The sequence below is a fragment of the Synechococcus sp. N5 genome, assembly GCF_900473925.1.
Lineage (GTDB): Bacteria > Cyanobacteriota > Cyanobacteriia > PCC-6307 > Cyanobiaceae > Parasynechococcus.
In genome coordinates, this window is record NZ_UCNI01000008.1 from 54,723 (window position 1) to 108,896 (window position 54,174).

63 protein-coding genes, 1 tRNA gene and 1 pseudogene (2 of these 65 running past the window's edge) are annotated in these 54,174 nt (G+C 60.1%); 35 read left to right on the forward strand and 30 right to left on the reverse strand.

The genetic code is table 11. From position 1 onward, the window contains the following. Nucleotides 1–219: the 5' end (the start) of a hypothetical protein gene (locus DXY03_RS09430; protein ID WP_244272394.1), read on the reverse strand. The gene continues 294 nt to the left of window position 1, outside the view; only the first 219 of its 513 coding nucleotides appear in the window; its start codon is at nt 217–219; the stop codon falls past the left edge of the window. 52 nt (nt 220–271) lie between these two features. Here DXY03_RS09430 and DXY03_RS09435 point away from each other — a divergent pair. Together DXY03_RS09435 and DXY03_RS09440 are read left to right on the forward strand one after the other, a co-directional pair. Next, a pseudogene (locus DXY03_RS09435) lies at nt 272–987 on the forward strand (putative 2OG-Fe(II) oxygenase). Nucleotides 988–1,029: 42 nt separating this feature from the next. Then, nucleotides 1,030–1,281 carry a hypothetical protein gene (locus DXY03_RS09440; RefSeq protein ID WP_115010187.1) on the forward strand — a complete coding sequence of 84 codons (252 nt, stop codon included), beginning with the start codon at nt 1,030–1,032 and terminating at the stop codon, nt 1,279–1,281. A 2-nt stretch (nt 1,282–1,283) separates the two neighbouring features. Here DXY03_RS09440 and DXY03_RS09445 read toward each other — a convergent pair whose 3' ends face one another. The 3 genes from DXY03_RS09445 to DXY03_RS09455 are packed head-to-tail and all read right to left on the reverse strand — an operon-like array spanning nt 1,284 to nt 2,006. After that, a complete protein-coding gene (locus DXY03_RS09445) occupies nt 1,284–1,529 on the reverse strand; it encodes a metallophosphoesterase (RefSeq protein ID WP_244272396.1) in 246 nt (81 codons plus the stop codon). Continuing rightward, nucleotides 1,507–1,740 (reverse strand): TIGR02450 family Trp-rich protein, encoded by a 234-nt coding sequence (locus tag DXY03_RS09450; RefSeq protein WP_115010188.1) that lies wholly within the window; start codon nt 1,738–1,740, stop codon nt 1,507–1,509. The genes DXY03_RS09445 and DXY03_RS09450 overlap by 23 nt, the downstream gene beginning before the upstream one ends. Then, nucleotides 1,740–2,006, reverse strand: coding sequence for a DUF3764 family protein (locus tag DXY03_RS09455; RefSeq protein ID WP_115010241.1), 267 nt, complete (start codon nt 2,004–2,006; stop codon nt 1,740–1,742). The genes DXY03_RS09450 and DXY03_RS09455 overlap by 1 nt, the downstream gene beginning before the upstream one ends. Before the next feature lie 146 nt (nt 2,007–2,152). On the opposite strand from DXY03_RS09455, the gene DXY03_RS09460 reads away from it, so the two are divergent. After that, complete coding sequence (locus tag DXY03_RS09460) at nt 2,153–2,608, forward strand: Fur family transcriptional regulator (RefSeq protein ID WP_011364730.1); 456 nt, start codon at nt 2,153–2,155, stop codon at nt 2,606–2,608. 15 nt (nt 2,609–2,623) lie between these two features. Here DXY03_RS09460 and DXY03_RS09465 read toward each other — a convergent pair whose 3' ends face one another. The 5 genes from DXY03_RS09465 to stpA all read right to left on the reverse strand — a co-directional run bounded on the left by DXY03_RS09465 (nt 2,624) and on the right by stpA (nt 5,829). Beyond that, nucleotides 2,624–2,824 carry a hypothetical protein gene (locus DXY03_RS09465; protein ID WP_115010189.1) on the reverse strand — a complete coding sequence of 67 codons (201 nt, stop codon included), beginning with the start codon at nt 2,822–2,824 and terminating at the stop codon, nt 2,624–2,626. Nucleotides 2,825–2,928: 104 nt separating this feature from the next. Further along, on the reverse strand, nt 2,929–3,324 hold the full coding sequence (locus tag DXY03_RS09470; RefSeq protein WP_045172888.1) for a GLTT repeat protein: 396 nt from the start codon (nt 3,322–3,324) through the stop codon (nt 2,929–2,931). A gap of 3 nt (nt 3,325–3,327) precedes the next feature. Next, complete coding sequence (locus tag DXY03_RS09475; protein ID WP_115010190.1) at nt 3,328–3,564, reverse strand: DUF3721 domain-containing protein; 237 nt, start codon at nt 3,562–3,564, stop codon at nt 3,328–3,330. 27 nt (nt 3,565–3,591) lie between these two features. Next, nucleotides 3,592–4,545, reverse strand: coding sequence for an arsenosugar biosynthesis radical SAM (seleno)protein ArsS (gene arsS / locus DXY03_RS09480; protein ID WP_115010191.1), 954 nt, complete (start codon nt 4,543–4,545; stop codon nt 3,592–3,594). A gap of 75 nt (nt 4,546–4,620) precedes the next feature. Then, nucleotides 4,621–5,829 carry a glucosylglycerol 3-phosphatase gene (gene stpA, locus DXY03_RS09485; RefSeq protein WP_115010192.1) on the reverse strand — a complete coding sequence of 403 codons (1,209 nt, stop codon included), beginning with the start codon at nt 5,827–5,829 and terminating at the stop codon, nt 4,621–4,623. 180 nt (nt 5,830–6,009) lie between these two features. On the opposite strand from stpA, the gene DXY03_RS09490 reads away from it, so the two are divergent. Continuing rightward, nucleotides 6,010–7,314 (forward strand): Rieske 2Fe-2S domain-containing protein, encoded by a 1,305-nt coding sequence (locus DXY03_RS09490; RefSeq protein WP_115010193.1) that lies wholly within the window; start codon nt 6,010–6,012, stop codon nt 7,312–7,314. Here DXY03_RS09490 and DXY03_RS12645 read toward each other — a convergent pair whose 3' ends face one another. Next, nucleotides 7,315–7,488 carry a hypothetical protein gene (locus DXY03_RS12645; RefSeq protein ID WP_244272397.1) on the reverse strand — a complete coding sequence of 58 codons (174 nt, stop codon included), beginning with the start codon at nt 7,486–7,488 and terminating at the stop codon, nt 7,315–7,317. It abuts the gene before it with no gap. Next, nucleotides 7,485–7,736 carry a hypothetical protein gene (locus tag DXY03_RS12650; RefSeq protein ID WP_244272399.1) on the reverse strand — a complete coding sequence of 84 codons (252 nt, stop codon included), beginning with the start codon at nt 7,734–7,736 and terminating at the stop codon, nt 7,485–7,487. The genes DXY03_RS12645 and DXY03_RS12650 overlap by 4 nt, the downstream gene beginning before the upstream one ends. Nucleotides 7,737–8,021: 285 nt before the next feature. Here DXY03_RS12650 and DXY03_RS09500 point away from each other — a divergent pair, with 285 nt between their 5' ends. The 8 genes from DXY03_RS09500 to DXY03_RS09535 all read left to right on the forward strand — a co-directional run bounded on the left by DXY03_RS09500 (nt 8,022) and on the right by DXY03_RS09535 (nt 16,062). After that, nucleotides 8,022–8,585, forward strand: a complete 564-nt coding sequence (locus DXY03_RS09500) for a glutathione S-transferase family protein (RefSeq protein WP_115010194.1) — start codon at nt 8,022–8,024, stop codon at nt 8,583–8,585. A 145-nt stretch (nt 8,586–8,730) separates the two neighbouring features. Then, nucleotides 8,731–10,245, forward strand: a complete 1,515-nt coding sequence (locus DXY03_RS09505) for a hypothetical protein (RefSeq protein WP_115010195.1) — start codon at nt 8,731–8,733, stop codon at nt 10,243–10,245. A 70-nt stretch (nt 10,246–10,315) separates the two neighbouring features. Continuing rightward, nucleotides 10,316–11,446, forward strand: coding sequence for a phosphotransferase enzyme family protein (locus tag DXY03_RS09510; protein WP_170952035.1), 1,131 nt, complete (start codon nt 10,316–10,318; stop codon nt 11,444–11,446). Nucleotide 11,447: 1 nt separating this feature from the next. Then, a complete protein-coding gene (locus DXY03_RS09515) occupies nt 11,448–12,023 on the forward strand; it encodes a DOMON-like domain-containing protein (RefSeq protein ID WP_115010196.1) in 576 nt (191 codons plus the stop codon). A gap of 39 nt (nt 12,024–12,062) precedes the next feature. Continuing rightward, complete coding sequence (locus DXY03_RS09520; protein WP_115010197.1) at nt 12,063–13,082, forward strand: lytic transglycosylase domain-containing protein; 1,020 nt, start codon at nt 12,063–12,065, stop codon at nt 13,080–13,082. A 43-nt stretch (nt 13,083–13,125) separates the two neighbouring features. Beyond that, on the forward strand, nt 13,126–13,797 hold the full coding sequence (locus DXY03_RS09525; RefSeq protein ID WP_115010198.1) for a hypothetical protein: 672 nt from the start codon (nt 13,126–13,128) through the stop codon (nt 13,795–13,797). A gap of 28 nt (nt 13,798–13,825) precedes the next feature. After that, on the forward strand, nt 13,826–15,151 hold the full coding sequence (locus DXY03_RS09530; protein WP_115010199.1) for an O-acetylhomoserine aminocarboxypropyltransferase/cysteine synthase family protein: 1,326 nt from the start codon (nt 13,826–13,828) through the stop codon (nt 15,149–15,151). 17 nt (nt 15,152–15,168) lie between these two features. Beyond that, nucleotides 15,169–16,062, forward strand: a complete 894-nt coding sequence (locus DXY03_RS09535; RefSeq protein ID WP_115010200.1) for a homoserine O-succinyltransferase — start codon at nt 15,169–15,171, stop codon at nt 16,060–16,062. Nucleotides 16,063–16,088: 26 nt separating this feature from the next. Here DXY03_RS09535 and DXY03_RS09540 read toward each other — a convergent pair whose 3' ends face one another. Then, nucleotides 16,089–16,406 carry a hypothetical protein gene (locus DXY03_RS09540; RefSeq protein ID WP_115010201.1) on the reverse strand — a complete coding sequence of 106 codons (318 nt, stop codon included), beginning with the start codon at nt 16,404–16,406 and terminating at the stop codon, nt 16,089–16,091. A gap of 59 nt (nt 16,407–16,465) precedes the next feature. Here DXY03_RS09540 and DXY03_RS09545 point away from each other — a divergent pair, with 59 nt between their 5' ends. After that, a complete protein-coding gene (locus tag DXY03_RS09545) occupies nt 16,466–17,050 on the forward strand; it encodes an alpha-ketoglutarate-dependent dioxygenase AlkB (protein ID WP_115010202.1) in 585 nt (194 codons plus the stop codon). On the opposite strand, the gene DXY03_RS09550 is transcribed toward DXY03_RS09545, so the two are convergent. Next, nucleotides 17,041–17,955 (reverse strand): AEC family transporter, encoded by a 915-nt coding sequence (locus tag DXY03_RS09550; RefSeq protein WP_115010203.1) that lies wholly within the window; start codon nt 17,953–17,955, stop codon nt 17,041–17,043. The two genes, DXY03_RS09545 and DXY03_RS09550, sit on opposite strands and share 10 nt — an antisense overlap. Before the next feature lie 88 nt (nt 17,956–18,043). Here DXY03_RS09550 and DXY03_RS09555 point away from each other — a divergent pair, with 88 nt between their 5' ends. The 3 genes from DXY03_RS09555 to DXY03_RS09565 all read left to right on the forward strand — a co-directional run bounded on the left by DXY03_RS09555 (nt 18,044) and on the right by DXY03_RS09565 (nt 19,252). Beyond that, the gene (locus DXY03_RS09555) at nt 18,044–18,235 is read left to right on the forward strand and encodes a hypothetical protein (protein ID WP_115010243.1); all 192 of its coding nucleotides are present in this window, start codon (nt 18,044–18,046) and stop codon (nt 18,233–18,235) included. A gap of 191 nt (nt 18,236–18,426) precedes the next feature. Continuing rightward, nucleotides 18,427–18,816: an AbrB family transcriptional regulator gene (locus DXY03_RS09560; protein WP_006849603.1), complete on the forward strand. Its 390-nt coding sequence runs from the start codon at nt 18,427–18,429 to the stop codon at nt 18,814–18,816. Beyond that, nucleotides 18,806–19,252, forward strand: a complete 447-nt coding sequence (locus DXY03_RS09565; protein ID WP_115010204.1) for a hypothetical protein — start codon at nt 18,806–18,808, stop codon at nt 19,250–19,252. Before DXY03_RS09560 ends, DXY03_RS09565 begins: the two co-directional genes overlap by 11 nt. Nucleotides 19,253–19,279: 27 nt before the next feature. Here the strand turns inward: DXY03_RS09565 and DXY03_RS09570 are convergent, their stop codons facing one another. The 4 genes from DXY03_RS09570 to DXY03_RS09585 are packed head-to-tail and all read right to left on the reverse strand — an operon-like array spanning nt 19,280 to nt 22,945. Beyond that, nucleotides 19,280–20,023: an amino acid ABC transporter ATP-binding protein gene (locus DXY03_RS09570; RefSeq protein WP_115010205.1), complete on the reverse strand. Its 744-nt coding sequence runs from the start codon at nt 20,021–20,023 to the stop codon at nt 19,280–19,282. Next, nucleotides 20,020–20,994, reverse strand: a complete 975-nt coding sequence (locus DXY03_RS09575) for an amino acid ABC transporter permease (protein ID WP_115010206.1) — start codon at nt 20,992–20,994, stop codon at nt 20,020–20,022. The genes DXY03_RS09570 and DXY03_RS09575 overlap by 4 nt, the downstream gene beginning before the upstream one ends. Further along, nucleotides 20,994–21,884, reverse strand: a complete 891-nt coding sequence (locus tag DXY03_RS09580) for an ABC transporter permease subunit (protein ID WP_115010207.1) — start codon at nt 21,882–21,884, stop codon at nt 20,994–20,996. Before DXY03_RS09580 ends, DXY03_RS09575 begins: the two co-directional genes overlap by 1 nt. After that, nucleotides 21,884–22,945, reverse strand: a complete 1,062-nt coding sequence (locus tag DXY03_RS09585; protein ID WP_115010244.1) for an amino acid ABC transporter substrate-binding protein — start codon at nt 22,943–22,945, stop codon at nt 21,884–21,886. Before DXY03_RS09585 ends, DXY03_RS09580 begins: the two co-directional genes overlap by 1 nt. Before the next feature lie 69 nt (nt 22,946–23,014). On the opposite strand from DXY03_RS09585, the gene DXY03_RS09590 reads away from it, so the two are divergent. Continuing rightward, complete coding sequence (locus DXY03_RS09590; RefSeq protein WP_244272401.1) at nt 23,015–23,359, forward strand: hypothetical protein; 345 nt, start codon at nt 23,015–23,017, stop codon at nt 23,357–23,359. On the opposite strand, the gene DXY03_RS09595 is transcribed toward DXY03_RS09590, so the two are convergent. Further along, entirely contained in the window at nt 23,338–24,900 is a 1,563-nt protein-coding gene (locus DXY03_RS09595; protein ID WP_115010208.1) for a SulP family inorganic anion transporter, read from the reverse strand. The two genes, DXY03_RS09590 and DXY03_RS09595, sit on opposite strands and share 22 nt — an antisense overlap. Nucleotides 24,901–24,930: 30 nt before the next feature. Next, complete coding sequence (locus DXY03_RS09600; RefSeq protein ID WP_244272403.1) at nt 24,931–26,244, reverse strand: FAD-binding oxidoreductase; 1,314 nt, start codon at nt 26,242–26,244, stop codon at nt 24,931–24,933. Between DXY03_RS09600 and DXY03_RS09605 the strand changes: the two genes are divergently transcribed. From DXY03_RS09605 to DXY03_RS09610, 3 genes are all read left to right on the forward strand, one after another. Next, the gene (locus DXY03_RS09605; protein WP_115010246.1) at nt 26,185–27,300 is read left to right on the forward strand and encodes a sirohydrochlorin chelatase; all 1,116 of its coding nucleotides are present in this window, start codon (nt 26,185–26,187) and stop codon (nt 27,298–27,300) included. The two genes, DXY03_RS09600 and DXY03_RS09605, sit on opposite strands and share 60 nt — an antisense overlap. Nucleotides 27,301–27,341: 41 nt before the next feature. After that, nucleotides 27,342–27,497 (forward strand): hypothetical protein, encoded by a 156-nt coding sequence (locus DXY03_RS12495; RefSeq protein WP_206749731.1) that lies wholly within the window; start codon nt 27,342–27,344, stop codon nt 27,495–27,497. 209 nt (nt 27,498–27,706) lie between these two features. Further along, nucleotides 27,707–27,973, forward strand: a complete 267-nt coding sequence (locus tag DXY03_RS09610) for a DUF2811 domain-containing protein (protein ID WP_115010247.1) — start codon at nt 27,707–27,709, stop codon at nt 27,971–27,973. Here DXY03_RS09610 and DXY03_RS09615 read toward each other — a convergent pair. The 6 genes from DXY03_RS09615 to DXY03_RS09640 all read right to left on the reverse strand — a co-directional run bounded on the left by DXY03_RS09615 (nt 27,954) and on the right by DXY03_RS09640 (nt 32,254). After that, nucleotides 27,954–29,597, reverse strand: coding sequence for a GMC oxidoreductase (locus tag DXY03_RS09615; protein ID WP_115010210.1), 1,644 nt, complete (start codon nt 29,595–29,597; stop codon nt 27,954–27,956). The two genes, DXY03_RS09610 and DXY03_RS09615, sit on opposite strands and share 20 nt — an antisense overlap. 59 nt (nt 29,598–29,656) lie before the next feature. Then, a tRNA-Met gene (locus DXY03_RS09620) sits at nt 29,657–29,733 on the reverse strand. 45 nt (nt 29,734–29,778) lie between these two features. After that, nucleotides 29,779–30,747: an asparaginase gene (locus DXY03_RS09625; RefSeq protein ID WP_115010211.1), complete on the reverse strand. Its 969-nt coding sequence runs from the start codon at nt 30,745–30,747 to the stop codon at nt 29,779–29,781. Nucleotides 30,748–30,763: 16 nt separating this feature from the next. Beyond that, nucleotides 30,764–31,258, reverse strand: coding sequence for a CGLD27 family protein (locus DXY03_RS09630; RefSeq protein ID WP_115010212.1), 495 nt, complete (start codon nt 31,256–31,258; stop codon nt 30,764–30,766). A gap of 11 nt (nt 31,259–31,269) precedes the next feature. Beyond that, a complete protein-coding gene (gene rsfS, locus DXY03_RS09635; RefSeq protein WP_038554011.1) occupies nt 31,270–31,626 on the reverse strand; it encodes a ribosome silencing factor in 357 nt (118 codons plus the stop codon). After that, nucleotides 31,619–32,254 carry a DUF3318 domain-containing protein gene (locus DXY03_RS09640; protein ID WP_011364772.1) on the reverse strand — a complete coding sequence of 212 codons (636 nt, stop codon included), beginning with the start codon at nt 32,252–32,254 and terminating at the stop codon, nt 31,619–31,621. Before DXY03_RS09640 ends, rsfS begins: the two co-directional genes overlap by 8 nt. A gap of 104 nt (nt 32,255–32,358) precedes the next feature. Here DXY03_RS09640 and carB point away from each other — a divergent pair, with 104 nt between their 5' ends. From carB to DXY03_RS09655, 3 genes are read left to right on the forward strand one after another with little or no spacing between them, the layout of a single operon-like run. Then, a complete protein-coding gene (gene carB, locus DXY03_RS09645) occupies nt 32,359–35,682 on the forward strand; it encodes a carbamoyl-phosphate synthase large subunit (RefSeq protein ID WP_115010213.1) in 3,324 nt (1,107 codons plus the stop codon). Between the two features lie 35 nt (nt 35,683–35,717). Next, nucleotides 35,718–36,383: a DUF3386 domain-containing protein gene (locus DXY03_RS09650; RefSeq protein WP_115010214.1), complete on the forward strand. Its 666-nt coding sequence runs from the start codon at nt 35,718–35,720 to the stop codon at nt 36,381–36,383. 56 nt (nt 36,384–36,439) lie between these two features. Continuing rightward, nucleotides 36,440–37,792 carry a sodium:alanine symporter family protein gene (locus DXY03_RS09655; RefSeq protein ID WP_115010248.1) on the forward strand — a complete coding sequence of 451 codons (1,353 nt, stop codon included), beginning with the start codon at nt 36,440–36,442 and terminating at the stop codon, nt 37,790–37,792. 59 nt (nt 37,793–37,851) lie between these two features. On the opposite strand, the gene DXY03_RS09660 is transcribed toward DXY03_RS09655, so the two are convergent. Both DXY03_RS09660 and DXY03_RS09665 read right to left on the reverse strand, forming a co-directional pair. Further along, nucleotides 37,852–38,082 (reverse strand): DUF6447 family protein, encoded by a 231-nt coding sequence (locus DXY03_RS09660; RefSeq protein ID WP_114987892.1) that lies wholly within the window; start codon nt 38,080–38,082, stop codon nt 37,852–37,854. Nucleotides 38,083–38,131: 49 nt separating this feature from the next. After that, nucleotides 38,132–39,877: an ABC transporter ATP-binding protein gene (locus DXY03_RS09665; protein ID WP_115010215.1), complete on the reverse strand. Its 1,746-nt coding sequence runs from the start codon at nt 39,875–39,877 to the stop codon at nt 38,132–38,134. Between the two features lie 39 nt (nt 39,878–39,916). Between DXY03_RS09665 and DXY03_RS09670 the strand changes: the two genes are divergently transcribed. From DXY03_RS09670 to DXY03_RS09685, 4 genes are read left to right on the forward strand one after another with little or no spacing between them, the layout of a single operon-like run. After that, nucleotides 39,917–40,114, forward strand: coding sequence for an RNA-binding S4 domain-containing protein (locus tag DXY03_RS09670; RefSeq protein WP_041435023.1), 198 nt, complete (start codon nt 39,917–39,919; stop codon nt 40,112–40,114). 32 nt (nt 40,115–40,146) lie between these two features. Then, the gene (gene tpiA / locus DXY03_RS09675; RefSeq protein WP_115010249.1) at nt 40,147–40,878 is read left to right on the forward strand and encodes a triose-phosphate isomerase; all 732 of its coding nucleotides are present in this window, start codon (nt 40,147–40,149) and stop codon (nt 40,876–40,878) included. Then, nucleotides 40,856–41,701, forward strand: coding sequence for a dihydropteroate synthase (gene folP / locus DXY03_RS09680; RefSeq protein WP_244272405.1), 846 nt, complete (start codon nt 40,856–40,858; stop codon nt 41,699–41,701). Before tpiA ends, folP begins: the two co-directional genes overlap by 23 nt. Then, the gene (locus tag DXY03_RS09685) at nt 41,698–42,681 is read left to right on the forward strand and encodes a GlcNAc-transferase family protein (protein WP_115010217.1); all 984 of its coding nucleotides are present in this window, start codon (nt 41,698–41,700) and stop codon (nt 42,679–42,681) included. The genes folP and DXY03_RS09685 overlap by 4 nt, the downstream gene beginning before the upstream one ends. Nucleotides 42,682–42,761: 80 nt before the next feature. On the opposite strand, the gene DXY03_RS09690 is transcribed toward DXY03_RS09685, so the two are convergent. Further along, the gene (locus tag DXY03_RS09690; RefSeq protein WP_115010218.1) at nt 42,762–46,772 is read right to left on the reverse strand and encodes a magnesium chelatase subunit H; all 4,011 of its coding nucleotides are present in this window, start codon (nt 46,770–46,772) and stop codon (nt 42,762–42,764) included. Between the two features lie 117 nt (nt 46,773–46,889). Between DXY03_RS09690 and dapB the strand changes: the two genes are divergently transcribed. The 5 genes from dapB to DXY03_RS09715 all read left to right on the forward strand — a co-directional run bounded on the left by dapB (nt 46,890) and on the right by DXY03_RS09715 (nt 50,140). After that, a complete protein-coding gene (gene dapB, locus DXY03_RS09695) occupies nt 46,890–47,723 on the forward strand; it encodes a 4-hydroxy-tetrahydrodipicolinate reductase (protein WP_115010219.1) in 834 nt (277 codons plus the stop codon). Between the two features lie 10 nt (nt 47,724–47,733). Continuing rightward, nucleotides 47,734–48,390 carry a hypothetical protein gene (locus DXY03_RS09700; RefSeq protein WP_115010220.1) on the forward strand — a complete coding sequence of 219 codons (657 nt, stop codon included), beginning with the start codon at nt 47,734–47,736 and terminating at the stop codon, nt 48,388–48,390. A 78-nt stretch (nt 48,391–48,468) separates the two neighbouring features. Continuing rightward, nucleotides 48,469–48,720: a high light inducible protein gene (locus tag DXY03_RS09705; protein WP_114987899.1), complete on the forward strand. Its 252-nt coding sequence runs from the start codon at nt 48,469–48,471 to the stop codon at nt 48,718–48,720. Nucleotides 48,721–48,761: 41 nt separating this feature from the next. After that, entirely contained in the window at nt 48,762–49,907 is a 1,146-nt protein-coding gene (locus DXY03_RS09710) for an FAD-dependent monooxygenase (protein ID WP_115010221.1), read from the forward strand. 20 nt (nt 49,908–49,927) lie between these two features. Beyond that, nucleotides 49,928–50,140, forward strand: coding sequence for a DUF2949 domain-containing protein (locus DXY03_RS09715; protein WP_115010222.1), 213 nt, complete (start codon nt 49,928–49,930; stop codon nt 50,138–50,140). Here DXY03_RS09715 and DXY03_RS09720 read toward each other — a convergent pair. Beyond that, on the reverse strand, nt 50,131–50,685 hold the full coding sequence (locus DXY03_RS09720; protein ID WP_170952040.1) for an adenine phosphoribosyltransferase: 555 nt from the start codon (nt 50,683–50,685) through the stop codon (nt 50,131–50,133). The genes DXY03_RS09715 and DXY03_RS09720 overlap by 10 nt on opposite strands. A 431-nt stretch (nt 50,686–51,116) precedes the next feature. On the opposite strand from DXY03_RS09720, the gene DXY03_RS11920 reads away from it, so the two are divergent. Next, nucleotides 51,117–51,470 (forward strand): hypothetical protein, encoded by a 354-nt coding sequence (locus DXY03_RS11920; RefSeq protein ID WP_136987675.1) that lies wholly within the window; start codon nt 51,117–51,119, stop codon nt 51,468–51,470. Between the two features lie 38 nt (nt 51,471–51,508). Continuing rightward, nucleotides 51,509–52,126, forward strand: a complete 618-nt coding sequence (locus DXY03_RS09725; RefSeq protein WP_115010223.1) for a DUF2939 domain-containing protein — start codon at nt 51,509–51,511, stop codon at nt 52,124–52,126. Nucleotides 52,127–52,551: 425 nt separating this feature from the next. Here DXY03_RS09725 and DXY03_RS09730 read toward each other — a convergent pair whose 3' ends face one another. Further along, entirely contained in the window at nt 52,552–53,247 is a 696-nt protein-coding gene (locus tag DXY03_RS09730; RefSeq protein WP_115010224.1) for a ParA family protein, read from the reverse strand. 703 nt (nt 53,248–53,950) lie between these two features. On the opposite strand from DXY03_RS09730, the gene DXY03_RS09740 reads away from it, so the two are divergent. Further along, a protein-coding gene (locus DXY03_RS09740) for a thermonuclease family protein (RefSeq protein ID WP_115010225.1) crosses the window boundary here: on the forward strand, nt 53,951–54,174 show its 5' portion. Its footprint extends 121 nt past the window's final position; the window shows 224 of its 345 coding nt (coding positions 1–224); the start codon lies at nt 53,951–53,953; its stop codon lies off the right edge, out of view.

Here is a 54,174-nt window from a genome sequence, read left to right on the forward strand (position 1 = left end):
GGCCAGCAGACGCGGGCCGCGATGCAGTTCAACCTTCCAGATGCGGTTGCCGTCCGGGAACAGCTTGGCCGTACGACGGGTGCTGAGCTGCAGTGGGCCGCCCTGCAGCAGCGCTGTTGTAGGCCCCTGTTGCCCAGGGAGATCAGCGGCCGTTGCAGCGACGCAGCTCCCCAGCAACACAGGCACCAGAAGGGCGTGGCGCAGCATCAGGATCGTCATGAACGGTGCAGCCACTTTGGGGCTGCCACGATGACCTGCAGCAGACCAAGCCTTGGTAGACGTTCTCGATCTGTTTCCCCGCTCCATCCTTCGGGGCACCCTTCCGGATCCTCTACTCCAACAGCTAACTGCGCTGAGCGAAAGCGTTCTCGCCCATCCCGAGTCCAGCCCCGATGCATCAGCGAAGCTGGCGGGTCAACTGCGTCAGCAGCGCGAACTGAGACCTGATCAACCCGGCGTGCAGGAGCTCAGCAAAACCACCTGCTGCCGGCCTGTGATCGCTGGATCCGCCATGTGATGGACCGTCAGCCTCCCCAGGGTCGCGGCCCCTGGATTCCCGGTCGCTACCGCCTGCAGATGATTGATCTCTGGCTCAATTGCCAGACCGCCAGTGATTACAACCCCACCCACACCCATGGCGGCAGCTTCTCCGGAGTGATCTTTCTGAAGGTCCCACCGCAGATCAACGCCAACAGTTTTGATGGCCAACTCTGCTTCCACGGCCCGGAATACTGGCACATTCAGTCGTTCCGCACCGGCATGGCGCACTACGTGCTGCCGGTGCCCGGTGAGTTCTATGTGTTCCAGGCCTGGCAACCCCATTCAGTGATGCCCTTCCGCGGGGACGGGGAACGCTGGTCGCTGGCATTCAATGTGGTGGCGGCCCCGGGTGTTCCGCCCACAGCAATGCAGCAGCCCACCCCCCAGCAACAACCCCTGGGGAACGTCTCGCTCTCGAGTCAGCGACCCACGGCCAAAGGATTCTGAGGAGAACTGTCAGAGTCGTCCGATTGCATCTGTTCAGGATTCATGGGTGACTCCGCGCCGCTCCAGCAGGCCAAAGCGATCGCAGTGGCGCTGGAGCAGTTGGCCGACCAGCTGCGCCCTGAGGTGATTCGTGCAGCACGACTGGATGACGATGGGCGCCGCGACCTCGACCGGATCGAATACGCCCTCGGGACCATCGGGAAGGCCTTGATCCTGACGGACTACTCCATCGACGAAGAGAAGGACATTGACAAACTCAAGGCCTTCCGCGAGTCGCAGAAGGGAATGGGCTGAATTCAGATGCTGCTCCAGCGCAGCACCCGGTGCTGAACGGCTCCATCTGGCGTCAGATCGAGCAGCAGCCGGGCATAGCCACCCCAGCTTTCGTCCTGGCAAAGGTCCCCCGTCACCAGCATCAGATCGGGGTTCAAGGCCCCACCAAGGCGGAGAGCTCGCTCGAAGTGAGCCAGGGCAGGCCGGCCGCGCACCAGCCCCTGATCAGCCGCCACCAGGTGTGGATCACTGAGGTGAAGGATCCTCATCGCTCTCCGGAATGGACTGCCAGCCGGTGCTCCAGCGGGTTGGATCCTTGAGCTCACTCCAGAGCACCCGCTCGCGATGCGACGGTGCCAGTACAGCCGCCAACTCAACCCACCGCAGCGGACCACGGCCGCCTTGCGTGATCAGCTCGAAATGGCGGTAACCGGCCACCGGGCGCTGGCTGGTCCAGGCCCGGGCAGGACGCCAGGCCATCAGCTGGCGACGAACACCTGACTCACGGTGCTTTCAATCACGTGCCCCGAAGCCGCGATCATTTCAGTGTTGTCGTCGATGAATTGTTCCATCACCCCGGGAGCGGCTTGCATCACCGCGCAGACCTTGCTGGGGTCGTCCTTGCTGACACCTCGGTAGAGCGAGGTGATGCCAGCGATTTTCTGAAGCGGCAGGGATGCGTCATAGGTGGCGACCCATTCGGCAAATGACTTGGTGATGGTGAAGGTGAGGACGTGGGTTTCCATCGACCAGAACAACAGCGTCGGCGGACGCTATCACCAACGTTCATCGTCCTCATCGGCGACCGTTGGGATCCGACGAGGGGCCTGATCCTGAGGACGAGACAGCACTCTCATTAAGGCCTACTCTTGAGAATGAGCGAGGAGAAGCTGTGACATCGTCATCTGCCCCTGCCGCAACGGACATCACCCTGCAACAGGGGCTGCATCAGGACGGCCGCCGTCTGACCCCGCAGCGCAAACGGGTTCTTGAATTGTTCGAACGCTGTGGGTCCGGCTGCCACCTCAGTGCCGAAGAGGTGCACCAGCAGCTGGCGGCACTCGAGATGAAGGTGTCTTTAGCAACGGTGTATCGCACCCTGCGCCTGCTGGCCGACATGGGTCTGCTCCAGGAACTGGAGCTGAGTGAAGGGGGGCGACGCTTCGAGCTTGCCGTTGACGATCACCGCCAACATCACCATGTGGTGTGCATCCGCTGCGGCCGCACCGAGGAGTTCGAAAGTGAAACCGTGCTGGCAGCAGGAGCTGCTGCCGCCGCCCATGTTGGTTTTCAGTTGATTGAATCGAGCCTGAACGTGCGTGCGATCTGCCCCAAATGTCAGGGATAGATCGCAACCCATGAATCATTGAGCGCGAAATTCCTTGTCGTAGAGATCAGCCACCAGAAGCTCAATCAGCTCGACGGACACAAGTTCCTTTTCGCGTCTCAAGGTGTTCAGCAAAATCTGAACCTGGCGGTGATGCATCAATGACACTTCACCCATCTCCAACCATCGGGCACTGAGCAGGGTTTGAAGACGTTGGCGTGGCGACGATGGTGACATCAGATGCGCCCTGTTGCGCACACTGAAGCCAGCAGCACAGCCTCTGAAAAGGCGTGAGCAACAGAAGTCTTCCGAAGCTTTTGTGAAGCAGACGCGCAGGCTGCTTACTGAGGATGCTCGTTGCAGGGCATCCAGTAGCGATCGCCCATGCGATGCACACCCTCACAACCCAATTGGCGCGCCTGTTCCTCCGCCTCTTCGCGACTGGGATAAGCCAGATAGCGGGGATTGGTGGTGGAGCGGATCTGAATCAAGCCCATGCTCATCGGGCCGGCGGTGATCACCCCCATGGTGTTGACACCAACCGCCACCAATCCCATCCCGACGATGGCGGCATTGATCACGCCCATCGCCACCACACCAATCGAAACCACACCCATCGGCACCACACCGATGCAGATCACCCCCATCGGCACGATGCCGATGGAGATGGTGCCGAGGGGAGCCACGCCGATCGCGATCCGCTTCGGCTTGCTGCCGCAATGCCCGCCTTCAGTCATGAATCAGTGAGCCCCGTGATGACCTGCATCACCGTGCTTGTCGCAGACCATCCACATCTCACCCATTTGGTGAGCACCGGTGCAGCCAAAACCTGGGGCCGCCGCCTCAGCTTCAGCCTGCGTTTTGAACATCGCCTGCTTGGGCTTGCCGTGGGATCCGGCCATGGCCGTTGTTGCCGTGAGCATCAACGCGGCGACAGCAAAACAGATGCGTTGCAACGGAATGGCCTCTTCACACATCCACCCACTATGCCCATAACGCGCCGATCAGCCCTGAAGTGCGCCGCCGCAACTTGAGCCGGCACCAGCGGTGCAGCCAAAACAATGCGGGGCCGTGTGGATGGGCTGATCCAGAGAAACGGCCTCAAGCTGGATCAGATCACGAAGGTGACGCACCTCACCGGGGCAGGGCAGGCCGAGCTGCTGATTGAAATCACAGTCGTAGAGATGGCCCTGCCAATCCACACTGATCAGCTGACGGCACATCACAGCTCCCAGATTGTCCGGGTTGTGCGCATCCTCAAGAAGGGTCTGATAAGGCTGCAAATCTCCACTGCGTTCCAGTTGCTTGGCGAAACGTTGGATGGGCATGTTCGCCAACGTGAGCAGACGATCGAAACGGATTCCCAACCCGCCCAAGACCTTCTTGTAATCCGCCTCCAAGGCTTGCTGGGGAGGAGGCAGCACCGGACCCAGCGGGTTGTAGACGAGATCCAACTGCCGGTTTGGATCACCCGTTCCATAGCCCAGGGCATTGAGCTGGCGCAGTCCGCTGATACTGCGCTCAAACACGCCATCGCCCCTCTGTTGGTCAACGTTCTCGGCGCTGTAACAGGGCAGGGAGGCGGTGATGCAAACGCCCTGCTCCGCCAGGAATTCAGCCAGATCGTCCTGGCCGGGTTCGCTGAGGATCGTGAGATTGCAGCGGTCAACCACGGTGGTGCCGCGTAAACGTGCCTGGCGCACCAACGCGCGAAAACCCGGGTGCAACTCCGGTGCTCCCCCCGTGAGATCGAGGCAGGAAATGGAATGCCGTTCAAGGATCTGCGGAATCAACGCCAGCAGATCCGTACTCATCATCTCGGTGCGGGTGGGCCCTGCATTGACATGGCAGTGGGCACAACTCTGGTTGCAGCGGTAGCCGAGGTTGACCTGCAACGTTGTGAGCTGTCCGCGCTTCAGGGGCGGGAAAACGGTCTCAACAACAGCCACCGGCTCCACGCGGATGAGGCTGATTCTTCCAGACAGAACGTGTCCTGGCGAAAGAAACGGATGCTCCCGCTGCTGCGCAGCTGATCAACCCACCCGGCGACGCTCAGAAAGCTGACGGAACCAGGCGATGTACTGCTCCGGGCCATCGGGAATGAGCGTGTCAATCCGCAGGGGATCCTCCGGATCGGTGATGCCTCGCAAAGTCCCATCGGCATGGCTAGGGCGATCCACCTCTCCATGGCTGCTGTCAACAAGGACAACGCGATTGGATCGACCGCACCAGGCACCGAGGTCCTGCAGCAGGTTGAGGAAACCGCGATCACTCCCACCCCGTAACCAGCCCGTGCCATCAGCCGATGCCGTGGATGTGACCGTGTCTCCAACACCCACCAGCAACGGCATCCGTTCCGCGGGGATGCGCTGCTGCACCAACGCCAAAAGCGCTTCGGGATCGTGGGGAGCCGTTCGCACATTGAACGTCTCACCCAAGGGAGATTCACCCCAACGGAACTGGATGTGCTGATTGAGCAGCACCAGAAGGCCGGCCTCCTTGATGGAGCCGGTGAGCATGAATTGAATGTCCGTAGTTCCCACATCACCTGCAGCAGCGGGCTTGATCCGTTCCTGACCTTGCGCATCACGGCCCAGATTGGGAGCCACATGCAGGAAAAACGATTCCTCCAGGCCCTGGCCTGCAGCCTCAGCAAGCAACTGATGCATCAGCTCCGAGAGCATCGTCTGCAGGGCCTGCTGAGTGCTGACATCAGCGGGGACAAGTTCAAAAATTCCGTTGAGATTGATGGTGGGTGACACCTGGGTGTCCAACACCGCGGCTTTGGCCACCTCGGCCAGATCATCCACACCCAGCTGCGGCAGCAGGCCGGGCAATCGCTCCATCAATAGAGCTTCCATTCGGGTGGGGGCTGCAGCGAGGAACGCCATTTCCGCCGGCGAGACCCCGGGGTGGCTCAAGTCGCCAAAGCGATCCTGCAGCTGCACCCCTCCAGCCGCCAGGCCTGGCAGATAACGGCCCTCATTTCTAGGGAGATCAGAATTTCCCAGGGCCTGCTCCACGAGGCGGTTCACCCCGCGCCGCCCTTCGTGCTCGCCGTTGGTCAACACAGCGAATTGACCATCCAGAGCGGCGACCGCATCCACATAGGACGGGTCCATGCGCCGCGTCAGTGGATCCTTCACAAGTTGCATGCAGACGCCGTCCAGGTCCTGCACGATCAGCAGATCCTCAGCACCAGTGAGTTCCTGCAGCAACTGGTCGGGCGTCAAACGGGGCATGGAGGTTCAGGGGAGGTCGCTGCAGCCGACGGAACAGCGGTGCACTTTTATCGCGCAACTGATTAGTGCCAAACCCGTAAGAAGTCCAGTGGGGGAAGGCAGTCAGAAGCACGGATAACAAGCGAAACACCACAGCCAAGCCATCCGGCCAGCGAACATGACGTCCTTGATGCTCCTGCCATGCACCCCACCTGGACAGAACAGTGGTGGCCGATCAGTTATGTGCAGGACCTCGACCCCAATCAGCCGAGCCGGTTCACACTGCTGGAACGGGATCTGGTGATCTGGTGGGATCGCGCCGCATCGAGCTGGCGGGTCTTCCCGGATGTCTGCCCCCATCGTTTGGTGCCCCTCAGCGAAGGGCGGATCAACGAGGAAGGGCTACTTGAATGCCCTTATCACGGCTGGAGTTTCGACGGCGGCGGCCAGTGCCAGCGCGTGCCGCAGGCTCTCGAGAACACCCAGCCCAACAACCGTCGATCCCGCTGCGCCAGCCTTCCCACAGCCACGGGGCAAGGGCTGCTGTTCGTCTGGATGGGGGCCCCCGATGCCGCAGACCCCAGTCAGCTCCCCCTGGTGCCAGCCCTGGAGGAGAACCCCGACAGCTGGACGGTGCAGGACACCTTCCGGGATCTGCCGATGGATGCAGTAACCCTGCTGGAGAACGTGCTGGATGTGAGCCACGTTCCCTTCACCCACCACAAGACCGTCGGCAAACGGGAGAACGCCGCGCCGGTGGAAGCTTCCATCACGGGGGAAGACGCCAGCGGCTTCACGGCCCACTGGGAGGAGGGGCCGCGTCGGGGCAAACTCGGCGCCCAATCCACCACCTTTCATGCCCCGCAGCTGATGTGGCATGACCTCGCCGCCAAGGGCTTCGGGCGAATTCTCACGGTGGTCTACGCCGTTCCGATTCGCCGCGGCAAGTGCCGCCTCTTCGCCCGCTTCCCCTTCCAGTTCCAATCCGCCGTCCCCCGGCTGCTGATCGGATTAAGGCCCCGCTGGTTGCAACACATCGGCAATCACAAGGTGCTGGAAGACGATCAGGTGTTCCTGCACTGGCAGGAGCGGGTGCTGGAGCGAGCCGGCGGCAGCCCCGCCGTGGAACGCAGTTTTTTCATGCCCACAACGGCAGACGTCTACGTGGCGGCTCTGCATCGCTGGTTGAACGCCAACGGCGGCGAGCCCTTTGCAGGACAACCCCTACCTCCACGGCAAAGCACCACGGCGCTGATGGATCGATACAACAGCCACACCATCCATTGCCGCAGCTGCTCGTCGGCGCTGAAGCGGATTCGTGCGGCACGCCCCTGGGCTTGGGCCCTGCTCTGGGGATCCGCCGTGCTTGCGGGCATCCAGGAGGGCAGCGGCTGGAGCAGCACCGGCTTGGTCACTGCCGCACTGTCGGCCCTGGCACTGCGACAACTCAACCGCTGGGAGCAGGGGCTGACCATTGGCAGCGGCGCAGCCCCCCGCAACCGCTGATCAGAGCCCCGGAACAGGAAGCAAGGTCGGCTTCACCTTGCCCTGGATGTCGACCTTGCCGCCGATGGTGACTTTGTTGTCGACAGACACGTCTGCCCGTACAGCCAATGGATCATCCGCTGTAACGGACACAGCTCCTTCAACCGCCAGAGGGGCATTTCCACTGATGGTCACCGGGCCTTCGATCGCGAGGGGCGCAGCGCCACCAAGGTGACCTGCTCCTGCACCATGACCGGCAAGGGGGTAATGGAGCGGATGGTGACACTGGGCGGAAGCACCAACTTGTCAACCTGCAATCCGCCCTTAATCGCGATGGGGATGGGCCGACTCAACAGCTTGGCGGCCGTGACCGCCAGAACCAGGCTGGACAACACAACCGCTGCAGGCCAGCGATACGCCATCAGCAGATCACAGCTGGTCACAGGCCTCTGGGTAATGGTTTGAGCGCATACAGCGTGTTTGACCCGGTCCTGCCCGTGATGACGACCGCCCAGCCCGATCAGGCCGCTATCGACCAGATGTTTTTGCGTGCACGCCGAAGCAAAAGATTGACATGTCACCTGTCCACCACAACGGGATCCCCATCAATGCATCCAACAAGGCATCCAAATTGCGGGCAACATGACATCAAACCCAACCAGAGCTTGCGCCACGCAACGTCACTGGTTCATTCCAATGGATAGCATGGAGAAAGTTAATAGTCAGCGATGACGCTTTATCTCTACGGCGGCCCGAAGACCCGTGTTTCAATGCCGAAATGGTACTTAGCAGAAAAAGGAATTTCATACGAATACGTCAACATTGACCTGGCAGCTCGTCAAAACCTTGCAGAGTGCTACCTGGAGGTCAATCCTTTCGGCAAACTGCCTGCCCTTAAAGACGACAGCAATGGTTTGATGCTGTTTGAGTCGGGCGCCATTCTTCAGTATTTGTCTGAGAATTACGCCAACGAAGTCCATGACGCCGCAACACGAGCCTCGATCAGCCAGTGGATTCTTTTCGCCAACTCCACACTGGCAATTGCTTTGTTCGTTCCCTCCAATAAGGAGCGGGAGTTCCCCAGGCTGATGGCAACTCTGAATGACATCTACGCCAAGAAACAGTTTCTGGTGGGGGATTGCTGGACCGCAGCAGACTGCGCAGTCAATGCATACCTCGGCTATCTCCCCATTTTCTATCCCAACGAAGACCTCACCGCTTATCCCGAAATCCAGGCTGTCAATGAGCGAACACGATCCAACCCGAATTACAGAACAATCATGGGCCTTTGAATCATTCAATTGCCGTTGAATTTTCACGTCTTTCTTTCATTTGATTTCCCGCCCTGCTCGATGCTTCCAACTCCGCATCACCCAAAGGATTGGCGTCTGTCTGCTGTGAGCAGTCCCATCGGGAACGCTGCTTAGTCTTGCCTGCATGCGCAATTCCTTCTTCGATCAGAGCCTCGACGCCGGCGCAATCCGTCGGCGCGTGCAGGAGCTCTCGACCGGCAAGGTGGGGTTCTACAGCGTCGGGCTTTATCCAGCCTCGCTGGCCTACAACTGCGCCATGCAGAACGCCAAAGGGCGTCTGCTGCTGGCCCCTCGGCCCGGCCGGGACCTCCTGGGAGCCTTCCCCCAGGAGACAATTGCATCGATGGACGATGAGCACGTGGAGACCGTGCTCAACATGGGCGGCCACCGCATCGGAGGTGAACTGGTCGCCAACACCTTGAGCGATCTGATCCAGCGCTGCGAGCTTGTGGTGCTCAGCGCCAACAGCAATCACATCGAAGAAGACCTCCAGGAAGCCTGCCGCCTGCGCAAGGAGCTCCATCGGGAGCAGGTGGTGCTGGCCTGCCTGGCGGGATCCTTCAGCCATGACCCGATCAGCAACAGCGCCTATGTGCTGTGCGAACAACAACCCGAGCTCGCCTTCTTCTCCGGCTTCCACCGCCATGGGGCTCTGCGCAACCCCTTCGACAGCTTCACCGCCAACTTCTGCCATCCCAATGCCCTGACGGCCATGTTGGGGGCCCAACTGATGGATCAACTGTCCCCAAACATCCAGGTCTCCGCCGGTGTTCACAACGTGGAGGGGCAGTTCATCAAGGCCGCCAAAAACATGGCCTCGGTGTTCGCCGGCTTCGGCTACAGCTTCCATCAAGACAACCCCGGGGTGTTGCCAACGCTGCTGACCCTGCTGCTGAACCAGTGCCTGGACCAGGCGGCCACCGTGTCGATGGCACGCCCCGACCGTCAACGGCTGTACCACCGGCAGCCCTTTCCGCTCACGGAACTGGGCTACGCCGTCCCCAGGATCGAATCCACTCTGGTGCGCGATGGCGACTTTGAGCGGGTGCGGGACCACACCTTCAGCCAACTCACGGCAATGGTGGCCGATGTGCGCGGCAGCATGATGCTGCCGGTCTCCGGTAGCCCCACCCGCAACTTCCAGGCCGGGCAAGTGATGGCCGAGGCGATGCGCGATCAAGGCCGCTGCCCCCATTCCATGGAGGAATTGGAGCAGTGGTGTGAAGCCGCAGGCCTGCGCAAAGGTGGGCTTGAGGGGCTCAAATCCCTGCGGTACTGGCCTCAGATCGCCCGCAAGTACGCCATCCCAGCCAACGACGCCTCGATGGTGAATCTGCTGTACATGGCGATTTACGGGCGGGCAGGCGTGAAGGAGACCGCCTACCGGGTGATGACGGAAAGCCGTGAACTCTCGAGTTACTGCCAGGAATCCGTGCGGCCCAGCCACAGCCGTCGCTACGCCGAGGCACTTCAGAACCTCGATGTTCCCAAAGCCCTCGAGCTGGTGGTGAATGCCGTGATTGCCGACAACGCCAATCAGGCAATGGGCAGCAAAATGGCTCTGGACGAGAACGGTGAGACCGGGGCACCGGCCTACCTGGAGCTCATGGATGTGATCGAAAGCCAGCTCGATGCCTGAGTCGGCTGTGGTTCTGCACACCTGAACGCGGCAAGGCACCGGAAGAACGGCAAGGTGCTATGTGAGACCCATGCGACCGTTCATGACCGAGGCCCTGGAAGCCATCGCCGATCGCTTCCATCCTCGCGAGGGGATCAAAGCCATCCGTTCCCTTGGTTCGGGCAACGTCAACGAAACGTTCCTTGTGACCCACGAGGGACAGGACGGCGCCTTCGTCATGCAACGCCTGAACACAAACGTGTTCGATCGGCCTGACCTGGTGATGCAGAACCTGCAGACCCTGGGCGACCACATGGAACGTCGTCTCGCCTCTCCACCCCCACAATTGAAGGGGCGGCGCTGGGAAGTGCCCAGGGTGGTTCCCTGTCGGCGAGAGGCCTCCCCCTGGATCGAACAGAACGGAGAGTTCTGGCGCTCGATCACATACATCGGCGCAGCAAACACCAGCGATGTCATCCGGGACAGTGCCCATGCCCAGGAAGTGGGCTACGGGCTGGGAATGTTCCACCACCTGATTAGCGATTTGCCCATCAATCAACTGGCGGACACCCTCGAAAATTTTCACGTCACGCCGGCCTACCTCCAACACTTCGATGCGGTCGCCAAAGCCACAGACCGCCTTGGGCCTGCCGAACGTGACGCCTGCGCATTCATCGAGGCACGTCGTCAGGGCGTCGATGTGCTGGAAGCAGCGCTCAGCCGCGGTGAACTCCATCACCGCCCCATCCATGGGGACCCCAAGATCAACAACGTGATGATCGATGAGGCCAGCGGCCAGGCGATCGGTCTGATCGATCTGGACACCGTCAAACCGGGGCTTGTTCACTACGACATCGGCGACTGTGTGCGCTCCTGCTGCAATCCAGCCGGAGAGGAAACCCTCTGCCTCGACGATGTGAACTTCGACATGGAGCTCTGTGAGGCGATCCTCACGGGCTATCTCTCCGTTGCTGGTGGGTTCCTGAGTGACTGGGACCTGCACTATCTGCCCCACTGCATCCGCCTGATCCCCCTGGAGCTTGGCCTGCGCTTTCTCACGGATCACTTGGAGGGCGATGTGTATTTCCGCTGCGATCGACCTGGGCACAACCTGCAACGGGCCCTGGTGCAGTTCCAACTCACCGAAGCGGTGGAGCAACAGTTCAACGCCCTGGAGCAACTGGTTGTGCGGCTGAAACAGCAGCCAAGCCCAAGCCTCTGAGATGGCGCGTTCTGCCGTGATGCTGCGTCAGGCCTGCCGCCTGATTCCCTTTGAACGGTCCATTCCAGCGGGGGTCCAGATCAGCGCGGAACTGGTGTGGAGGCGCGAGGGTTGGGTGGAACTCAGCTACGGGGTTCTGGCCCGCGCGGCCAAGGGCATTGGCGTCCTGAAGCTGCCGGAGGAACTAAACGACGGGCCCCAACAGGGGCAGCGGAAAGATGAGCTCTGGACCACCACCTGCTTCGAAGCATTCATCGCTGCCCCCGGAGAGCAGCGTTATTGGGAAGTGAATCTGGCTACCAATGGCGATTGGGCGCTCTATCGCTTCGATGGCTACCGCAGTGGACAAACGCAACAGGAGCTGAGCACACCCCCAACGGTGCGGCTGCAACGCGGGTTGCACCAACTGCGGCTCGATGCCCGTATTGCATTGGAGCCCTGGTGGAGACCAGACGTCTGCCCAGACCTGGCATTGACGGCCGTGATCGACCGTGGACAGGAGGGGCTGAGCCATTGGGCCCTCCGCCACGGCTCCAAGGCCGACTTTCACGACCGCAGCACCTTTCTTGCCGCCTGAACCGCACCGGTAGGGTCGACAAAGCGCCCCTGCCCCACCATGCGCAGCCGCAATGTGCTTGTTGTCTCGGCCATCACGGCAAGCCTGCTGACAGGGCTCTGGCTGAGACCAAAACAGCCGCAGGCCGCAGCCGAAGCCATTGTTTCCAAGCAAGCTGCTTCCAAGCAGGCTGTCAGCAAGCCAGGGGTGACTGAGCCAGGGGTGAAATCACCTGTGCTGCTTCCTGCCCAGGCCAGCCAACCGAAAACTAAGGATGGCCGGCAGTACCCCCTCGTGCCAGCTGAGCCAGCCGAGCTGGCAACACTGCTGGCGGCCGTTGAACAGGCGCTGAGGGATCCCGCCACAGCGGCCGAGGCCCTGCCCAATCTCGGCCACCAACAACAGGTGATCTACCGGGTCTTGTCGACGGACCAACCGAGATCTCAGCAGGTCGTTGACGCGTTACCCCCGCGCTGGCGCAGCGTGGCCGAACGCCACCTGGCAGCACGGCGTGAATTCGTTCGCATGAGCCGCGGCCGTGTACCGACGATGCTCCCCGCCTGGCGGATCATCCAGCCCGAACCAGCGGCAAATCTGCTCAGCTACTACCGCAAGGCCGAGGCAGCGACAGGGATCGAATGGGAGGTTCTGGCGGCCGTGAACCTCGTGGAAACCGGCATGGGACGCATCGATGGCATCTCCGTGGCCAATGCCCAGGGCCCGATGCAGTTCCTGCCCACCACCTGGGCCGAGCCCGGCATTGGCGCCGGGAACATCCGCGACCCCCACGACGCCATCCAGGCAGCAGCGCGTTACCTGGTGAGGCGCGGCGGACTGCAGGACATTCGCCGCGGCCTCTGGGGCTACAACAACAGCGATTACTACGGCCGCGCCGTGCTGCTCTACGCCTCACTGATGAAGGAGGACCCCGCGGCCTACACCGGCCTGTATCACTGGGAGATCCACTTCAATGCAGCGGCCGGTGATCTCTGGCTGCCGGTGGGTTACAACCAACCGCAGCGCATCACGGTTGAGCAGCATCTGCAGGCCAACCCCGCCAGCAGATCACCAAACGGGTGAGCATCGACACCTACGCTGAGACCTGGCGTGATCCAGGAAGCGGGTGTCCAAGGAAACCTCCCATCGCGGTGATGAACTGAAGGGTCTCGGCTGGGCCGAGGCAGATGTGGCTCGCTACGTCGAGCTGTGGGAATACCGGCAGCGCTGGGGGGCGATGAATTTGGAGCGGGAGGATCGCCTGTTCCTGCGCAAAGCCGAAAAAGCTCTGCCGGCGATTGTGACCGGACGGGCCGCCGCCAAGAAATCAATCAAAGACAAGACCTACTACCGCTGGCTGCGCTTCCATCTCGATGCGATGACCGAAGCCGAGGCGGGGATGGGCCTTGGCGACGGTGAACGCGGAGCATGGCCGGTGCTGCTGGAGGCTGAACTCCGTTTGCTCGACCATTACGAGCCCGTGCTCGGCTTGCCCGACACGTTGAAGGCCAAAGCCCTCAGCCCTGTGCGTGAAAAGCTCACGGCCCAAGTGGCTGCTCTCGGCAACACCAAGGCCTACGACTTCCAGGCGCCCCTGATTGCGCTGAAAGCAGAAGACAGCAGCAACCGCTGGAAGCATCTGCGCGAGGTGGATGCGAGTGATCGCACCTATCCCCTGCTCAGCGCCGATGGCGTGGCTGGATTCCGCAGCGAAGCGCACCGCGACATTCAAGAGGTAATCCGCAACACATTCCCTTCTTTGGCGGAAACCGACAAACCCGAGCTCTCTGACGACTAGAACTGGTGCAGTGGCCCCGCCGAAGACCATGTCTCACCGCTTCGAGACCCTGCAGCTGCACGCCGGACAGTCCCCGGATAGTGCAACCAACGCGCGGGCAGTTCCCATCTATCAGACCAGCTCCTACGTATTCAATGACGCCGAACACGGAGCCAACCTCTTCGGTCTGAAGGAGTTCGGGAACATCTACACCCGCCTGATGAATCCCACCACCGACGTGTTTGAAAAACGCGTCGCCGCCCTTGAAGGCGGGGTGGCCGCACTGGCGACAGCCTCAGGCCAGTCGGCTCAGTTCCTGGCGATCACCAATTGCATGCAGGCGGGAGACAACTTTGTTTCAACGTCTTATCTGTACGGCGGCACCTACAACCAGTTCAAGGTGCAGTTCCCTCGCTTGGGAATCGACGTGCGCTTTGCCGAAGGCGACGACGTCGCGAGCTTTGCAGCGCAAATCGACGACAACACCAAGGCGCTCTACGTGGAAGCGATGGGAAATCCCCGCTTCAACATCCCCGACTTTGAGGGTCTTTCAGCGCTTGCCAAAGAGAAAGGCATCCCCTTAATCGTCGACAACACCCTGGGAGCCTGTGGAGCTCTGCTGCGACCAATTGACCACGGCGCTGATGTGGTTGTTGAAAGTGCGACCAAGTGGATCGGGGGCCACGGCACCAGCCTGGGGGGCGTGATCGTGGACGCCGGCACCTTCAACTGGGGCAACGGCAAGTTCCCGTTGATGAGCCAGCCCAGCGCGGCTTATCACGGCTTGGTGCACTGGGATGCCTTTGGCTTCGGCAGTGACGTCTGCAAAATGCTGGGCTTGCCCGATGACCGCAACATCGCCTTCGCCCTGCGGGCCCGGGTGGAGGGCCTGCGGGATTGGGGGCCGGCCGTCAGTCCGTTCAACAGCTTCCTGCTGCTGCAGGGCCTAGAAACCCTGAGCCTGCGCGTTGAGCGCCACACCGAAAACGCCATGGCGCTGGCCACCTGGCTGCGGGACCATCCCGCCATCGCCCATGTGAGCTATCCCGGTCTAGCCAGTGATCCTTACAACGCTGCCGCGCAGAAATACCTGACAGGCCGTGGCATGGGATGCATGCTGATGTTCTCCCTCAAAGGTGGCTACGACGATGCGGTTCGCTTCATCGACAGCCTCAAGCTGGCCAGCCACCTCGCCAACGTGGGCGATGCCAAAACGCTGGTGATTCACCCCGCGTCCACGACACACCAACAACTCAGTGAGGCGGAACAAGCTTCGGCTGGCGTGACCCCCACGATGGTGCGGGTCTCCGTGGGACTCGAGCACATCGACGACATCAAGGCCGACTTCGAACAGGCCCTCGCCGTTCTCAGCTGAATGACGTCCCAGCTTCCATGGCGCTGATCCTTCCTGGCAGTTACCACAAAATCGCGGAGGTTGAACGCAACCGGATTTCCTGGATTGAGCCCGAACAGGCTGAACGCCAGGACATCCGGCCCCTGCGGATCGGCATCTTGAACATCATGCCGCTGGGCAAGCAGTACGAGTTCAACCTGCTGCATCCGCTGGGCCTATCGGTTCTGCAGATCGAACCGATATGGATTCGCCTCAACTCCCACGCCTACAAGAGCTGGGATCAGAACCATCTCGACCACCTCTATGTGAGCTGGGATGAAGCCTTGTCCCAGGGTCCTCTGGATGGCTTGATAATCACCGGTGCCCCCGTGGAACACCTGCCCTTTGAACAGGTCAGTTACTGGAACGAACTGGTCCAGTTGATTGAGGAAGCGCGCAGCACCTGTGCCAGCACCCTCGGACTGTGCTGGGCCGGTTTCGCCCTCGCCTACCTTGCGGGCGTCGACAAGGTGGCCTTCCAGCAGAAGCTTTTCGGGATCTACCCGATGCGCAGCCTTGTCCCGGGGCATCCATTGATGGGAACCCAGGACGACCATTTCGTCTGCCCCCAAAGCCGACATGCCGGGCTGCCGGATGCCGCGATGGAAGCCGCCGAACGGGACGGACGTCTTCGCTTGCTCGCCCATGGCGAACAGGTGGGCTACACCATTTTCGAGACACCGGATCAGCGGCAGCTGATGCACCTCGGCCACCCCGAGTACAACGTGGGGCGGATCCTCGGAGAAATGGAACGCGACCGAGCCCGCGGAGATGTTCCGCCGCCCGAAAATTTCGATGCGGCCCAACCCCAGACCCTCTGGCGCTCCCACCGGAACCTTCTGTTCCAGCAGTGGCTCTGGTTCTGCTATCAGCGGGTCAGCCTCAAAGCCTGATCAGGCTTGGTTCCAGCAACACCCCCTTAGCTGTGTCGTTTCGGAGTGGGTTCCAGATTGGCCGAAAGCTCCTGAGCGACGGCCTCTGGACGCTCAGCGGATTTGCGATTGAGTTCCCGCTCCAGCGAGGCGATGCGTCTCTCGCGAAGGCAATGACGGCATCCACCCAGGGTTTGCAGATGCTTTTCCGGTGTGATCGTGATCGGCTGAACCGGATGTGCGTTGCAACGGATTTGAACAGGACTCTTGTAACTGCGCCAACGGATCAAGCTGTAATCGAATTGATCACCGAAGCGCTGCACGGCGCGCTTGAGAAATTCGTCTTGGGTGATTCGGGCTCCCATGCCACCGAATGTATGGGACAGTCTCGGGATCGAACCGACCTCGTCATCCGACGTCACGAATGACCATCCATCCAGCTGCAGCTGAAACGGACTGGTCCCTGCATGAGGGTTGGCTGAAGCCAGAGCTTGCCAGGCACTGGCAAGCACAGCTTGAACACCAGCTCCAGTGGGAGCAGCCCGTGGTTCAGGTCTATGGGAAGCGCCACCCGGTGCCCCGACTAACGGTGTTTCTTGCCAATGAAGGAATTCACTACCGCTACAGCGGTGCCATTCACACCGGTGATGGCTGGCCTGCATGGTTCAAGCCATTGCTGCACCAGGTGAATGAAGCCTGTGAGACCAACTTCAACGGATGCCTGCTCAATTGGTATCGCCATGGCGATGACCGCATGGGTTGGCACGCCGATGACGAACCGGAAATTGATCAGCGGGCTCCGATTGCCTCCCTTTCACTCGGGGCAACGCGGGATTTTCAGCTCCGCCACCGCACAACTGCTCACCTGAAAATGTCTCTGCCGTTGGCCGATGGTGACCTTCTGGTGATGCACCCGGGCTGTCAGAGCCGATGGATGCACAGTGTTCCTCAGCGGCGCAAAGTGCAGAGCGCCCGGATCAACCTCACCTTTCGCCGTTTTCAGAACTGAGATCGCAACAGCACACCCCATGCAGGCGCTGTGATTAAGGCCAGCAAGGTGCTCCAAAACACCAGCCCTGCGGCCCGCTCCTGATCAGTACCCACTGATTCTGCGATGAGCAAAAGAGAGATTGCCGTCGGCGCGGCTCCTTGGAGAGCAACCGCCTGAACCATCAAAGACTTGAACTGCAGCAGAGACGCCAGAAGCCAAAGCAGCAACGGGTAGAGCAGCAGCTTGGCCACCAGTGGCTTCAGCAGCTGCAGAGGACGTGCCTCCGGCGCAATGCCCTGGCGATGAATGCTGCCCAGGCGCATGCCCACCACCATCAGAGCCAGCACAATCACGCAGCGTGAAGGCCACCACAGCGCATCGGACACCGATGCAGACCATGGGGTCACCTGAACCAGCAAAGCGCCGATGAGCCCGCGGGTTGCCGGACTCCCAGCAACGCTGCTCAGCAACCCTCGCAACCGCTGAGATCCATCGACCTGCCCCCCAATCAGCAGCGGTCCCAGGCTCCAGACCAGCAGAGTCGCCCCGAGGTCGTAGCCAATGCTGATGGGCAGAGCCTCATCGGGAAGGAAAGCCAGGGCGAGAGGAACCCCGAAATAGGCCGTGTTTCCGGTGCAGCTGCCAAGCCGCAGCGTGGGAGACGCCAGCTCAGCCAATCCCGGCAGACGCGCGGCACCCACAAGAACAAGACCCATGGCAAACACCGCAAGGCCTGCGGCCTGCAACATGTCGCCGCTGAGGCCACCCTTCAACAGCAGGCCCATCACACTGATCGGCACACCGAACCTCACCAGCGGTGCGGCCAAGCGAGTGGACAGGGTTTCATGGCGACGACCAGCCCAGAACCCAATCACAAGGGAGGGCACAAGCTCCAGCAAGAACCGAAGAATGGACACCTCCATCAGATCAATCGACCCTAGAAAGCGGTGGTGACTGATGCCTCAGCCCCAGGCTTAATCTGACTTTTGAATGGCCGCGTGGATTCAGCTGATGCAACCAGCTTCACGCCATCGCATCGTGCGCAGTGATCAATCAGAGGATCAGCTGACAAGGCTGCGCTTTGACAGCTACAACGCTGCCTACGATGAACTCGAGCGTTACTACGGGGATTTTTGCTGCTCTGATGATGATCGTGTCGAGTACACGATCGTTTCTGAACCCTCAGACAGTACTGAGGTTTAAACCACTGAGGACGCCTCAACATCAGCCCGCAAGCTTCATCGCAGGAGAGCAGTCTCAAAAGCCAGACCACAGAGACGCATCCCTAGATACCAACCTTTCAAAGCACTGAGCCTTGGCAATATCGGCTCGATTGATTGACATCCAGCCAGCCAACCAGTTATGAACTATGTATCCATTGAGACGCATTTAAAATGCTGACCGGTTCCGAGCTGCTTGCCAAGGTCAAAGAACTTGGAGATGTTTCTAAATCCGATTTGGTGAGAGCTTGCGGATACGTCTCTGACAAGAAAGATGGTGGCGATCGCCTGAATTTCACAGCGTTCTATGAGGCCCTGCTCGAGGCCAAGGGCGTGAATCTGAGCAGCGGTGGTGCTGCGATTGGCAAAGGTGGTCGCAAACTGAGCTACATCGCCAAAGTTCAGGGCAATGGCAATCTGCTGATCGGCAAGGCTTACACCGCCATGTTGAACCTCGAACCCGGCGACGAGTTCGAAATCAAGCTCGGCAAGAAAGCCATTCGTCTGATCCCTACGGGTGCAGCTGCGGAGCACAGCGAAGCTGCCGACCAGGTTGACGAGTGATCAACTGATCCATCACCCCAAGCTGAATTCCTTACAGCCCCTCCCCTACCCGGAGGGGCTTTTTTTTGCGCAACGAAGCAACCGAGGCCCTGAGGCAACCACACTGGGACTGGCATCACAATTGTTGCTCGGTAATGTGAGCCGGATTGGCGCGACAGAGTTGAAATCCTTCAAGGCAACCGTCGCTTCGTTCCTGAGCAATACGTTTCTGTTGGGGGGCTCAGTCGCCCTGTCCATCCATGTCGTGCTGACCTTCTTTCGGATGCACGGACTGGCGCTGACCCTTGCTTTTGTGGCGTTTTGGCTTATCTGCGTGACGGCCTACTTCCGTTGGCAGGGCAAGCAGTCGATGCTTCGGACGGTCAGCAAAAATTCAACGCAGGACAAGCACAGCCGAAAGCCCACTGAGGCTTGGAGAGAACGACAATCGGCCTGAAGCACGTCACACGGTTGGGCAAACCGTTCAGTGCTGCATCTGATTGAGAAACCTGCGGCTGCGTTCCTCCCTGGCATTGCTGAAAAAGGTCTCTGGATCAGAGGTCTCCACCACCTGGCCCCGATCCATGAACATCACCCGATCCGCCACCTCACGGGCAAAGCCCAGTTCGTGGGTGACCACCACCATTGTCATGCCGCCTTTCGCCAGCTGGCGCATCGCATCCAACACCTCCTTCACCCGCTCCGGATCCAAGGCACTGGTGGGCTCATCGAACAGCATCACCTCAGGATCCAGGGCCAGAGCCCGGGCGATCGCCACCCGCTGCTGCTGACCACCGCTGAGCTGCGCCGGGTACTTGTGGGCCTGCTCGCGAATGCCCATCTGGTCAAGGAGATCCATTGCCCGCTGCTCGGCAGCCGCCTTGGCACGCTGTTGCACCTTGATCGGGGCAAGGGTGATGTTGTCGAGGATGGAAAGGTGAGGGAAGAGGTTGAACTGCTGAAACACCATCCCCACGCGCTTGCGGATCTCCCGCACCTGACGTTCTGCATGGGTGGCGTCCAAGCGAACCCCAAGCACATCCAAGGCACCGCCATCCAGCGACTCCAGAGCATTGAACGTACGGATCAGCGTGCTCTTGCCGGAGCCGGAAGGCCCCATCACCACCAGCACTTCGCCGCTGTTCACCTCAAGGGTGACGCCATCGAGAGCTCGAACCCCTTGGGAATAGCTCTTGACCAGATCAGTGGCACGAATGGCGACAGTCATGAAGCGGAGCGGGCAGGGTCAAGCTGAACTTCCAGGTGGCGGGCCAGCAGCGCCATGGCGGTACACGCCAGCCAGTAAACCGCAGCAAGCCAGAGGTAGACCTCCAAATAGCGGCCGATGAAAGCAGGATTCGCCAACAGGCTGCGGCTGATGCCCAGCAATTCCACCAAACCGAGAATGGCCATCAGGCTTGTGTTTTGCAGCAGACCCACCGCCTGGTTGGTAAGCGATGGAAGTGCAACCCGCAGAGCCTGAGGCAGCACCACCAGTTGCAGCACTTGGCGTGGCGACAGCCCCAGCACGGCTGCGGCTTCCCGCTGGGTGGACGGAATCGCCTGCAGACCACCACGCACATCCTCTGCGATGTAGGCCGCTGCAAACAAGGCGAAGGCCACAACCGCCCGCAGAACCCGATTGATCTCAAACCCTGGGGGCAGGAACAACGGGATCAGCAGTTGTCCAAAGAACAGAACCGCAATCAAGGGCACAGCCCGCATTAACTCGATGTAGGCGGCGCTGCTCCAACGCAACACCGGCAGCTCACTGCGCCGGCCGAGGGCCAGGAGGATCCCCAACGGAAGCGCCAAAGCACCACTGCCTCCCGTGAGCAGCAGCGTGAGCGTCAGACCACCCCAACTGCGTGTCCCCACCGGCAGCAGACCCAAACCTCCGGCCAACAGCCAGAGCCCCAGCGGTGCCATCGCGATCCAAACCAACGGCAACCAACGGCGAACCCAGCCACGCCTCGGACCAGTGAGGGTCAGCAGCGTCAGCGTGATCAGTGCTGCCATCCACAGCAACGGACGCCAGCGTTGATCCGCAGGGAAACTGCCCACCGCATACAGCGGGAGATTGGTGGTCACCACAGACCAGTCGGCTGCCACCAGCAGCCAATACAGCATGGACCAGCCAGCCCATCCGAGCAGAGCCAGCAGCAGCAGGGTGATCGCGCGATCCAACCAACGGTTCATCAGCGGCTCCTGTTCAGACGACCCAGCACGGCACGGTTGAAGGCAGCCATGCCGCCGCTGATCAACAGATTCAGTAGCAGAAAGCTGAGCAACAGCAGCAGGAAGCCCTCAATGGCGCGGCCGGTTTGGGTGATGGTGGTGTCACTGACGGCGTAAAGATCGGCGTAGCCCACGGCAATGGCCAGGGTGCTGTTCTTGGCGAGATTGAGGTACTGGCTCGTGAGCGCAGGAAGAATCGCCGGAAGGGCCTGAGGCAACACAATCCGACGCAGCCCAAGCCCTTCTCCAAGCCCAAGGCTGCGGAAGGCCTCCCACTGGCCCCGCGGCACCGCATTGATGCCACCGCGCACGATCTCGGCAATCGATGCACCCGTGAACACCGTGAGCCCCACAAGAACCGCACAAAATTCAACGCTGAGGTTCAGGCCCAACAGCTGAATGCCCTGATTCGAAAGCCGGATCAACCCACCGATCGGCACCGAGGGAAGGCCAAGGAAGGCAACGAAATACCAGAACAGCAACTGCAGTAGCAGAGGAATCTGACGAATCAAGGCCACGTAGCTTCCGGCCAGGCTGCGCAGCAGACGGTTGTTGCTACCGCGGGCTGCACCGGCAGCCACACCCAGGCCGGTGGCCAAGACCAGGCCAGCCGCGATCACCTTGAGGCTGTTCAGCCAACCAATGGTCAGGGCCCAGAGGTAGCTATCAGATGGGGCATAGGGGAGAGCTGTTTCCGCCAGAGCAAAACCAGCGGGTCGGCCAAGCCAGCCAAAACCCAGTCCCAAGCCCGTTCGAATCAGGTTGACCGCCAGATTGTTGACCAGCAGAGCAACAAGGCCCAGCAGTACGGCGGCGACAGCAACCTGAACCAGGAGACGACGCTGCCGCATCAGGTGAACGGTGGGGAAATCATCAAACCACCTTCTCCGGACAGCCGGTTCGCCCCCCGGGGAATCGCCACGGCACTGTCGGGTCCGAGATGGCGGTTGTAGATCTCGCCGTAATTGCCGGTGGCACGGATCACCTGAACGACAAAGTCATCGGCGAGTCCGAGTTTGCGACCCAGACCTGGGTCCACCCCCAGGAAACGCCGCAGAGCGGTCTGGGAGGGGTCAGCTGCGGCTTGCTTCACCACCGCATCAACATTGGCTTGGCTGATACCCCGTTCCTCGGCTTCGATCAGAGCGTTGATCACCCAGGTCATGGCATCACCCATGGGCTGATCCCCACCCACCACAGCTGGAGCCAGAGGCTCCTTGCTGATCCGGTCGTCGAGGATCTGATGCGCCTGGGGATCACTGAACCCTGAGCGTGCCGCCGCCAGTTGCGAGCGATCAGACGTCATGGCTGCGCAGCGCCCCTGGAGGTAGCCACCCACCACTTGATTGAGATCTTGATATTTGATCGGTGTGTAGGGAAGCCCCTCGGAGGCGAAGGCGTCGTTGAGGTTTTGCTCGGTTGTGGTGCCCGATCCCACGCAAATGGACTTGCCGCTCAAGTCAGCCAGCGAACGCACTCCGCTGGCGGCATTCACCATCAAGCCCTGTCCGTCATGGAACACCACAGGTCCAAAGCGCAGCCCATTGCCCCCCACGGCATCGCGGCTGAGGGTGTGGGTGGTGTTGCGAGACAACAGATCGATCTCGCCCGATCGCAAGGCCGTGAACCGCTCGGGCGCGGTTAAAGGCCGGTATTGAACCTTCTCGGCATCACGAACGAAAGCGGCAGCCATGGCACGGCAGATGTCGACATCCAGGCCGGTGTAACGACCATCAGGACTGAGAAAACTGAAGCCTGGAATCTTGCCGCTCACCCCACAAAGCAACTCACCACGCGCTTTGACCAGATCCAGACGCGAGCCAGCTGCACTATCCAGTGACGCGCAGGACGCCAGGAACGAGGACAACCCGGCCAACGCAACGATCAGAACACGTGAACTTGATCGGAACATCAGCGTTGGTACGGATCGGGTGGGATTGTCCCAGATCCCCAGCACATCCCCCACATCCGACCTACGTTCATGGCAATCAGCCTGGCTGCAATAAAGGTCTGGGCCTGCCTTGTGGCCGGACTGATCGCTGGAAGCACGACTCCCTGTGCTGTCGCGGGGGACGAGCACGACCGTGGGACCTACAACAACAAGATGGCGCTGTTGGGCTTCCTTCTAGAGAGTGCTCAGCAACGGGCCGGACGTGATGTTCAAACCCTTTGCCTGTTGATGAGCATCAGCAACGACGTCACCGAGCAGTACGTGGAAACCAACCCTGAGGACGTGCAGATCAAGCAGCGGCTCATGGCGATGCACCAAGACCTCAGGGCATGTCTTGCCAACCAAGCCGATGCTCATGCATGGGCTGATTCCTGACCACCGATCCGCTCGAACAGATCAAGGCTTTCCTCGTTCAGGCCAATCACGCTGACAACAGATCCACCGCTGCGGTATTTGCGGATGACCTGATCCAGAGCAGCCACGCCGCTCTGGTCCCAGATGTGGGCTTGGGAGAGGTCAACCGTGATGCGCTCGGGATGGTCGTGAAGATCAAATCCCTGGAGGAAGTACACCTTGCTCACAAAAAACAGCTGCCCCTGCACCCGGTACAACCGCTCCTGATCGCTGATCTCGACGGCCTCCACCTGAATCACCTTGGCCACCTTGCGGCTGAACAGAATTCCTGCCAACGCCACGCCTGCCAACACGCCAAGGGCGAGGTTGTGCGGGGTGGTGAGCATGGTGACGGCAAAGGTCATCAGCATCACCGAGGTGTCGCTCTTGGGGATGCGACGCAGGTTGCGCAGACCGTTGATGTCAGCAGTGCTGACAGCGATGCTGATCATCACGGCCACAAGAGCCGCCATCGGAATTTGCTTGAGCCAGGGCCCAGCCAGCAGGATCATCGCCAGCAGGCTCACCCCCGAAAACAGGGTGGAAAGTCGCGTGCGGCCGCCGTTGTCCACATTCATCACGGACTGACCCACCAGGGCACAACCGGCCATGCCACCGAACAGGGAGGAAACGATGTTGGCGATGCCCTGGCCCCGGGCCTCAACATTTTTGTTGGTTGTAGTGTCGGTCTTGTCGTCGAGGATGTCCTGGGTCAGGAAGGTTTCCATCAGACCCACCAAAGAGATGGCCAAGGCGGTGGGAAGCACCAAGCCAAGGGTGTCCAGACTGAAGGGAACACCACCTTCACCAAAGGGAAGGCTGAAGGAGGGCAGACCTGCAGGAAGGGTGCCGAGGCTGCTGACCGTGGGGATGTCGAAGCTGAATCCCACGCTGATCGCGGTCAACACGATGATGGCCACCAGCTGTGAAGGCACCACCCGGGTGATCCGGGGAAGGCCATAGATGATCACCAGGCCCAGCAGGACCAAGCCCCAGACAACGGGGATCTGGCCGCCGTGGGGGAGCAACGACGAGGCCCCATGGTCACCATCTCCAGCGTGAAGGTTGAGACCGAGCTGGGGCAGCTGGGCCTGAAAAATCAGCAAAGCCAACGCATTAACGAAGCCGCTCAGCACCCCTTGGGGAACAAAGCGCATCTGATAGGCAAGACGCAGATACCCCCAGAGGATCTGCAGCAGACCCGTCACCAGCCCCGCCACCATCAGGTACTGGACCCCCAGGCCTGGCCCCCGGGCTTCACCGGTGGCCACAAGGCCTGTCATCAACAGGGCGGTGGAGCCCGTGGCTGAGGTGATCATGGCCATGCGACCACCCACGACGGCGATGGTCAGCGACAGGCAGAAGGCTCCGAACAGGCCCACTTTGGGGTCCACCCCAGCGATCCCAGAGAAGGCAATGGCCTCGGGAATCATCGCGAAAGCCACCACCAGACCCGAGAGCAGATCTTTGCTGGGGTTGGCCAACCACTGATTCATCAGGGTTGGGCTGGATCGTTTGGCCATCAAAGGATGCCGATTAGGGGCGACCGTAAATCAGAGCGTCGGCAGGGTGCCTGCTGGATCCAAGCGCTGTTTCAGCTTTCGCAACTCGGGCAACCAGGGGCCGAATGCCGCCTCCAACTCCTTGTGATGGAAGGGCAGATGGTCATGAAACTGCGCCAGATGCACACCAGGGCAGACCGACTGAAGGACCTGCCAGACCTCCTCCAACCAAGCAAGACTGCGTCTCTGGCCCGGGGCATCTCCAGGAGTCCAGGCGGCGGTGATCCAGGGCTTCCACTCGGCAGTGCGATGCACGAACGAGCTGGCCTCCGCGGCAACCTGTTGCGTTGCCGCCCCCAGCTGCTGACAGGCCAGGCTGCAGAAGGGATGAGGACGATGCTGCAGCAAACGGCATAAATCCGGCATCACGACCCTCCAAAGCTCAGCAGCTGCCGGCCCCAGCAAGCCAACCACCTCCGTGTGAGATCGCGAAGGCATCGGAGCCGATCCCCGCAAAGGTGGGAGCTGGTGCAACCCTTCGATCTTCTGCGCACCGGTCCAGGGGGCATCGGCAATCCGGAGCAACTGCACCGCGTCAGCCCTCTCCCAATGCCACTGCAGACTGGTGCTGGCGTTTGACGCTTCGGCCCTGAGCATGAGCTCTGGCAGTTGATCCGGAGACACCACGCATTGCTCCAGCCACAGCGGCAAGAGCGGCTGGGTGGCCATGCGCAGCGCGCTCACCACCCCCAGAAACGGGGCTGCACCGCAGAGGCCTCTCCACTCCAGCGAACCAGCATCGGCAGCCCGAGACAGGGCAAAGGGGCTGCCATCACCCCAGACCCCATGGATCTCGAGCACTTGATCCACAGCAAGCCCCACCTGCCGGCTCAGCGGTCCAATGCCACCCGTGAGCACATAGCCAAGCCCAGGCAGACCCGACAAACCAGCTGCCACGGTTCGGCCATGGGGAAGCAAGGCCTCCAGCACGTCTCCCATGCGGCAGCCCGCGCCAATCCAGACCGACTGATCCGCGGGTTGCCACTCCACACGTTGGAAATGGGTTTGCAGATCCAGGGTCCAGTGGTCGGCCACGGCGGCCCGAGATGTGGTGCCCCCGCCACAGAGACGCAGCGGCCGGGGACCGGACCAGTTCTGAACCAAAGCCGCCAACTCCGCTGGTCGAGGGGAGACCAGACCGGATCGCCTCGCATCAGCCGCCTGCGCATTGAAGAAAACGGGACGGTCTGAATCCATTGCGATGCGACCGATATCGTCAAACCATTGGAACAGCAGAGCGACCTTTTGGCCGAACAGCACGCGGAAACCGGCAACGAGCGTCTTGGCGTTCTGATCTGCGGCCACGGGAGTCGCAACCGACTGGCCGTTGAAGAGTTCGCCCAGATGGTGGACGCCCTGAGGCCTCGGCTGGCCCCGATGCCGGTGGAACACGGCTACCTGGAATTTGCCCGCCCCATCCTTCGGGATGGTCTTGAAGCACTCCGCGAGAAAGGCGTCACCAAGGTGCTGGCCATTCCCGCCATGCTTTTTGCAGCCGGGCATGCCAAGAACGACATCCCCTCCGTTCTGAACACGTACACGGCCGAAACGGGTTTACCGATCGATTACGGCCGGGAGCTGGGGGTTGACCGGTTGATGGTGTCGGCCGCCGGGGCTCGCGTTCAGGAGTGCCTGGATGCAGCTGAGCATGACGTACCCCTGGCCGAAACTCTCTTGGTGGTGGTGGGTCGAGGCTCCTCGGATCCAGACGCCAACTCGAACGTGGCCAAGGTGACGCGGCTGCTGGTGGAGGGATTTGGTTTCGGCTGGGGAGAAACGGTGTATTCCGGCGTGACCTTTCCCCTGGTGGAACCGGGGCTGCGTCACGCCGTGAAGCTGGGCTTCCGCCGGGTGGTGGTGGTGCCCTACTTCCTCTTTTCAGGGGTTCTGGTGAGCCGAATCCGCCAACACACCGAGCTGGTGGCTACTGATCATGCCGAGGTGGAGTTTCTCTCTGCGGGCTATCTGGGCGACCACACCCTGGTGGTGGACACCTTTAAGGAACGGGTCGAGGAGGTGTTGCGGGGGGACACCGCCATGAACTGCTCGCTCTGCAAGTACCGCGCCCAGGTGCTGGGCTTCGAACAGGACGTGGGACGCGCCCAGGAAAGCCACCACCACCATGTGGAAGGCCTTGCGGAAAGCTGCACGCTTTGCGAACTGGAGTGCACGGGTGCCTGCCAACCCGACGGCATCCCGATTGGCCATGACCACAGCCACCCTTTTGACCACAGCCATGGTTCAGATCACAGCCATGGTTCGGACCACAGCCATGACCACCATCACCCCCCTTATCCCCACGCCGACCATCCCCTGGGCCCTACCACGTTGAAGCGCAACAACGGCGCGCCTAAAGATTGATTCCATGGATCCAAAGAGAACCTGCTGATGACTTGTCGCCAATGACACGGTTCTCGAAAGCGACAGCAGCGACGAAGCAAAGATCAGGTTTTCTTATCGAAATTGCTTCACCAGGGTTCACCCCCTTTTTCCACACAAAAAAACGTCGTTTTCCACAGGCTGAAGTTGGCTCGCCGGCTGTGACGGTCAACCTGTGAATTTCCGAGGGAATTGCACCACTGGGTTGACAGACCGTCTATTCGGCCTAGAGCAACCGCGCCTCGTCACCTCCCGTACTCCCAAACCCAGTCACAGACTGCTGTCTCATCTCGTCTCACCCGCAATTCAACAAATGGCGACGGCTTTGACGCAAGCGCCGGTTGTGTGGCTTTCTTGGTGGGGGTTGGACATGGACAAACTGGACGGAATGGATCGAAATCACCTCGAGCGATGCCATGAAATGGGAATTACGGAGCGCGGAACTGCTTCAAAAGCCAGCTACGTGAGCCTTGAGACGGAAATCCCCGAGGTGCTCTATCGAGGCATGAAGGATTTCATCGGAGAGCACCCCAACTGGGACCAATACCGCGTGATGAGTTCTGCTCTTGCCCACTTCCTGTTTCAGAACGGCTGTGACGACCGCGCCGTGACCGAGCGCTATCTCGACGATCTGTTCATCCGCCCCGACCACTGAGGGCCAGCAGGCAGGCCCGACGGCTCAAGGCCATCATCGTCAGCGTTGGGCTCTGCCAGGCCGACGTCGGCCAACAGGCGCCATCCACCACAAGAACGTTGGGAGCACGCCAAAGACGGTTGGAGGAATCAACAACGCTGCTGGTCTCGCTTCTCCCCATCGCAGCCCCTCCCACCTCATGGATGTAGTACCCCGGGGGGGCTGCACCTTCAGACAGCGCAACCGCACCCTCCAGGAAAGGTTCAACCAAGGGGAGGTGAAACAGGTCTTTGATCGATTTGGCTTCGCCTCCGGCGGCAGCGATGCAGGCCTGGATCGAGGTGCGCATGTGCCTCACCATGGCCAGTTCATTGCTGCTCCAACGGCAGGCAATCGAGGGAACACGCACACCCCAGCGATCCGTGCGCTCACTCAGGGTCACCCTGTTGTCAGCCCTGGGAAGAACTTCGCCATGACCAATCAGAAACCCGGTGATGCTTGAAGGGCGACGACGTAACCATCGCGGCGGATCAAATCGTCCAATGCCACCCCAGAGGCCATAGCCGCCCTGAAAATCAGCCGATGGCAGGTGTCGGCCAAACGGAACGAAAAAACTTCCAGCGCCCGTGAGCATGGGCTGTTCCCCCTGAACAGGCTCGGGGAAGGCAAAAAACTGCGATGTGGAGACATGGTCCATCAAGCGTGTGCCCAGTCGTCCTGAAGGGTCGTCCAAACCGTTGCTCTGTTCACCACGACGGGAGCGCAGCAGAATGGAGACGGTCTGAATCGTGGAAGCGGCCAACACCACGAGATCCGCCTTCAACTCCCTGCGGTTGCCATTGGATTGGTCAACGGCAACAACACCAATGGCTTTGTCTCCACCGGCATCCATCAAGAGATGCTCCACCAGATGCGCAGAGAGCAGCTGGGTGCGTCCTGTGGCCATGGCGCGAGGAAGGCTGCTGCCGCGACTGCTGGAGCGGGGCCAGGCGGGATCTTCTCCCTGCGGCGCCGGACCAAACCCCCTCGAGGGGATCACGGGATAGCCCAACCGTTGCCGCACAGCATCAGCAAAACGCTGTTCCGCCGGCGTCGCCGCCAGAGCCGGTTGCGTTTCACCGTCCGGCAGATGCTGCAAACCATCACGCCCACCACGAACGCCCAGCCAGCGCTCCAGTTCGGCGTAGTGCGGTGTCAGCTCACCGCTGCGCAACGGCCAACAGACCTGTTCACCATCCACATCCACACCGGCCAGATCCTCATCCGAGAGACGCAGGGTGATGCCACCCCAGGTGAGGCTGCGGCCGCCAACCTGCAGGCCTCGCGTCCACAGAAACGGCTGATCCGCCGGGTGCTCATAGGGATGCAGACGCTCGTCGGCATACAGACGAGGGTTGGCTTTCCAGTAGCCGGGATGCTGGGACTGCTGGCGATGGCTGCCGCTGGTCAGGCCCACGATCCGACGCAGCAGATTTCCCGGTTCAGCCCCGAAGGCTTGCGTGCTGTTGAGGTCAGGTCCTGCCTCCACCACAAGCACCCGAGCTCCTGCTTCAGCCAGGGTCATGGCCGCCACGCCGCCACTCGCTCCCGAGCCAACAACAATGGCGTCCCAGGGGCCATCGCAGTTCATGGAGCGACTGCTCATGGGGGTACGAAAGACAAAAAAAAATCTCCCGAAAGGGAGATTATTGATTCAATCAGAGTTGGTGGCGGGGGGGAGATTTGAACTCCCGACCTTCGGGTTATGAGCCCGACGAGCTACCAGACTGCTCTACCCCGCGGCGACTCGAAAATCATACATGTCGGTGTCGCAGGTGACAGCAAAGTCACGACTGCAAGGCACCGGACACGCTGAGCTTGACGCTCGGGTTCACGACCAGCACCTGCTCATCGAGCTCGTCTAGCCCCATGGGTGTGAGCCACTCGAGTTGACGCAACAGATGCAGAGCAACCGCTTGCTTGGCACGACGGGAGCCGTCTTCCACCTTGATGGCTACTCCAAGACCTTCACCCACTCGGCTGAGGCATTGAATGCCCTCTGCACCGCCCTTGCTCAGGACCTGACCGTGGCTGCGCCGCATCAGCTCGGTGTCGAAACGACCCTCACCAGCCACAAGGTCGGGGTGACTCAGCATCGCCCGACTGATCTGCTCAAGTTCGGCATGTTGTGAGGCACCGAGGTGGGCATAGAGCAAGGCCATCTGAGCCAACTGGAACACCAGGGTGGGAGCGCCACAGTCATCCCGCTCGGCAACCAATTCCTCAGCAGGCAAGCCGATCAGTTCAGCGACACGACGGTTCACCTCAACCTGCAGCGGATGGTCGTTCTGGAGATAGGTCTCGATCGGCCAGCCCATCTTTCGGCTTGTGGCCAGAAAGGCAGCGTGCTTGCCGGAACAGTTGTGCTGAAGCGGACTGTCAGCCCCATTCGGCACAGGGCATTGAAGTGAAGCGCTGTCCAACTCCGCTTTCCAGAGCAACCGGAAGGCTTCCCGGGCGTGGGCATTGGTGCCCGAATGGGACGCGCAGCTAATGGCGATGCCCCGTTCATCAACATCGAGCTGGTCAGCGGTGCCACTGCTGAGAAACGGCAGGGCCTGAAAGGGCTTCAGAGCCGAACGAATGAAACTTTCCAAGCCGGGGTTTCCTGCCGACATCAACACCCGTCCTCGGCCATCACAAACCACGGCATGAACGCGATGCACCGATTCCGTGATCGATCCGCGACGCAAGCAGACCTCAAGAGGGGCTGACCCGGTCCGGGCTGCAGGGCTGAAGCCCGAGGGCAAAGTCATCGGAACCCCGATTGGTTCAGAGAGCCTGACAGAGACTGGCACCGGCCAGCATCAAACCCGCTGAGGTGGCCATGGCCCGTCCCAGACGACCCAGGATCGGACGAACCTCATGCCGGGCCACCAGCAGGTCGCGTTCCCGCCAAGACAGAGGCTTTTCCCAGGTCTGCCCGTCGTACCAGCCGGATTCCTCGTAGTCGACGGACTCACGCAGAAGCCGCTGCATGACGTAGGTCCAGCCCAGCCATTGCCGCACCAGCAACAGCAGGGGAAGCACAAGAGCGGCCACAGCGGCTGCGGCCAGGAGCCGGGGCGGATCCTGCTTCAGGGTCCAACTCCCACTGGCGATCAGGCTGCACACCGGCAGCATCAGCAGCCAGAAGCCTGCTAGGCGTTGGCTCAGGCGAGGTTCCTGACCCGCTGGCCAGGAGAAGAACCACGACTCGCAGAGCTGTTGAAACTCCTCAAGAGGCCGCTGCTCCGGTGGAACCGGGCAGGACACCGCTTCTGGCATGGATCAAGCGGCTACTTCACCGACGGTAAGAAGGTTCTGCTTTCGCCGTGACTCCAGAACGCCTCAAGGTCGTAGTAGCCGCGCTCATCGGGCATCAGCACGTGAACGATCACATCGCCGTAATCAAGAAGCGCCCAGCGCCCCTCATTCAGCCCTTCCTTGCGCAAGGGGAGCAGGTCTGCCTCAGTTTCCAGGCGGTCTTCAACCGACCGGGCAATGGCACGCACCTGAACGTCGGACTGACCGCCTGCGATCACCATCCAATCCGCCAGGCTGGACACCTCATCCACACGAATCAGACGGATGTCGGTGGCCTTGCGGTCATCGCAGGCATCGGCCACCAGTTCGGCAAGCTTTTCGCTATCCATAAACATTCTCGCTGGTAACGGAGCTGCGTGAGCCCTCCTGTTGGGCCATTTCAGCTCTGGCCTTGCTTGCACTCTTGCGCAGCGCCTCAAGACGGTCTTCGTAGTAGCTGCGGCGGCGCTTCTTACGGGTCTTTTCGACAAGCTCCTTCAACGCGCCCCCAAGACTGCGATAGGCATTCGGCACGCTGTAACCAAATCGGCAGGCCAGATCGATCGCGCGCTCGTCTGCACTGATGGCGTCCTGCAGGCGTTTTTCGGAATTGTTCTTCAGATAAAGCCGATACCCCGCAAAACCGGACAGGCCCAGAGCCATCAACAGCAGCAGGCCGTCCTGAACCCACAATTCACCGATGGCACCTCCGAGGCCGATGGCCAGAGCAGCCATCTCCCAACCGTCCCGGGGAATTGTGTCGTTCTGGATCCGACCAACTTCATGCCAAAACAGCAAATTGCGGTGATCCAACGCCAGGGCATCCCATTCGTCGAGATCCACCTGGATCTCCACTTCATCCCGGCCGATTTCCTCAAGGGTGATCAATGGAGGATCGACTGCAGCAGCTGATTCCACAAACACCCAGCTCTGCATTTCCGGTGGCAGCAGCCCCTTCAGGCGCTGGAGCTCACTCATTGCAACTCTGGTGCTGATCTCCCTTCACCGTAGCGAGGCCAAGTCCCCCAGTTGGGGCGAGGCCGCGTGAGAGGCTTGATCTGTTTGGCCAAGGACGATTTCCCATGCCGAGGCGGTCTGATCTGCGTCGCATTCTCCTGCTGGGATCTGGTCCGATCGTGATCGGCCAGGCCTGTGAGTTCGATTACTCCGGAACCCAGGCCTGCAAGGCCCTCAGAGCCGAGGGATATGAAGTCATCCTGATCAACTCCAATCCGGCGTCGATCATGACCGACCCGGAAATGGCTGATCGCACCTACATCGAGCCGCTCACGCCGGACGTGGTGACACGGGTGATCGAGCAGGAACGCCCGGATGCTCTGCTGCCGACCATGGGGGGGCAGACCGCACTGAACCTGGCGGTCACCATGGCGGAAAACGGCACCCTCGATCGCTTTGGCGTTGAGTTGATCGGTGCCGATCTCAAAGCGATCCAGAAAGCGGAAGACCGTCTGCTGTTCAAGCAGGCCATGGAGCGCATCGGGGTGAAGGTCTGCCCTTCGGGCATCGCCTCATCTCAAGAAGAAGCTGAAGCCGTCGGGGCCGCGATCGGAAGCTTCCCCCGGATCATCCGGCCCGCCTTCACGCTGGGGGGAAGTGGCGGGGGCATTGCCTACAACCCCGAGGAATACGCAGCAATCTGCAAGAGCGGGCTTGAAGCGAGTCCGGTGTCTCAGATTCTGATCGAGCAATCGCTCCTGGGCTGGAAGGAATTCGAGCTTGAGGTGATGCGTGATCTGGCGGACAACGTCGTGATCGTCTGCAGCATCGAAAACCTCGACCCCATGGGGGTGCACACCGGGGATTCGATCACGGTGGCTCCAGCCCAGACCCTCACGGACCGGGAATACCAACGGTTGCGCGACCAATCGATCGCCATCATTCGGGAAATCGGTGTCGCGACGGGCGGCAGCAACATCCAGTTCGCGATCAATCCCGACAACGGCGACGTTGTGGTGATCGAGATGAATCCCAGGGTGAGCCGATCGTCGGCCTTGGCCAGCAAGGCCACCGGCTTCCCGATCGCCAAGATCGCCGCTCGCCTCGCCGTCGGTTACACCCTCGACGAAATCCTCAACGACATCACCGGCAAGACGCCTGCCTGCTTCGAACCGACGATCGATTACGTCGTCACCAAAATTCCTCGCTTCGCCTTCGAAAAATTCCGAGGCAGTCCGGCGGTGCTCACCACCTCAATGAAATCGGTGGGGGAAGCGATGGCCATCGGCCGTTGTTTCGAAGAGTCGTTCCAGAAAGCCATGCGTTCCCTGGAAACCGGATTCTCGGGCTGGGGAGGCGACCGGGAGGAACCGGAGCTCACGGATGCTGAGCTGGATCGTCAGCTGAGGACCCCCTCTCCGGAGCGCATCCTCAGCGTGCGAACGGCGATGGTGCGCGGACGCAGCGATGAGGAGATTCATCGGATCAGCAGGATTGACCCCTGGTTCCTGGCCAAACTGCGGCGGATCATTGAGGCGGAGGCCAGGCTGATCAAGGGCAAAAGCCTGGATCAGCTGGATGCCGACAGCTTGTTTGAGGCCAAGCAGCTTGGTTTTTCAGACCGACAGATCGCCTGGCACACCAAAAGCGACGAATTGTCGGTGCGTCAGCAGCGCCATCAGCTCGATGTTCGCGCCGTCTTCAAAACCGTTGACACCTGCGCAGCGGAGTTCGCTTCCTCCACTCCTTATCACTACTCGACCTACGAGCGTCCCTTGCAGACCCTGCAGGCCGACGGATCCCTCAAGCCCCTTCCCGCTTCATCCGAGGTGAGTCGTCGTGAGGACGGCCGCAAGATGATGATCCTCGGCGGTGGACCCAACCGAATCGGGCAGGGCATCGAATTCGACTACTGCTGCTGCCATGCCTCCTTTGCCGGGCAGGATCAAGGGATCACCACGGTGATGGTGAACAGCAATCCGGAAACGGTGTCCACCGATTACGACACCAGCGACAGCCTCTACTTCGAACCGCTCACCCTGGAGGACGTTCTCAATGTGATCGAAGCGGAGCGTCCCGATGGCGTGGTGGTCCAATTCGGTGGACAAACGCCTCTGAAACTCGCCATTCCTCTGCTGCGCTGGCTGGACAGCGATGAGGGGCGCGCCACGGGCACCAGCATCTGGGGCACCTCCCCTGAATCGATCGACCGGGCCGAAGACCGCGAGCAGTTCGAAGCCATCCTCCGCGATCTGAACATCCGCCAACCCCGCAACGGCTTGGCACGCAGCGAAGAGGAAGCACGGGCCGTGGCCACACGAGTGGGCTACCCGGTCGTCGTGCGTCCCTCTTACGTCCTGGGCGGACGGGCCATGGAAGTGGTGTTCGACGAAGAGGAACTCAACCGCTACATGCGCGAAGCCGTGCAAGTGGAGCCCGACCATCCGGTGCTGATTGACCAGTACCTCGAAAACGCCGTTGAGGTGGACGTGGACGCCCTCTGCGATCACACCGGTGCTGTGATCGTGGGTGGGCTGATGGAGCACATCGAACCGGCGGGAATCCATTCCGGCGACTCGGCCTGCTGCTTGCCTTCGGTTTCCCTCGGCAAAGCGGCACTGAACACGATTCGCGACTGGAGTCGCTCCCTGGCGCAAACGCTCGAGGTGCGGGGTCTGATCAACCTCCAGTTCGCCGTGCAGCGCAACACCGATGGCTCGGAAGTGGTTTACATCATCGAAGCCAACCCCCGCGCCTCCAGGACGGTCCCCTTCGTCGCCAAGGCCACAGGTCAACCTCTCGCTCGCCTGGCAACCCGACTGATGGCGGGCGAAACCCTGGCCGACATTGGTATGACCCGCGAGCCGAAGCCGCCGCTTCAGTCGATCAAGGAGGCGGTGCTGCCGTTCCGGCGCTTCCCGGGGGCCGACACGGTGCTGGGGCCGGAAATGCGCTCCACGGGAGAGGTGATGGGATCCGCCGACAGTTTCGGCATGGCCTATGCCAAGGCTGAGCTCGGTGCTGGAGAAGCGCTGCCCACCCAGGGGACGGTGTTCCTCTCCACCCACGACCGCGACAAACAGGCGCTGGTGCCCATCGCCGCTCGGCTGATCGAACTCGGGTTCGATGTGACGGCCACATCAGGCACGGCTCAGGCGCTCGCCAACGCGGGATTGAAGGTGCAATCGGTGCTCAAGGTGCACGAGGGGCGCCCCAACATCGAGGATCAGATCCGCTCCAATCAGGTGCAGTTGGTGATCAACACACCGATTGGCCGCCAAGCTGCCCATGACGACAAATACCTGCGTCGGGCAGCGCTCGATTACGCCGTTCCAACGGTGACGACCCTCGCGGGAGCACGGGCAGCGGTGGAGGCGATCTCAGCGCTCCAGCAACAGCCGAGGCTCAGCATCCATGCCCTGCAGGATGTGCACGCCATGCAGCGTTAGGCCACCGGTAGGGTTGCGGGAGCCACCTAAACGCTGTGACAGCCTCCGTTCCCGTTAAGCCTGGAAGCGACCTGCGTGATGACTTCCGTCGCGCCTACGAGAACCGCTACACCTGGACGCCTGGATTCTCCGGCTATCGCGGCCGCTGCATCTGGCAACAGGCCGATCAACGGGTTGAGGGCACGTTTGAGATCGGTGCCGATCTCAAAGCCAAAGTGGACGGCATTGAAAACGAAGAGATCCTCAAGGCGGTGAATTCCCAGCTCTGGGAAGTCGCAATCCATCGCGTGCGTCGCAGCTTCGAGCAGACCCACGGTGAAAACACCTTCACCGCCGGTGACACCAACGAAGTGGGAACCGAAGTGCTCGTCGGCGGCAAGGGAGCCGGGGACAAATACCGCATCAAAGATGACGTGGTGACCATGGTTCACCGCCACATCCACGGCACCGTCGTGACGATCTACACCACCGATGTCACCGACACGGGTGCGGGCTACCTCAGCCACACCTACACCAGTCAGTACGCCGACCCGGCAACGGGAGAAGCCCGGGGCGGCCGCAGCAGCTTCAAAGACAGCTTCGCTGCTCTTCCTGGAGATGGCCCCTGGGTGCTGACCGAGCGGGTCGTGACCACCGAAGCCCATGGCGATACTCCCGCCGGAAGCCAGACCTTCCGTTTTGAAGATCTCGAATCGCTCTGAGTTGATTGCCGTTGCAAGCCGGCTATGAGACCATCCGCCCAAACCTGTTGAAAGGCATGGGCGGAGTCGAGTCGACCATTCAGGCCATCAATGGCCCGATCAACAGCATCGTCTGGGGATGGCCCACCGTCCTTTTGATTGCCGCGACGGGCATTCTTCTGATGGTGGGCCTGCGGTTCATGCCGCTGCAACGGGTGGGTTACGGCATCTCGATGATGCTGCGGCCGGCTGCATCACAAACGGAAGGGGAGATCACCCCCTTCCAAGCGCTGATGACCTCGTTGTCGGCCACGATCGGCACGGGAAACATCGCCGGTGTAGCGGGGGCCATCGCCGTTGGTGGACCTGGTGCCGTCTTTTGGATGTGGATCATCGCGATCTTCGGCATCGCAACCAAGTACGCCGAAGCGGTGCTCGCGGTTCAGTTCCGCGAAACCGATGGAGACGGAAACCACGTGGGTGGGCCGATGTACTACATCCGCAACGGACTCGGCAGCGGCTGGAGCTGGATGGCGGGCCTGTTTGCCCTCTTCGGCATGTTGGCGGGCTTCGGCATTGGCAATGGGGTTCAGGCCTTTGAGGTGTCGTCTGCCTTGAGCCTGATCGGCATCCCGAGGCTGGCGACCGGAGTCGTTTTGGCGGCCCTGGTTTTCGCTGTCGTGATCGGGGGCATCAAACGCATTGCCCAGGCGGCCTCCGCCATTGTTCCGTTGATGTCGATCCTTTACATCGCTGCATGCCTTCTGGTGTTGCTGGCCAATCTGAACAGCGTGCCTGAAGCATTCACCACGATTTTCTCCAACGCCTTCTCCGGTCAAGCCGCAGCCGGTGGTGCCCTCGGTCAGGTGGTGCTGATGGGCTTCAAGCGTGGCATCTTCTCCAATGAAGCGGGCCTGGGCAGCGCTCCGATCGCCCATGCGGCTGCCAAAACCGATGATCCCGTTCGCCAGGGCACGGTGGCCATGCTGGGCACCTTCATTGACACCCTGATCATCTGCACGATGACTGCCCTGGTGATCATCACCACCAAAGCCAATCTGATCCTCGATGCAGCCGGCGACAAGCTCAGCGGCGCAGACCTCTCAATCGCGGCCTTCAACACCGGCATCGCCGGCAGCGGCGTGGTGGTCACCCTGGGACTGGTGGTCTTCGCCTTCACCACCATTCTCGGCTGGAGCTTCTACGGCGAACGCTGCACCACCTATCTCTTCGGTGATTCCGCCGTGCTGCCCTTCCGTTTGACTTGGGTGGCTGTGGTCGTGATTGGTGCTGTCGCCGGCGACCGCGGTGTGATCTGGTCAATTGCCGACACGCTCAATGGCCTGATGGCCCTCCCGAACCTCGTGGCACTGATCCTGCTCTCCGGAACCGTGTTCAAACTCACCAAGGCCTACAGCTTCAGCGACTGAGCAGAACGACGAGCAATAAAAAGGGGGGCTCACAGCCCCCCTTTTTTGTTGGCAGTCAATCAACCCTGATCGGGCAACGGAGTCACGGACTTGAGCCTTTCATTGAGCTGAGTCGCCAGGCTCTGACGACCAACCGCCAGAACCTTGAGGGTGTCTTCGTGCATCCGCAGTTGAGCATCGGCAACCTGCATGCCACGCACAAGCTCCTTGAGCTCATCAGGAAGGGTGTTGAGGTCGTAGCGCTTGCCTTCAAAGGTCAAGACGGGGTTGTTGGCTGCGGAATCAGTCATCGTTCGTTGCTGGGATTGCGTGGAACCAGCGGCCAGATCGTAGAGGGCTTCAGGACTTCTGCCGATCTCGAATGAACTGCCGTTCGCACAATTCGCGGTAACGCCCACCACGCTGCATCAACTCGTCGTGGGTTCCTCGATCGACCACGGCTCCCTTTTCAAGAACCACAATGCGATCGGCCTCCTGCACCGTCGCCAGACGATGGGCGATCACCAACACTGTTCGCCCCTTCATCGCCTGCTTCAGTCCGAGTTGCACCGCCGCCTCGGCTTCAGCATCAAGGGCACTGGTGGCTTCATCCAGCAGCAACAGCGCTGGATTGCCAAGCACCGCCCGTGCAATGGCGATCCGCTGCAGTTGGCCACCGGAAACGTTGGTTCCCCGTTCCTCGAGCTGGGTGTCATACCCCTGGGGCAAGGCACGGATGAAATCATCCGCATTGGCCAACCGTGCCGCATCGCGCACCTCGTCGTCCGTCGCACGACGGCCGAACCGAATCGCTTCGGCAATGGTTCCGGAAAATACGGTGGTGCGCTGCGGGACCAGGGCCACCTGCTGACGCAGCTCGCGAGCGCGCATCAAGCTGATGTCAGTGCCGTCGAGACGGATCTCGCCCTGTTGCGCCGTGTTGAACCGCAGCAGAAGCGAAAGCAGGGTGCTTTTGCCCGCACCGGAGGGGCCAACGATGGCCAGCACCTGGCCTGCATCCACCCGCAGATTCAGCTGACGCAACACCGGCTGGGCTGGGTCATAGCCAAAGCTCACCTGATCAAAAACCAGATCACCCTGAAGTGAACCGATGGCTTGCGCATCAGTTGGATCCGCAGCCTCCTGGGGCTCTCGCTCGATCTCCCGCAGACGTCGCAGTGATGCCTGACCCTGCTGAAATTCGTTGAAGTTGTTGGTGACGTGGGCGATGGGATCGATCAGCACGATCAGCCCTGTCAGGTAGCTACTCAGCCCGGCAATACTCAGATCACCGCTCTGGATTCGCCAGGCTCCGAGGGCCAGCACGGCAAACAGACCCACCACCTCGATGGTGCCCACCACCGGATGCTGCAGCGCCACGAGGCTGTAGGTGCGGTGGCGGGCCTGCCGGTGCTGGTCGATTTCCGTCTCGAAACGGTCCTGCAGCCAGGGCTCGGCTGCAAAAGCACGCACCAGGGGCAAACCTTCGATGGCCTCACCCAGCAGACCGGCCAGTTCGCTCACCTTTTTCTGACTTCGTTCCGTGGCCGCCATCACGCGAGCACCAAACAGACTGATCAGCCAGACGATCACCGGCGCCAGCAGCAGGATGGCCAGCGTCAGTTTCCAGTCGAGCCAGAGCATCATCCCCAGCACCGCAACGAGCTGAAGGACGCTGGGGACCGTGTCATGGATGGTCTTGTACAGCACCTCGCTGACGCGATCGGCGTCTTCGGTGAAGCGGTAGGTGAGATCACCGGCCGAGAGCTTCTCCAGTGCCCCCAGCTCCACGGTCTGCAGGCGGCGGAACAGATCACGCCGTAAGTCCTGGCTCACCAGCAATGCAGGGCCGGCAAGAAGCGAGTCCTGACCGAACTGGGCGATCTTCTGAGCAGCAAAGATCAGCAACGCCAGCCCGATCAGCTGAAGCACGCGAGCCAAATCACCCGACCCCAGCGCGGGAAACAATTCCCCGGCCAGCTGCACGAGCAGCGGAAAGCTGCCCACGTAAATCGCCATGCAGCAGCCCCCCCAGAGCAGTTCCCGCAGGTGGGGGCGAAGCAACGGCAGCAGCCGGCGAAAACCGGCCTGGGATGAGGTCAGCATCACGGCACAGTATCAATGGTGAGCTCAAAACTCTGCCCAATGAAGCTGGATCAGTTCCTGAAATGGAAGGGTTGGGTCTCCACCGGCGGTGAAGCAAAGCAACGCATCCAGATGGGTGAAGTGGAGGTGAATGGGAGCGTTGAAACCCGGCGGGGACGTCAGCTTTCTCCGGGAGATCGGGTTGTGCTTGCTGGTGAGGAGTCCGTTGTCGGGGATGAAAACGCGACCGGGCCGTAAGTTGGCTGCCACATTCCATGGGGAAGCAAGGCGTGCGCAGACCGGTGATCGCTGGCAACTGGAAGATGCACATGACCTGTGCCCAGTCGCGGGAGTTCATGGAAGCCTTCCTGCCATTGATTGCTGACACCCCTGACGACCGCGACCTTGTGCTGGCGCCGCCCTTCACGGCACTGTCGACCATGGCGGAACTCAGCCAGAATTCCCGCGTCTGCTTGTCGAGCCAGAACGTCCACTGGGAAGGTCAAGGTGCTTTCACTGGAGAGATCTCCCCAGCGATGCTCAAGGAGCATGGTGTGACCCACACGATCGTGGGCCACAGCGAACCGCGGAAATACTTCAGTGAAAGCGACGAGCAGATCAACCACCGGGCAAGGTCATCCCAGTCCAATGGTCTGATTCCGATCGTTTGCGTTGGCGAAAGCGATGAGCAACGCGAACGGGGCGAAGCTGAACGGGTGATCCGCCGCCAGATCGAGCAGGGCCTAGAGGGTCTCGATGCAGAGAAACTGGTGGTGGCCTACGAACCGATCTGGGCAATTGGCACAGGCAAGACCTGCGCAGCCGAAGAAGCCAACCGCATCTGTGGTCTGATCCGTAGCTGGGTGGGCTCCCCCGATCTGGTGATTCAGTACGGCGGCTCCGTCAAACCCAGCAACATTGATGAGTTGATGGGCATGAGCGATATCGACGGGGTGCTGGTGGGGGGTGCTTCCTTGGAGCCCGAAAGCTTTGGACGGATTGCCAACTACCAAGCGGCCTGATTCAGGCGGCTGGCCTCAGGGTTGGGGCCAACGCACAGCCGTGATGGGGGTGATCAACGTCACCCCGGATTCCTTCAGTGACGGAGGGAGATTTCTGGCGAGCGAACGGGCCCTTACTGAAGCTCAACGGCAGCTGAGCCGCGGTGCGGACGTGTTGGATCTCGGGGCGCAAAGCACCCGACCCGGAGCGGAGGAGGTGGGCGCCGAAGAGGAGTTACGGCGTCTATTACCAGCGCTGAAGAGCATCCGGCAGCTCTGCCCAGAGGCACTGATCTCCATCGACACGTTTCTGGCGCCGGTGGCCGCCAAGGCACTGGAAGCAGGGGCCAACTGGATCAATGATGTAAGCGGTGGCCGTCGGGATCCCGATCTGCTGAAGGTGGTCGCCGATGCCGGCTGTCCGGTGGTGCTGATGCACAGCCGCGGCGACAGCCAAACCATGGATCAGCTCACAACCTATGCCGATGTCGTGGCAGATGTGAAAGAAGCGTTGCTGGAGCGCAGTGAAGCTGCGATTCAAGCCGGCGTTGATGAAAGCCAAATCATCTGGGATCCGGGTCTCGGCTTCGCCAAGACCCACGAGCAGAACCTGCAGCTGCTGCGGGATCTGGAACAACTCACTGCAGGGCCGCGACCTGTGCTGATCGGCCCTTCACGCAAACGCTTCATCGGTGCCGTGCTGGATGAACCCAGACCCAAAGCGCGTCTCTGGGGAACAGCTGCGGTGGCCTGCCGCTGCGCCCAGGCGGGTGCTGCCGTGCTGCGGGTGCACGATGTGGGCCCCATCAGCCAGACGCTGCGAATGGCGGCTGCACTCTGGTGAGCTCCACGATCTTTGTTCAGATCGCGGCATACAGGGATCCAGATCTCCCCGCCACACTGCACAACCTGATTCAGCGCGCAGCCCAGCCAAAGCGCCTGCGCTTCGGCATCTGCCTGCAACTGGCGACTGATGACCCGCCCCACTGGGGAACAAGCGCATTTCCGGATCATCCACACCTGAAGTGCATCAGGTTCGATGCAGCGGAAAGCCGCGGGGCCTGCTGGGCCCGACGACAGGCTCAGGGTGTTTACGGCGGAGAAGACTTTCTGCTACAAATCGACAGCCACATGAGGGCCGTGGAGCACTGGGATGACCTGTTGCTGACGACCTGGAGGGAATGCAGCGATGAGCGCGCCGTTCTCAGTGTTTACCCGAACGGCTTTCAACAGCCGTGCCGTTTGCAGACATCAACCCTGCCTGTGATGGCAGCCGCCGGTTTCGATTCCTACGGCATTCTCAAACTGCGAGGCATCAGCCGGTTCCAACTTCCAGAAGAACAACCTGATCGCCCCATCCCCGGTGCATTTATCGCCGGAGGATTCCTGTTCGGCCCGGGCTCAATCGTGAGCGACGTGCCCTACGACCCCGATCTCTACTTCTATGGAGAAGAGATTGCCATGTCGGCACGACTGTGGACGTCAGGCTTCAACATCTACGCCCCAAATCGCCTACTGCTGTTTCATCTCTACAAGACAGAACATACCGATCAAGAGCATGCAGCCACCCATTGGGGCGATCACAGCAATTGGCACGATTACAACCTTCACGCACTCAAACGTGTACACACACTGCTCGGCAGTCTCAACAACGCACCGGCATCAATCCGCTGCCTGAATGATGAGCTTGGCGAACTTAAACCCTTTGGATTAGGGAAAAAACGTAGCCTTCATATGTATCAACAATGGGCTGGAATTGATTTCAAAACGGCAGCGATCAGCCAGGCCGCAAGACATGCAGAATTCAAACCCGTGAAAGCCTGAGTTGCCCATCATTCATCGCCAATAAAAAAGCCAGAGTCCGGCAGGGACTCTGGCTTTGATGCTCAACACTTGGTCGACGATCAGTCGGTGACAACACCCTCAATTCGATCCTCAACCTCCTGGTACAGCTCCTGAAGCTGCTCGATGTTTTCATCCGAGGTCTCCCAGTATCCGCGGCCATGCACCTCGAGCAGGGTGCCCACGATCTGACGGAAGCTGTTGGGGTTGAGTTCCAGCAGACGCTTGCGCATCTCGGGATCGTTGATGAAGGTTTCGTTGGCTTCTTCGTAGACGAAGTTGTCAACGGCACCGCTGGTGGCACTCCAACCCAAGGTGAAGTTGAGGCGCTTGGCCACCTCACGCACACCCTCGTAGCCGGAGTCGAGCATGCCTTCGTACCACTTGGGATTCAGCAGCTTGGTGCGTGAATCCAGGCGGATGGTTTCACTCAGCGAACGCACCTGCGCGTTGGCCGTTGTGGTGTCGGCGATGTAGCTGGTAGGAGCTTTGCCGTCATCACGAAGGCCAGCGATCAACTTGGTGGGATCGGAGTCGAAGTAGTGGCTCACATCGGTAAGAGAGATCTCAGCCGAATCGAGGTTCTGGAAGGTGACATCCGCGGTCTTCATCACGTTCTCGAACACCTCCCGCTTCTGATTCATCTCACCGGGGTTGTCGGCATTGAAGGCGAAGGTCTTGCGGGAGAGGTACATCTCCTGAAGCTCACCTTCCTCCTCCCAGGTGCTGTTCTCCACTGCGAGGTTCACGTTGGAGCTGTAGCTGCCGCTGGCATTGGAGAACACCCGGCAGGCCGCATCACGCAGGGTCGTGCCTTCTTTCTCCGCCTGCTCGAGGGCGTGCTTACGAACGAAGTTCTGCTCCAGAGGCTCGTCGGCCTCGGCAGCCATCTTCACGGCCTGATCGATCAGAGCCATCTGGTTGATGAACAGATCGCGGAACACACCGGAGCAGTTCACCACCACATCAACGCGAGGGCGGCCGAGTTCTTCCAGGGGAATCAACTCAAGCTTGTTGACCCGACCCACGGAGTCCGGCATCGGCTTGACGCCAACGAACCAGAGGATCTGAGCTAGGGATTCGCCGTAGGTCTTGATGTTGTCGGTTCCCCAGAGCACGCAGGCGATGGTTTCGGGCCAGGTGCCCTGCTCCTCACGCTGACGCTCAATCAACTTGTCGACAACACTCTTGGCTGCAGCCACCGCGGCACGGGTGGGGATCGCCTGCGGGTCGAGGGCGTGGATGTTCTTGCCGCTGGGCAGCACACCAGGATTTCGGATCGGATCACCACCGGGGCCCGGAAGGATGTATTCACCATCGAGAGCCTTCAGCAGACTCTCCATCTCCATGTCGGCGCACACCTGCTCAAGGCAGAAGCGCAGATAGGCAAAGAGCTTGTCGAGCTCGGTGGCATCGATCTGCACGAAGCCAGCACTGCAGCAGGCCCGCAACCAAGGCGAGGGAAGCTTGAAGCCGAACTTGGCCAGCAGGTCGTAGAACCAACCGAAGCTGTTGCGCAGGCTGACGCGACCATCACGGCCGGTGAGGGTGCGAACCATGGCGCCAATGGCAGCGCGGGATGTCTCCGTGATCGTGCGGTTGAGCTCTACATCGGCGAGGACGCCCTCGTCGTTGCCTTTGTAGATGTCTTCGATCGAGCGGCCCATCGCCTCAGCCAGCAGGCCGGGGAGTGAGCGCAGCCCATCCTCCTCACGCTCAAGAGCAGCGATGTTTACCAAGGTGGCAACGGCTTCCTCTGCGGTGGGAGGCTTGCCAATGGTGTGAAGGCCACAGGGAAGGAGACGGCTTTCGATCTCCATCAACTGGCGGTAAACGGCCCCCACCAGGGCATCACGACCCTCCAGGTCGAGGGTCGAGGCATCTTCCTCAGGAAGGTCAACGTCCTTATCGAGGTTGCACTGGCGTGCCGTCTCAATGATCGTGTTGACGATCTGAATCCCGCGGCCGCCCTCACGCAGCTGCTGGTAGGAGCCCACCAGCTCACCCAGTTCCTTCAGGCCCTTGTAAAGGCCAGCATTTTCAGCCGGAGGGGTGAGGTAGCTGATGGTGGAGGCATAACCCCGCCGCTTGGCGATGGTGGCCTCGGAGGGGTTGTTGGCGGCGTAGTAGTAGAGGTTGGGCAGCGCACCGATCAGTGAATCGGGATAGCAGGTTTCGCTCATGCCCATCTGCTTGCCGGGCATGAACTCGAGGGAGCCGTGGGTGCCGAAGTGGAGCACCGCATCAGCCTTCCAGATCTTCTGGAGATAGGTGTAGTAGGCGGCGAAGCCGTGGTGGGGGCTGGCGCTGCGGGAATAGAGCAGGCGCATCGGATCACCCTCGTAGCCGAAGGTGGGCTGAACGCCAACGAAAACGTTGCCGAAATGGCGACCGAAAACCAGCAGGTTCTGACCATCGCTGTTGAGGTTGCCCGGGGGCTTGCCCCAGTTCTCTTCGAGCCGTTCGGAGTAGGGCGTCAGACGCTCGTACTCCTCAACGCTCATGCGGTGGGCGATTGAAAGCTCCGGAGAGCCCTGCATGGCATCGGCGTCGTTGATGACGGCCTCCAACAGCTCACGAGGCGTGGAAGGCAGGTCCTGCACGTCGTAGCCCTTTGCCTTCATCTCCTGCATCACCCGATGGATGGAGCCGAAGACGTCGAGGTAAGCCGCCGTACCGACGTTGCCCTTGTCGGGAGGGAAGCTGAACACGGTGATCGCCAGCTTCTTCTCGTTGCGGGGCTTTATCCGCAGCGAAGACCAGCGGATGGCCCGCTCAGCGATGGCATCAACCCGGTCTTGAAGGGTGTGCGCCTTGCCGGTGGCATCGTCGCGACCCGAGAGAACGATGGGCTCGATGGCGCCATCCAGTTCCGGAATGGCGATCTGCAGGGCCACCTGCACCGGGTGCAGGCCAAGGTCGCTCTGTTCCCACTCCTGGGTGGTCTGGAAGACGAGGGGAAGCGCCACCATGTAAGGACGGTTGAGCTTCTTCAGCGACTCAATCGCCTTGGGGTGGTCCTGACGGGCCGGACCGCCGACCAGCGCAAAACCGGTGAGGGAGACGATGCCATCCACTAGGGGCTGCTCGGGATTCAGCGGGTCGTAGAAGAAAGCGTTGACCGGCTTGGAGAAGTCGAGACCGCCGCAGAAGATCGGAATCACGCGAGCGCCACGGAACTCCAGCTCCTGGATGGTGGCCACGTAATGGGCATCGTCACCGGTGACGATGTGGCTGCGCTGCAGCACCAAACCGATTACCGGCCCTTTGCGGGCTTCTTCAGAAAGGTCGGTGCGGCTGGAGGTCCAGTTCAGATATTCCTTGAGGTCCTCGAACATCGAGGGAGCCAGGGGGTGCCAGATGCCGAGGTCGGGGAACACTTCGGGCTCCGCCACCTTCATTGCCGGGCGCTCCTCGCCATCTGCAGCTGGGAAGACGTATTTGTCTGCCAGCATCAACAGGAAGTTGCGCAGGTTGTCGGGGGTTCCACCCAGCCAGTACTGGAAGCTGAGCATGAAGCTGCGGGCATCCTGCGCCTTCTCAACGGGCAGGTACTTGAGAACGGTGGGCAGCGTGTTCAGCAGCTTGAGCATCGCGTCCTGGAAACCAGCACCTCCGGCTTCCTTCCGCTTCTTCATGAAGCCTGCGATGGCGCTCTTGCTCTGACCGAGCTGGGCCATCGAGAAGCTGCCCAGCTTGTTGAGACGCATCACCTCCGGCATGGACGGGAAGACCACAGCCGCCTTGAGTCGGTCGCGGTGTGGGGCGACGGCGTCCACAACCTTCTGAGCCAGATCTTCGATGAAGATCAAGGAGGCCACAAAGACATCAGCCTCAGCCACATCGGCACAGAAGCCGGCGTAGTTGTCGTCGTCGCGGAGTTCTTCGATCAGATAGCCGCTGAGCTCGATCCCGAGATCGCCACCCGATGCATTGAGAGCCGTCGCTGCCTGGGTGAGAGCGTTTTGGTACTGGGGCTCCAAAACCACATAAACCGCCTTCATGACGGACTTGTGGTTCTGGCCCTCCACAGGAGCAACGCGGCGATCGGCGGAGCGGACCTGTGTGAACATCAGCGCGCTTTGAGCAATGTGAAGAACCTTACGGCGACTGGCCCTTAGGGCGCGAGGATTTCTGATCGGCCGTTACACGAGCCGACCCATAGGCTTTGAAGCGTCTGCTGCGCTTTCATGACCGCTCCGATTCCCGTCGTTGTTGCCGGTGCCTTGGGGCGCATGGGCGCCGAGGTGATCAAGGCTGTGGTGGGAGCCGAAGACTGCAGCCTGGTTGGCGCCATCGACAACACCCCCGGCAAAGAAGGGGCAGACGTGGGTCTGGAGCTAGGCCTTGGCGAGCTGGAGGTGGCCGTGACGGCTGATTTCGAAGGCTGTCTCTGCGCTGTGAGCCAATCGGTGCGGGACAGCGGCAGCGGCGCCGTGTTGGTGGATTTCACCCACCCCTCAGTTGTTTATGAGCACACCCGCGCGGCGATCGCCTACGGCGTTCACCCCGTGATTGGAACCACAGGGCTCTCGCCGGAACAACTCAACGACCTCACCGAGTTCTCGGCCAAAGCGTCCGTGGGTGGGGCCGTGATCCCCAATTTCTCTGTGGGCATGGTGCTGTTGCAGCAGGCGGCAGCCGCAGCGGCACGCTTCTACGACCACGCCGAGCTGACGGAGTTGCACCACAACCGCAAAGCGGATGCCCCCAGCGGCACCTGCATCAAAACCGCTGAGCTCATGGAGGAGCTGGGCAAGAACTTCAATCCCGAGGAAATGGATGAGAACGAATCCCTGGCGGGCTGCCGCGGCGGACAGCGGGACAGCGGCCTGCGGCTGCACTCCGTGCGGCTGCCGGGCCTGGTGGCTCACCAGGAAGTGATGTTCGGTGCCCCAGGGGAGACCTACACCCTGCGTCACGACACCATTGATCGTTCCGCCTACATGCCAGGGGTGCTGCTCACGGTGCGCAAGGTGGGCAGCCTCGGCAGCCTTGTGTACGGCCTTGAGCGCCTGATCTGAAGGCGACACCATGCTCATTCCCCTCCGCCCCGGTGAACTGCAACGGCTGATCCCCGCTGTTGCCACCGGCAACCAGTTCCGCTTTGCCCTCGGCAACCCCCAGGAGGTGCTGCAGCGCCTGATGATCGCCGCCATCGGTGGAGTGATCACGTTCCTGATCTACAACCAGGCGCAGCTCGGCAGCCGCTGGGGCCCTGTCTGGCTGGTGATCAGCGTTGTGTTCTTCCTGTATGTGCTGTGGGGCCCGATCGTGCAGGCCGGCCAGCGCAACGCCACCCTGCGGCGCTATCCCGCGGCTGCCCTGTTTGAGGGCGAGGTGGCGGACGTGATCACGCGTGAGCGGGTGGAAAACCGCCACGAGCAGGCCGACAGCCGCGGGCGGCTGGAACTCGTGGAGAACCGACGCACCTGGATGCTGCTCGAACTCGAAGACGAGGAGGGTTACCTCGGCAGGGTGGCCTTTCCGATGGAAAAGAAGCACCAGTCAATCCGCCGCGGCAGCCTGATCCGCTGCCTGGTGCTGAGCGAGCGCAAGGATTTCTCAAAGATCGGAGCCCTCAGCGATGCCTGGCTGCCGGGCATGCGGATGTGGGTTGGCGAGTACCCCTTCCTGCTCCGTCCCGCCTTTGAGGAGCTCTGCCAATTGCGCCTGAACAGCCGGCGCTGAGCAGCCGGCGCCGAACAACCACTGCTGAACATTTCTTAAATCTGGTTTACACTTCTTAGCAATCAAGCGTCGGCATCCATGTCCCAGTCCTCTCCCACCACTCCCGTCGTGCGCGGTGCACAGGTCACCACGGAAGACGGTGGCCGCCTCAACGCCTTTGCCACGGAACCCCGCATGGAAGTGGTTGAAGCAACCCAGGGTTGGGGTTTCCACGATCGCGCCGAGAAACTGAACGGCCGCATGGCCATGCTCGGATTCATCGCTCTGCTGGCGACTGAACTGGCCCTGGGCGGCGAATCCTTCGTTCACGGGCTGCTCGGCCTGGGCTGATCGCCTCGCGCTGGATCGGAATGGCTGGCCAGACTCCCTGAATGGCTCCATTCCCTCCAGAGATTCATGTCTTGGGCGCTGGTCCCACCGGCGCCCTCACTGCTCTCGCCCTCGGCCTCCGTGGTCAGCGCGTGGTCCTGTTTGACCCGCTGACGGCATCGGAACTTCAAGCCAGAAGTCGGGCGTACGCCATCACCCATTCCAGCCGCAGGTTGTTGACCAACCTGGGCCTATGGCACGACCTACGCGAAACTTTGGTGCCTTTCCGCGAGCTTGATTTGCGGGATGGGGCCACCAACGCCCGCGTTCTCTTCATCGAGGACGACCTGGCATCAGCCAATCGACACCATGACGGCATCGGCTGGATCCTCGATCACCGGCCCTTGATGAAGTTGTTGCTGGCCCGGCTGGAGGCCAATGGCAACGTGGCCATGCACCTGGCCAAACCATGCCCTGATCCAAGCGCTGATGCCCTGATCGTGGCGGCTGACGGACCGCGCTCCCCCACACGGGAGGCCTGGGGCATCCGTCACTGGGGCATGCGCTATCGCCAGGGCTGCCTCACCGCCAAGGTGTCCCTGCGGGGACTCCCCCACGACAGGGCCTGCGAGTTGTTTCGCCCGGAAGGCCCTCTCGCCGTTCTGCCCTTGGGGCAGGGCACGTTCCAAGTGGTGTGGAGTGCACCCTGGCAGCGTTGCGAGCAGCGCAGCACACTGCAGCGCAGTGCCTTTCTCGATCAGCTGGCCGCTGTTCTTCCGAAGGGAATTGAACCGGATTTCCTTCTGGATCAACCCCGAGCCTTCCCACAACAATGGCTGCTGGCTCGCCGCTTGCATCGCGGACGGGGCGTGCTGATCGGCGAAGCGGGCCACCGCTGCCATCCCGTGGGTGGCCAGGGGCTCAATCTCTGCTGGCGTGATGTGGAAGGTTTGTTGCGCGCCGTGAAGCGGGGCGGCAGCGCCACAACAATCGCTCGGCGCTACGGGATGAGCCGTTGGCTGGACGTGCTTCAGGTGGGTGTGGCAACGGATCTTCTGGTGCGGGTGTTCTCCAACCGCCAACCGCTGTTGCTTCCCCTGCGGCGTTTAGCCCTGCTGCTGCTGAAACAGTTCTCGGGGCTGCGCCAACTCAGTCTGCGGGCCATGAGTGACGGCCCCATGCAGCTCTGGCGGGCCTTGCCAAACTGAGCCAAGCGCGGGTCGCGACCATGGTGATGTCCAGCCAGCGGCAACCCCCAGCAACAGACGCCTTGCTGCAATTTCTTCAGCGGCGTTTGGGGTTGAGTCCCAGCGCCCTGGAACTGGGGCAACGCCAGGCGGAACTGGAACAAGCCCCACTCCCGATCGTGCTGTGGAGCTTCGGGTTGTTGAGTTTGCAGCAGTTGGAAGACGTCTTCGACTGGCAGAACAGTCAGCCGTAGCGCAACAACGCTTCCACGGGCTGGCCTGCGGGCAAGGCCTGACGGCCTCCGAGCCCCTCCAGCTCGATCACAAAGGCAAAGCCCACCAAGCAACCGCCGGCCTGTTCCACCAGCTTTCCCGTCGCCGCAGCCGTTCCACCGGTGGCCAGCAGATCGTCCACCACCAGAACACGGGGTGAATTCTCAAAAGCATCGGCTTGAATCTCCAGCCGATCACTGCCGTACTCCAGGGCGTAGTCGAGACCCACCACCTCACCGGGGAGCTTTCCGGGCTTGCGCACAGGCACGAAGCCAAGCCGTCGGTCGCTGGCAAGGGGTGCCCCAAAAATGAAGCCCCGGGACTCGATCCCCACGATCAGATCAGGCTTCACCTGGTCGCAGAACTCACCCAGCTGTCGGATCACCTCAGCCATGGCCTCGGGCGACCGCAGCAGCGGATTGATGTCTCGAAACAGAATTCCAGGCTTGGGAAAGTCTGGAATTGAGCGAATGTGCGACTGAAGATCCAAATCCAGGTGACGCAATGGCGGTGCCCCTGGCATCATCGCAGCCATGAGGTTTGTCAAGGCCTAAAGCGTTGCGAACACTGGGTTGTAACTGGGTGATCGCAGAGTATTACGACCGGGTTCTACGACAATTAAACGACAGCTGAACTGAGATAGGGGGGGGGTCGCATGGGGGCTGCAGCATCCTTGCTCCTACGTATGAGAGCTTCGGAAATTTCTGCCGGATTTTGAGAGCATTGGATCAATGAGATCGTCCAACCACTTTGTTGGACTGCTTGTAGTGCGTAACGGCCAGTGGAAACTGCAGAACCTTCGAGCCTTCTGCTCAAATGCTTTTTCTATTGAGAAGCATGGCTTTGGATGTACGTACGCCTTTGTTGAAAGCATGTACCGGGATGTCTAGATAAATATTTTTTTGTTGCACATCTGAGGCGCGAAGCCTTAAATTACTTTAAACAAAATCAACGCAAATGAAATTTTTACTATTTTTGCTCTCCGTTGGGCTTTTTTCAGGTCAGGCTGCAACAGCAAGACCTTGGCTTTATGTCTCTACATTTGCCTATGGGGGGACTGGAGAAGAATGTCTGAATAATGCAGCTGATGCCTTGAGAGAGGAAGGATTTATAAGAGATTTTGATGTTAAAAGGTTCAAAGGAAAATCACGCAATGCGGGTGGACATGTCGATGGGAAGCTAAGAAATCATCCAGTAGTTGCCAAAATTGAGTGCGATCAATCATTAGGAGTTACTGGGCTAGCCGTAACAGGCATTGACAATAAACTTACATATGAAAAGTATTCAGCCCTTTTTGATAAGGAATGGTAGTTTCTGGCGGTTCTTTGCAAGTCAAGATGTAATTTGCTATGTTAAAAAAATTCCTTGGAAGCTCAGTTATTGCGGCAGGTGTAATTACTGGAAGTTATGCATTTGTATCCCCGTGGCTTGCATTGAAAGATTTTGCGCAGGCATTTGAGAATCAAGACACTAGAAAAATTGAAAAGCTTATTAACTTCCCTGAATTAAGGGAAGACATCAAAGTCACTGCCAAGGCTGCATTGATGAAAAGTGCAGCGGTCGAACTTGAAGGCGACCCCTTTGCAGCAATGAGAATAATGATGGCAAATGCCATCGTTGATCCAATTATTGATCAAATAGTTTCTCCAACTGGGCTACAGCTCTTGTTCTCTGCCAGAGAAATGTCAGGAGGCACAGATGGACTCCCTGAAAATATTAATACAATAGCAAAAGAATTGACTTCTTTTAGCGACCGTGATGAGAGCTATAAAGAAACTGATGGCGCCCAAGGCATAGAACTCAAAACTGACTACATCAGCATCAATGAATTTGAAGTGAAAATAACCAATTCAGAAATTCTAGATGAATCAGTTTCTGTCTATATGCGGCGCGAAGGCCTAGGAAAATGGAAAGTTAACGGAATTAGAGTTCCAGATTCTTTAGTGGAAAGATTGATGGATAGCTAGTTTTATGCAGCCAGCGACTTAAGCCCTAATTGACCTCATACTCAATCATCCGATCTCCATCCTCATCGATATAGCTTTCATATGTGATGGAAGTCTTGTCTCCATCAGTCCATATAGCTGATCCACTGCATGAAATTTTATTGTCAGATTTAGATAGAGTCTTAGGCTCTCTTATCTTGACAAGAGCATAACCCCTCGAGTGCCGATCTTCTTCAGACATTTCAACGATTTCTTCCCTCAAATTATCACAATCAGTAATGCTTTGATCTAGCTGGCTGCATCCAGAAACTGCTACAATTAATAATGCAGCCGAGATAGAGAAGCTAGAGTTCCTCATTTCATGAATTATATTTATAATTATTATAGCATATCTGAATAACTTGTTGAGCCCTGGTTGATTCTTACAGACTGGTTCTTAGCTGTATTTAAGCGGCAATACGCTGCTCCATGGGTGTGAAGTCCCATCCGATTGGTGACTGGATTGGATTCAGTTTTTTGTGTTCTTCATATAGATATTCGATTTCTTCACAGGCAGAGCAATAGGCAGACCATCCCGCCATTCGACGTGGATTTGCACGACCACGTTGGTCAATCGCCTGATCAACAGTGACTCCTTCTGTTTCTGCTTGTTCAAATGCGCTTAGCAATGGAATTTGTGCGTCGAGAACCTGGATGTCGAATCCTTCAAGAAGTTCTTTGGCATTTTTGGCTGCAGCTTCTTTGCGTGAATCAACTTTTACAAGAAGAGCAGCATAAGGGATCTTGTATTTGTTTATTGTCTGCGCCATTTCAATTGTCAATTCAATTGATCTGCTTTGGGTAGTTGTAGGCAGCAAAACAAAGTCAGCTCCTTCTACCAAATTCTTCATCTCTTCTTCGTTGGTGCTTGCTTGCCCATCTGTGATGACAATCTCAGCCAATCGAGTCGCTTTGGCTGCTGCTTCAATCGGGACAACTGGGCAAGGCAAAAGGCCTCTGGCGCCATAGGCAGTCGCAGATCTGTTGCGGTCGGCATCAACCAGGACGACCCGTTTTTGCTGATGGCTCCAGCTTGCGGCTATGTGAACGCTGCTACATGTTTTGGCGACACCACCTTTCTGACCAAAAACAGTGATGAACATCAGGCGGCAGCTAAGGACTTATTCGCAGGATCGCGTTTTTTCTACGGAAAGCAATACTTGGGTTAATCCTGCTTCAGTCCTGTCAGTGTCCCTAAGCTTTGGGTCCTGCGTTGTTATGGGGTTGGCTACACAAGCGATCCCCACAATTGGAGCTAGCCACTCGGTATGAAGTGCTGCCAGCACTGACATGTCAAAGGCATGCACCGCTGGGTAAGTCTTGTCTGCCACCCACAACATTCCAAAGGGAGCGTTGATCGCCAGCTGAAGCCGCTACCGCCACGTGATGACCTTCCAGGCCTTCTGAAGGATCGGGTTCTTGATCACGATTGAGCTGGACCAATGTTGTGCGGACCCTATCCAGCAATACGCCCGTATCGCTGATTAACCCATCACTTTCTCCAGTCATCCCTGTGTTGATAAATCAAGCAGCAGGCAGATCCTTCACCTCCGCACCGCCAAGGATGCAGGTGCTTCCAAGGACACCCAAAGACAGAGCCGCCGTCGCTCAGCGGACTCATCAACCGGCCAACTCAGAGCTCAAACGGAGTGCAGCTCCGAGCACCCACCCGCTTAGGAGCACGACAAGCAAGACGTAGAGAGACCGAATAGACAGCGGATGCTCATCAGGGTCCACCACTGATAAAAGATCCAAAGTCCTTTGTCGAGGTGATCCAGTCATTGGTTACACCCACCTACATCACTGATGCTCCTTGCAGCTCTTTCATTCTCAGTGATCGCCTCCTGCTACGACGGCGACACGTGCACCACCACAACAGGCGAACGGGGTCGACTGGCCTGCATCGACACCCCTGAACTAGTTGGGATGAGAGCTGAGCCAATGCCTGCAAAGGCTGCTCGCGACTTTCTGAGAAATCTTGTTGTGGGCAAGAAAGTCAGAATTCGACGTATCACCGAAGACCGCTACGG

Excerpts from the sequence above, each read along its gene's own strand:
- DXY03_RS09440 (WP_115010187.1), top strand. The coding sequence starts at position 1,030 with ATGGGTGACTCCGCGCCGCTCCAGCAGGCCAAAGCGATCGCAGTGGCG.
- DXY03_RS09445 (WP_244272396.1), bottom strand. The coding sequence starts at position 1,529 with ATGAGGATCCTTCACCTCAGTGATCCACACCTGGTGGCGGCTGATCAG.
- DXY03_RS09450 (WP_115010188.1), bottom strand. The coding sequence starts at position 1,740 with ATGGCCTGGCGTCCTGCCCGGGCCTGGACCAGCCAGCGCCCGGTGGCC.
- DXY03_RS09455 (WP_115010241.1), bottom strand. The coding sequence starts at position 2,006 with ATGGAAACCCACGTCCTCACCTTCACCATCACCAAGTCATTTGCCGAA.
- DXY03_RS09465 (WP_115010189.1), bottom strand. The coding sequence starts at position 2,824 with ATGTCACCATCGTCGCCACGCCAACGTCTTCAAACCCTGCTCAGTGCC.
- DXY03_RS09470 (WP_045172888.1), bottom strand. The coding sequence starts at position 3,324 with ATGACTGAAGGCGGGCATTGCGGCAGCAAGCCGAAGCGGATCGCGATC.
- DXY03_RS09475 (WP_115010190.1), bottom strand. The coding sequence starts at position 3,564 with ATGTGTGAAGAGGCCATTCCGTTGCAACGCATCTGTTTTGCTGTCGCC.
- stpA (WP_115010192.1), bottom strand. The coding sequence starts at position 5,829 with ATGCCCCGTTTGACGCCCGACCAGTTGCTGCAGGAACTCACTGGTGCT.
- DXY03_RS09490 (WP_115010193.1), top strand. The coding sequence starts at position 6,010 with ATGCACCCCACCTGGACAGAACAGTGGTGGCCGATCAGTTATGTGCAG.
- DXY03_RS09500 (WP_115010194.1), top strand. The coding sequence starts at position 8,022 with ATGACGCTTTATCTCTACGGCGGCCCGAAGACCCGTGTTTCAATGCCG.
- DXY03_RS09505 (WP_115010195.1), top strand. The coding sequence starts at position 8,731 with ATGCGCAATTCCTTCTTCGATCAGAGCCTCGACGCCGGCGCAATCCGT.
- DXY03_RS09510 (WP_170952035.1), top strand. The coding sequence starts at position 10,316 with ATGCGACCGTTCATGACCGAGGCCCTGGAAGCCATCGCCGATCGCTTC.
- DXY03_RS09515 (WP_115010196.1), top strand. The coding sequence starts at position 11,448 with ATGGCGCGTTCTGCCGTGATGCTGCGTCAGGCCTGCCGCCTGATTCCC.
- DXY03_RS09520 (WP_115010197.1), top strand. The coding sequence starts at position 12,063 with ATGCGCAGCCGCAATGTGCTTGTTGTCTCGGCCATCACGGCAAGCCTG.
- DXY03_RS09530 (WP_115010199.1), top strand. The coding sequence starts at position 13,826 with ATGTCTCACCGCTTCGAGACCCTGCAGCTGCACGCCGGACAGTCCCCG.
- DXY03_RS09535 (WP_115010200.1), top strand. The coding sequence starts at position 15,169 with ATGGCGCTGATCCTTCCTGGCAGTTACCACAAAATCGCGGAGGTTGAA.
- DXY03_RS09540 (WP_115010201.1), bottom strand. The coding sequence starts at position 16,406 with ATGGGAGCCCGAATCACCCAAGACGAATTTCTCAAGCGCGCCGTGCAG.
- DXY03_RS09545 (WP_115010202.1), top strand. The coding sequence starts at position 16,466 with ATGACCATCCATCCAGCTGCAGCTGAAACGGACTGGTCCCTGCATGAG.
- DXY03_RS09550 (WP_115010203.1), bottom strand. The coding sequence starts at position 17,955 with ATGGAGGTGTCCATTCTTCGGTTCTTGCTGGAGCTTGTGCCCTCCCTT.
- DXY03_RS09555 (WP_115010243.1), top strand. The coding sequence starts at position 18,044 with ATGCAACCAGCTTCACGCCATCGCATCGTGCGCAGTGATCAATCAGAG.
- DXY03_RS09560 (WP_006849603.1), top strand. The coding sequence starts at position 18,427 with ATGCTGACCGGTTCCGAGCTGCTTGCCAAGGTCAAAGAACTTGGAGAT.
- DXY03_RS09570 (WP_115010205.1), bottom strand. The coding sequence starts at position 20,023 with ATGACTGTCGCCATTCGTGCCACTGATCTGGTCAAGAGCTATTCCCAA.
- DXY03_RS09575 (WP_115010206.1), bottom strand. The coding sequence starts at position 20,994 with ATGAACCGTTGGTTGGATCGCGCGATCACCCTGCTGCTGCTGGCTCTG.
- DXY03_RS09580 (WP_115010207.1), bottom strand. The coding sequence starts at position 21,884 with ATGCGGCAGCGTCGTCTCCTGGTTCAGGTTGCTGTCGCCGCCGTACTG.
- DXY03_RS09585 (WP_115010244.1), bottom strand. The coding sequence starts at position 22,945 with ATGTTCCGATCAAGTTCACGTGTTCTGATCGTTGCGTTGGCCGGGTTG.
- DXY03_RS09590 (WP_244272401.1), top strand. The coding sequence starts at position 23,015 with ATGGCAATCAGCCTGGCTGCAATAAAGGTCTGGGCCTGCCTTGTGGCC.
- DXY03_RS09595 (WP_115010208.1), bottom strand. The coding sequence starts at position 24,900 with ATGGCCAAACGATCCAGCCCAACCCTGATGAATCAGTGGTTGGCCAAC.
- DXY03_RS12495 (WP_206749731.1), top strand. The coding sequence starts at position 27,342 with ATGACACGGTTCTCGAAAGCGACAGCAGCGACGAAGCAAAGATCAGGT.
- DXY03_RS09610 (WP_115010247.1), top strand. The coding sequence starts at position 27,707 with ATGGATCGAAATCACCTCGAGCGATGCCATGAAATGGGAATTACGGAG.
- DXY03_RS09615 (WP_115010210.1), bottom strand. The coding sequence starts at position 29,597 with ATGAGCAGTCGCTCCATGAACTGCGATGGCCCCTGGGACGCCATTGTT.
- DXY03_RS09625 (WP_115010211.1), bottom strand. The coding sequence starts at position 30,747 with ATGACTTTGCCCTCGGGCTTCAGCCCTGCAGCCCGGACCGGGTCAGCC.
- DXY03_RS09630 (WP_115010212.1), bottom strand. The coding sequence starts at position 31,258 with ATGCCAGAAGCGGTGTCCTGCCCGGTTCCACCGGAGCAGCGGCCTCTT.
- rsfS (WP_038554011.1), bottom strand. The coding sequence starts at position 31,626 with ATGGATAGCGAAAAGCTTGCCGAACTGGTGGCCGATGCCTGCGATGAC.
- DXY03_RS09640 (WP_011364772.1), bottom strand. The coding sequence starts at position 32,254 with ATGAGTGAGCTCCAGCGCCTGAAGGGGCTGCTGCCACCGGAAATGCAG.
- carB (WP_115010213.1), top strand. The coding sequence starts at position 32,359 with ATGCCGAGGCGGTCTGATCTGCGTCGCATTCTCCTGCTGGGATCTGGT.
- DXY03_RS09655 (WP_115010248.1), top strand. The coding sequence starts at position 36,440 with ATGGGCGGAGTCGAGTCGACCATTCAGGCCATCAATGGCCCGATCAAC.
- DXY03_RS09660 (WP_114987892.1), bottom strand. The coding sequence starts at position 38,082 with ATGACTGATTCCGCAGCCAACAACCCCGTCTTGACCTTTGAAGGCAAG.
- DXY03_RS09665 (WP_115010215.1), bottom strand. The coding sequence starts at position 39,877 with ATGCTGACCTCATCCCAGGCCGGTTTTCGCCGGCTGCTGCCGTTGCTT.
- DXY03_RS09670 (WP_041435023.1), top strand. The coding sequence starts at position 39,917 with ATGAAGCTGGATCAGTTCCTGAAATGGAAGGGTTGGGTCTCCACCGGC.
- DXY03_RS09690 (WP_115010218.1), bottom strand. The coding sequence starts at position 46,772 with ATGTTCACACAGGTCCGCTCCGCCGATCGCCGCGTTGCTCCTGTGGAG.
- dapB (WP_115010219.1), top strand. The coding sequence starts at position 46,890 with ATGACCGCTCCGATTCCCGTCGTTGTTGCCGGTGCCTTGGGGCGCATG.
- DXY03_RS09700 (WP_115010220.1), top strand. The coding sequence starts at position 47,734 with ATGCTCATTCCCCTCCGCCCCGGTGAACTGCAACGGCTGATCCCCGCT.
- DXY03_RS09705 (WP_114987899.1), top strand. The coding sequence starts at position 48,469 with ATGTCCCAGTCCTCTCCCACCACTCCCGTCGTGCGCGGTGCACAGGTC.
- DXY03_RS09710 (WP_115010221.1), top strand. The coding sequence starts at position 48,762 with ATGGCTCCATTCCCTCCAGAGATTCATGTCTTGGGCGCTGGTCCCACC.
- DXY03_RS09715 (WP_115010222.1), top strand. The coding sequence starts at position 49,928 with ATGGTGATGTCCAGCCAGCGGCAACCCCCAGCAACAGACGCCTTGCTG.
- DXY03_RS09720 (WP_170952040.1), bottom strand. The coding sequence starts at position 50,685 with ATGATGCCAGGGGCACCGCCATTGCGTCACCTGGATTTGGATCTTCAG.
- DXY03_RS11920 (WP_136987675.1), top strand. The coding sequence starts at position 51,117 with ATGAAATTTTTACTATTTTTGCTCTCCGTTGGGCTTTTTTCAGGTCAG.
- DXY03_RS09725 (WP_115010223.1), top strand. The coding sequence starts at position 51,509 with ATGTTAAAAAAATTCCTTGGAAGCTCAGTTATTGCGGCAGGTGTAATT.
- DXY03_RS09730 (WP_115010224.1), bottom strand. The coding sequence starts at position 53,247 with ATGTTCATCACTGTTTTTGGTCAGAAAGGTGGTGTCGCCAAAACATGT.